This window comes from Pseudomonas sp. FeN3W (assembly GCA_030263805.2).
Classification (GTDB): Bacteria; Pseudomonadota; Gammaproteobacteria; order Pseudomonadales; family Pseudomonadaceae; genus Stutzerimonas; species Stutzerimonas stutzeri_G.
Genome location: CP136010.1, coordinates 4701112 through 4757700, shown reverse-complemented (window position 1 = coordinate 4757700; position 56589 = coordinate 4701112). Strand labels below are relative to the sequence as shown.

At 61.9% G+C, this 56589-nt stretch carries 61 protein-coding genes (2 of these 61 cut by a window edge); 8 read left to right on the top strand and 53 right to left on the bottom strand.

Annotated elements, in window-relative coordinates:
* The 7 genes from P5704_022490 to flhA form a co-directional block, all read right to left on the bottom strand.
* A protein-coding gene (locus tag P5704_022490) for a chemotaxis protein CheA (protein ID WOF78731.1) crosses the window boundary here: on the bottom strand, window positions 1–392 show its start. Its footprint begins 1804 nt before the window's first position; 392 of the gene's 2196 nt are visible here — the first part of the coding sequence; the start codon lies at window positions 390–392; its stop codon lies off the left edge, out of view.
* Window positions 393–403: 11 nt separating this feature from the next.
* Entirely contained in the window at window positions 404–1198 is a 795-nt protein-coding gene (locus P5704_022485) for a protein phosphatase CheZ (GenBank protein WOF78730.1), read from the bottom strand.
* Window positions 1199–1221: 23 nt separating this feature from the next.
* Window positions 1222–1596 carry a chemotaxis response regulator CheY gene (locus P5704_022480; GenBank protein ID WOF78729.1) on the bottom strand — a complete coding sequence of 125 codons (375 nt, stop codon included), beginning with the start codon at window positions 1594–1596 and terminating at the stop codon, window positions 1222–1224.
* A gap of 74 nt (window positions 1597–1670) precedes the next feature.
* On the bottom strand, window positions 1671–2396 hold the full coding sequence (gene fliA / locus P5704_022475; GenBank protein ID WOF78728.1) for an RNA polymerase sigma factor FliA: 726 nt from the start codon (window positions 2394–2396) through the stop codon (window positions 1671–1673).
* Window positions 2397–2413: 17 nt separating this feature from the next.
* Entirely contained in the window at window positions 2414–3241 is an 828-nt protein-coding gene (fleN, locus tag P5704_022470; GenBank protein WOF78727.1) for a flagellar synthesis regulator FleN, read from the bottom strand.
* Between the two features lie 91 nt (window positions 3242–3332).
* Window positions 3333–4625 (bottom strand): flagellar biosynthesis protein FlhF, encoded by a 1293-nt coding sequence (gene flhF, locus P5704_022465; protein ID WOF78726.1) that lies wholly within the window; start codon window positions 4623–4625, stop codon window positions 3333–3335.
* Window positions 4626–4640: 15 nt separating this feature from the next.
* Window positions 4641–6761 (bottom strand): flagellar biosynthesis protein FlhA, encoded by a 2121-nt coding sequence (gene flhA / locus P5704_022460; GenBank protein ID WOF78725.1) that lies wholly within the window; start codon window positions 6759–6761, stop codon window positions 4641–4643.
* Window positions 6762–6982: 221 nt separating this feature from the next.
* Here flhA and sodC point away from each other — a divergent pair, with 221 nt between their 5' ends.
* Window positions 6983–7504 carry a superoxide dismutase [Cu-Zn] SodC gene (sodC, locus tag P5704_022455; GenBank protein ID WOF78724.1) on the top strand — a complete coding sequence of 174 codons (522 nt, stop codon included), beginning with the start codon at window positions 6983–6985 and terminating at the stop codon, window positions 7502–7504.
* 45 nt (window positions 7505–7549) lie between these two features.
* Here the strand turns inward: sodC and flhB are convergent, their stop codons facing one another.
* The 18 genes from flhB to fliE all read right to left on the bottom strand — a co-directional run bounded on the left by flhB (window position 7550) and on the right by fliE (window position 22963).
* Window positions 7550–8641, bottom strand: a complete 1092-nt coding sequence (gene flhB, locus P5704_022450; protein WOF78723.1) for a flagellar biosynthesis protein FlhB — start codon at window positions 8639–8641, stop codon at window positions 7550–7552.
* 27 nt (window positions 8642–8668) lie between these two features.
* Complete coding sequence (gene fliR, locus P5704_022445; GenBank protein WOF78722.1) at window positions 8669–9445, bottom strand: flagellar biosynthetic protein FliR; 777 nt, start codon at window positions 9443–9445, stop codon at window positions 8669–8671.
* A 4-nt stretch (window positions 9446–9449) separates the two neighbouring features.
* Entirely contained in the window at window positions 9450–9719 is a 270-nt protein-coding gene (fliQ, locus tag P5704_022440; GenBank protein ID WOF78721.1) for a flagellar biosynthesis protein FliQ, read from the bottom strand.
* A gap of 11 nt (window positions 9720–9730) precedes the next feature.
* On the bottom strand, window positions 9731–10456 hold the full coding sequence (fliP, locus tag P5704_022435) for a flagellar type III secretion system pore protein FliP (protein ID WOF81312.1): 726 nt from the start codon (window positions 10454–10456) through the stop codon (window positions 9731–9733).
* A gap of 50 nt (window positions 10457–10506) precedes the next feature.
* Entirely contained in the window at window positions 10507–10926 is a 420-nt protein-coding gene (fliO, locus tag P5704_022430; protein WOF78720.1) for a flagellar biosynthetic protein FliO, read from the bottom strand.
* A gap of 1 nt (window position 10927) precedes the next feature.
* Window positions 10928–11401: a flagellar motor switch protein FliN gene (fliN, locus tag P5704_022425; protein WOF78719.1), complete on the bottom strand. Its 474-nt coding sequence runs from the start codon at window positions 11399–11401 to the stop codon at window positions 10928–10930.
* A gap of 40 nt (window positions 11402–11441) precedes the next feature.
* Window positions 11442–12413 carry a flagellar motor switch protein FliM gene (fliM, locus tag P5704_022420; protein WOF78718.1) on the bottom strand — a complete coding sequence of 324 codons (972 nt, stop codon included), beginning with the start codon at window positions 12411–12413 and terminating at the stop codon, window positions 11442–11444.
* Between the two features lie 13 nt (window positions 12414–12426).
* Window positions 12427–12960: a flagellar basal body-associated protein FliL gene (gene fliL, locus P5704_022415; protein WOF78717.1), complete on the bottom strand. Its 534-nt coding sequence runs from the start codon at window positions 12958–12960 to the stop codon at window positions 12427–12429.
* A 251-nt stretch (window positions 12961–13211) separates the two neighbouring features.
* A complete protein-coding gene (locus tag P5704_022410) occupies window positions 13212–14450 on the bottom strand; it encodes a flagellar hook-length control protein FliK (protein ID WOF78716.1) in 1239 nt (412 codons plus the stop codon).
* 168 nt (window positions 14451–14618) lie between these two features.
* Window positions 14619–14969, bottom strand: a complete 351-nt coding sequence (locus P5704_022405) for an Hpt domain-containing protein (GenBank protein WOF78715.1) — start codon at window positions 14967–14969, stop codon at window positions 14619–14621.
* A 28-nt stretch (window positions 14970–14997) separates the two neighbouring features.
* Window positions 14998–16689, bottom strand: a complete 1692-nt coding sequence (locus P5704_022400) for a fused response regulator/phosphatase (GenBank protein WOF78714.1) — start codon at window positions 16687–16689, stop codon at window positions 14998–15000.
* A 1-nt stretch (window position 16690) separates the two neighbouring features.
* Window positions 16691–16996, bottom strand: a complete 306-nt coding sequence (locus P5704_022395; GenBank protein WOF78713.1) for an STAS domain-containing protein — start codon at window positions 16994–16996, stop codon at window positions 16691–16693.
* Window positions 16997–17232: 236 nt separating this feature from the next.
* Window positions 17233–17685, bottom strand: coding sequence for a flagellar export protein FliJ (gene fliJ, locus P5704_022390; protein WOF78712.1), 453 nt, complete (start codon window positions 17683–17685; stop codon window positions 17233–17235).
* A 3-nt stretch (window positions 17686–17688) separates the two neighbouring features.
* The gene (gene fliI, locus P5704_022385; GenBank protein WOF78711.1) at window positions 17689–19047 is read right to left on the bottom strand and encodes a flagellar protein export ATPase FliI; all 1359 of its coding nucleotides are present in this window, start codon (window positions 19045–19047) and stop codon (window positions 17689–17691) included.
* Window positions 19037–19813, bottom strand: coding sequence for a flagellar assembly protein FliH (fliH, locus tag P5704_022380; GenBank protein WOF78710.1), 777 nt, complete (start codon window positions 19811–19813; stop codon window positions 19037–19039). Before fliH ends, fliI begins: the two co-directional genes overlap by 11 nt.
* A gap of 19 nt (window positions 19814–19832) precedes the next feature.
* A complete protein-coding gene (gene fliG / locus P5704_022375; protein ID WOF78709.1) occupies window positions 19833–20849 on the bottom strand; it encodes a flagellar motor switch protein FliG in 1017 nt (338 codons plus the stop codon).
* On the bottom strand, window positions 20842–22620 hold the full coding sequence (gene fliF / locus P5704_022370; protein WOF78708.1) for a flagellar basal-body MS-ring/collar protein FliF: 1779 nt from the start codon (window positions 22618–22620) through the stop codon (window positions 20842–20844). Before fliF ends, fliG begins: the two co-directional genes overlap by 8 nt.
* Before the next feature lie 13 nt (window positions 22621–22633).
* A complete protein-coding gene (gene fliE / locus P5704_022365) occupies window positions 22634–22963 on the bottom strand; it encodes a flagellar hook-basal body complex protein FliE (protein ID WOF78707.1) in 330 nt (109 codons plus the stop codon).
* Between the two features lie 245 nt (window positions 22964–23208).
* Here fliE and P5704_022360 point away from each other — a divergent pair, with 245 nt between their 5' ends.
* Window positions 23209–24396, top strand: coding sequence for a benzoate/H(+) symporter BenE family transporter (locus P5704_022360; protein WOF78706.1), 1188 nt, complete (start codon window positions 23209–23211; stop codon window positions 24394–24396).
* Between the two features lie 808 nt (window positions 24397–25204).
* On the opposite strand, the gene P5704_022355 is transcribed toward P5704_022360, so the two are convergent.
* Complete coding sequence (locus P5704_022355; GenBank protein WOF78705.1) at window positions 25205–25966, bottom strand: SDR family oxidoreductase; 762 nt, start codon at window positions 25964–25966, stop codon at window positions 25205–25207.
* Window positions 25967–26183: 217 nt separating this feature from the next.
* Here P5704_022355 and P5704_022350 point away from each other — a divergent pair, with 217 nt between their 5' ends.
* Window positions 26184–27188, top strand: a complete 1005-nt coding sequence (locus tag P5704_022350; protein WOF78704.1) for an NADP-dependent oxidoreductase — start codon at window positions 26184–26186, stop codon at window positions 27186–27188.
* A gap of 53 nt (window positions 27189–27241) precedes the next feature.
* Here P5704_022350 and pyrF read toward each other — a convergent pair whose 3' ends face one another.
* Window positions 27242–27937, bottom strand: coding sequence for an orotidine-5'-phosphate decarboxylase (gene pyrF, locus P5704_022345; GenBank protein WOF78703.1), 696 nt, complete (start codon window positions 27935–27937; stop codon window positions 27242–27244).
* Window positions 27938–28103: 166 nt separating this feature from the next.
* Between pyrF and P5704_022340 the strand changes: the two genes are divergently transcribed.
* The gene (locus tag P5704_022340; protein ID WOF78702.1) at window positions 28104–28271 is read left to right on the top strand and encodes a DUF2897 family protein; all 168 of its coding nucleotides are present in this window, start codon (window positions 28104–28106) and stop codon (window positions 28269–28271) included.
* 123 nt (window positions 28272–28394) lie between these two features.
* A complete protein-coding gene (locus tag P5704_022335) occupies window positions 28395–30962 on the top strand; it encodes an EAL domain-containing protein (protein WOF78701.1) in 2568 nt (855 codons plus the stop codon).
* A 27-nt stretch (window positions 30963–30989) separates the two neighbouring features.
* Here the strand turns inward: P5704_022335 and P5704_022330 are convergent, their stop codons facing one another.
* The 7 genes from P5704_022330 to P5704_022300 form a co-directional block, all read right to left on the bottom strand.
* The gene (locus P5704_022330; GenBank protein ID WOF78700.1) at window positions 30990–31508 is read right to left on the bottom strand and encodes a hypothetical protein; all 519 of its coding nucleotides are present in this window, start codon (window positions 31506–31508) and stop codon (window positions 30990–30992) included.
* 33 nt (window positions 31509–31541) lie between these two features.
* Window positions 31542–32972, bottom strand: a complete 1431-nt coding sequence (locus tag P5704_022325; protein ID WOF78699.1) for a PLP-dependent aminotransferase family protein — start codon at window positions 32970–32972, stop codon at window positions 31542–31544.
* A 110-nt stretch (window positions 32973–33082) separates the two neighbouring features.
* Entirely contained in the window at window positions 33083–33880 is a 798-nt protein-coding gene (locus P5704_022320) for an OmpA family protein (protein WOF78698.1), read from the bottom strand.
* A complete protein-coding gene (locus P5704_022315) occupies window positions 33877–34230 on the bottom strand; it encodes a DUF4398 domain-containing protein (GenBank protein ID WOF78697.1) in 354 nt (117 codons plus the stop codon). The genes P5704_022320 and P5704_022315 overlap by 4 nt, the downstream gene beginning before the upstream one ends.
* A gap of 11 nt (window positions 34231–34241) precedes the next feature.
* The gene (locus tag P5704_022310) at window positions 34242–35066 is read right to left on the bottom strand and encodes a transporter substrate-binding domain-containing protein (protein WOF78696.1); all 825 of its coding nucleotides are present in this window, start codon (window positions 35064–35066) and stop codon (window positions 34242–34244) included.
* A 126-nt stretch (window positions 35067–35192) separates the two neighbouring features.
* Complete coding sequence (locus tag P5704_022305) at window positions 35193–36122, bottom strand: FAD-binding protein (GenBank protein ID WOF78695.1); 930 nt, start codon at window positions 36120–36122, stop codon at window positions 35193–35195.
* The gene (locus P5704_022300) at window positions 36123–36872 is read right to left on the bottom strand and encodes an electron transfer flavoprotein subunit beta/FixA family protein (protein WOF78694.1); all 750 of its coding nucleotides are present in this window, start codon (window positions 36870–36872) and stop codon (window positions 36123–36125) included.
* A 330-nt stretch (window positions 36873–37202) separates the two neighbouring features.
* Between P5704_022300 and P5704_022295 the strand changes: the two genes are divergently transcribed.
* Window positions 37203–38858, top strand: a complete 1656-nt coding sequence (locus P5704_022295) for an electron transfer flavoprotein-ubiquinone oxidoreductase (GenBank protein ID WOF78693.1) — start codon at window positions 37203–37205, stop codon at window positions 38856–38858.
* A 62-nt stretch (window positions 38859–38920) separates the two neighbouring features.
* On the opposite strand, the gene P5704_022290 is transcribed toward P5704_022295, so the two are convergent.
* The 4 genes from P5704_022290 to P5704_022275 form a co-directional block, all read right to left on the bottom strand.
* The gene (locus P5704_022290; GenBank protein ID WOF78692.1) at window positions 38921–39490 is read right to left on the bottom strand and encodes a DUF1285 domain-containing protein; all 570 of its coding nucleotides are present in this window, start codon (window positions 39488–39490) and stop codon (window positions 38921–38923) included.
* Window positions 39491–39545: 55 nt separating this feature from the next.
* Window positions 39546–40160 (bottom strand): DUF4823 domain-containing protein, encoded by a 615-nt coding sequence (locus P5704_022285; protein ID WOF78691.1) that lies wholly within the window; start codon window positions 40158–40160, stop codon window positions 39546–39548.
* 115 nt (window positions 40161–40275) lie between these two features.
* Window positions 40276–41172 (bottom strand): radical SAM protein, encoded by an 897-nt coding sequence (locus P5704_022280; protein WOF78690.1) that lies wholly within the window; start codon window positions 41170–41172, stop codon window positions 40276–40278.
* Window positions 41173–41210: 38 nt separating this feature from the next.
* Window positions 41211–41831, bottom strand: coding sequence for a TetR/AcrR family transcriptional regulator (locus tag P5704_022275; protein ID WOF78689.1), 621 nt, complete (start codon window positions 41829–41831; stop codon window positions 41211–41213).
* Between the two features lie 74 nt (window positions 41832–41905).
* Here P5704_022275 and P5704_022270 point away from each other — a divergent pair, with 74 nt between their 5' ends.
* Window positions 41906–43039: an aminotransferase class V-fold PLP-dependent enzyme gene (locus tag P5704_022270; protein WOF78688.1), complete on the top strand. Its 1134-nt coding sequence runs from the start codon at window positions 41906–41908 to the stop codon at window positions 43037–43039.
* A 205-nt stretch (window positions 43040–43244) separates the two neighbouring features.
* Here the strand turns inward: P5704_022270 and P5704_022265 are convergent, their stop codons facing one another.
* From P5704_022265 to P5704_022200, 14 genes are all read right to left on the bottom strand, one after another.
* Window positions 43245–44645, bottom strand: a complete 1401-nt coding sequence (locus tag P5704_022265; protein WOF78687.1) for an amino acid permease — start codon at window positions 44643–44645, stop codon at window positions 43245–43247.
* Window positions 44646–44754: 109 nt separating this feature from the next.
* Window positions 44755–45540, bottom strand: coding sequence for a TatD family hydrolase (locus P5704_022260; GenBank protein WOF81311.1), 786 nt, complete (start codon window positions 45538–45540; stop codon window positions 44755–44757).
* Between the two features lie 124 nt (window positions 45541–45664).
* Window positions 45665–46021, bottom strand: coding sequence for a PilZ domain-containing protein (locus P5704_022255; protein WOF78686.1), 357 nt, complete (start codon window positions 46019–46021; stop codon window positions 45665–45667).
* A gap of 31 nt (window positions 46022–46052) precedes the next feature.
* Window positions 46053–47039: a DNA polymerase III subunit delta' gene (locus tag P5704_022250; protein ID WOF78685.1), complete on the bottom strand. Its 987-nt coding sequence runs from the start codon at window positions 47037–47039 to the stop codon at window positions 46053–46055.
* Complete coding sequence (tmk, locus tag P5704_022245) at window positions 47032–47664, bottom strand: dTMP kinase (GenBank protein ID WOF78684.1); 633 nt, start codon at window positions 47662–47664, stop codon at window positions 47032–47034. Before tmk ends, P5704_022250 begins: the two co-directional genes overlap by 8 nt.
* Complete coding sequence (gene mltG / locus P5704_022240) at window positions 47661–48731, bottom strand: endolytic transglycosylase MltG (GenBank protein WOF78683.1); 1071 nt, start codon at window positions 48729–48731, stop codon at window positions 47661–47663. Before mltG ends, tmk begins: the two co-directional genes overlap by 4 nt.
* A complete protein-coding gene (gene pabC, locus P5704_022235) occupies window positions 48728–49543 on the bottom strand; it encodes an aminodeoxychorismate lyase (protein WOF78682.1) in 816 nt (271 codons plus the stop codon). Before pabC ends, mltG begins: the two co-directional genes overlap by 4 nt.
* Window positions 49544–49545: 2 nt before the next feature.
* Complete coding sequence (fabF, locus tag P5704_022230; GenBank protein ID WOF78681.1) at window positions 49546–50790, bottom strand: beta-ketoacyl-ACP synthase II; 1245 nt, start codon at window positions 50788–50790, stop codon at window positions 49546–49548.
* A gap of 174 nt (window positions 50791–50964) precedes the next feature.
* On the bottom strand, window positions 50965–51201 hold the full coding sequence (gene acpP / locus P5704_022225) for an acyl carrier protein (protein WOF78680.1): 237 nt from the start codon (window positions 51199–51201) through the stop codon (window positions 50965–50967).
* Window positions 51202–51395: 194 nt separating this feature from the next.
* The gene (fabG, locus tag P5704_022220; GenBank protein ID WOF78679.1) at window positions 51396–52139 is read right to left on the bottom strand and encodes a 3-oxoacyl-ACP reductase FabG; all 744 of its coding nucleotides are present in this window, start codon (window positions 52137–52139) and stop codon (window positions 51396–51398) included.
* 14 nt (window positions 52140–52153) lie between these two features.
* Window positions 52154–53092 (bottom strand): ACP S-malonyltransferase, encoded by a 939-nt coding sequence (gene fabD, locus P5704_022215; protein ID WOF78678.1) that lies wholly within the window; start codon window positions 53090–53092, stop codon window positions 52154–52156.
* A 62-nt stretch (window positions 53093–53154) separates the two neighbouring features.
* Window positions 53155–54225 carry a phosphate acyltransferase PlsX gene (gene plsX, locus P5704_022210; protein WOF78677.1) on the bottom strand — a complete coding sequence of 357 codons (1071 nt, stop codon included), beginning with the start codon at window positions 54223–54225 and terminating at the stop codon, window positions 53155–53157.
* A gap of 3 nt (window positions 54226–54228) precedes the next feature.
* The gene (gene rpmF, locus P5704_022205; protein WOF78676.1) at window positions 54229–54411 is read right to left on the bottom strand and encodes a 50S ribosomal protein L32; all 183 of its coding nucleotides are present in this window, start codon (window positions 54409–54411) and stop codon (window positions 54229–54231) included.
* Window positions 54412–54423: 12 nt separating this feature from the next.
* Window positions 54424–54951, bottom strand: a complete 528-nt coding sequence (locus tag P5704_022200) for a YceD family protein (protein ID WOF78675.1) — start codon at window positions 54949–54951, stop codon at window positions 54424–54426.
* A gap of 103 nt (window positions 54952–55054) precedes the next feature.
* On the opposite strand from P5704_022200, the gene P5704_022195 reads away from it, so the two are divergent.
* Window positions 55055–55633 carry a nucleoside triphosphate pyrophosphatase gene (locus P5704_022195; protein ID WOF78674.1) on the top strand — a complete coding sequence of 193 codons (579 nt, stop codon included), beginning with the start codon at window positions 55055–55057 and terminating at the stop codon, window positions 55631–55633.
* Window positions 55634–55647: 14 nt separating this feature from the next.
* Here the strand turns inward: P5704_022195 and sppA are convergent, their stop codons facing one another.
* On the bottom strand, window positions 55648–56589 hold the 3' portion of the coding sequence (gene sppA, locus P5704_022190) for a signal peptide peptidase SppA (protein ID WOF78673.1). Its footprint extends 42 nt past the window's final position; only the last 942 of its 984 coding nucleotides appear in the window; the start codon falls outside the window, past its right edge; its stop codon occupies window positions 55648–55650.

Genomic DNA, 56589 nt, shown 5'->3' with positions numbered 1-56589 from the left:
GAAGCTGGCTCTGCCAGACGCGCCAGCGCGGCAAGCAATTCACGCGAGGCCGGCGTCGGCTCGACGCGCTCGCGGACCTGGCTGAACATCGCATTCACGGCGTCGAGCGCCTGCAGAACGACATCCATCAGTTCGGAATCGACTCGACGCTCACCCTTGCGCAGGATGTCGAAGACGTTTTCGGCGATATGGCAGCACTCCACCAGCTCATGCAGCTGAAGGAACCCGGCACCGCCCTTGACCGTATGGAACCCGCGAAAAATCGCATTGAGCAACGCCATGTCATCGGGGCTGCTTTCCAGCTCCACGAGTTGCTCGGACAATAGTTCGAGAATCTCGCCGGCCTCTACCAGGAAGTCCTGGAGGATTTCTTCATCGGCGTCGAAGCTCATATTCACTTCCCCTAAAAGCCCAGGCTTGAAAGCAGATCATCGACATCGTCCTGGCCGGAAACGACATCTTCACGCATATCGGCATGCATCTGCGGACCTTCACCCTTGGAAGGCTCTTTTTCTTGTTTTTTCTTTTCCTGCTCGGCGCGCATCGCTTCGCGGTCATGCTGGATGCCCACAACGCGATCGACCTGCCCCGCCATCAGGACAAGATTGAGCAGGTTGCTTTCGAGGTCAGTGACGAGGCGCGTCACTCGCTTGATCACCTGGCCGGTCAGGTCCTGGAAGTCCTGCGCCAACATGATTTCGCTGAGGTTCTGCGACAGCTGGCTGCCATCGTTCATGCTGCGCTGAAGATACTGGTCGATGCGTTTGACCAGATCGCGGAACTGATCGGCATTCATTTCGCGCCGCATGAAACGCTGCCAGTCGGCTGTCAGGCTCTGCGCCTCATAGCTCACGTAGTTCACCAGTGGCGCTGATTCTTCGACCAGGTCCATGGTGCGGTTGGCTGCCTTCTCGGTCATTTCCACCACGTAGGACAGGCGATCGGTCGCGTCCGTGATCGGCGACGGGTCGCCACCGGTGGCGCAGGTGTCCATCTCGAGCTTGACGATGGCGTTGTGCAACTCGCGGGTGAGCTTGCCAACTTCCAGGTAGAGCCCGTGATTGCGCACCTGATTCAGCTCATTGAACATCTGCGTCGCTTCATCGAAGCGGCCTTGCTGCAGACTTTCGATCAACTTGGGTGCGTTCGCCTTCAGAGTCGCTTCGAACTCTGCCAGGCTTTGGTCTGCTTGCGTCATAGTGCCCTCGCGGCGTTGCTGCTTCAGCCGTTGACGCGCTCGAAGATCTTCTCGATCTTCTCCTTGAGCACCTGGGCAGTGAAAGGCTTGACCACATAGCCGTTAACCCCGGCCTGGGCGGCTTCGATGATCTGATCGCGCTTGGCTTCAGCGGTCACCATCAGCACCGGCAGGTGCTTCAGACGCTCATCGGCACGCACGGTGCGCAGCAGGTCGATGCCGCTCATGCCCGGCATATTCCAGTCGGTCACCAGGAAGTCGAAGCTGCCGCTCTTGAGCATCGGCAGCGCGGTAGTACCGTCATCCGCCTCGGCGGTGTTGGTGAACCCCAGATCACGCAAGAGGTTCTTGATGATTCGTCTCATCGTCGAGAAGTCATCGACGATGAGGATTTTCATGTTCTTGTCCAAGTCGACCTCCGTAAGTCCCAAAATGCCTCAGCAAACCGAGCACGTCATACCGCAAACAATCGTCAATTGGCGCGCCATTCGCCGAGGCGCGCGCGCAAGCGCGCAGCGCACTGGCTATGCAACTGGCTCACACGCGACTCGCTGACCCCCAGCACCTGACCGATTTCCTTCAAATTCAATTCTTCGTCGTAATACAGCGACAGCACCAGCTTTTCACGCTCGGGCAGGTTGGCGATGGCGTCGGCCAGCGCCTGCTGAAAACGCTCACCCTCGAGATCGCGGAACGGCTCCGGATGGAGACTGGCAGCGTCTTCCTCGAGCTCGCCGTGATCGCCTTCCTGCAGCAGATCGTCGAAGCTGAACAGGCGGCTGCCCAGCGTATCGCCCAGGATGCCGTAATACTCGTCGAGACTTAGCTTAAGTTCGGCTGCAACCTCATGATCTTTAGCGTCGCGCCCGGTTTTCGCTTCGATCGCCCGGATCGCCTCGCTGACCATCCGCGAATTGCGATGCACCGAGCGCGGCGCCCAATCACCCTTGCGGACTTCGTCCAGCATGGTGCCGCGGATGCGGATACCGGCGTAGGTTTCGAAACTGGCACCTTTGCCGGCGTCGTATTTCTTAGCTGCTTCCAGCAGTCCGATCATTCCAGCCTGAATCAGATCGTCCACTTGCACGCTGGCAGGCAGACGCGCCAACAGGTGGTAAGCGATGCGCTTGACCAACGGGGCGTACTGATCGATCAGGCGGTACTGAGCATCCTTTGCCTGAGCCTTGCTGTAATACATAGCGGATCCGGCACCTGTCATTCGTGGCTGGGTGAAGCGGGGCTGATGAGGCGCTCTACGAAGAATTCGAGATGACCCCGCGGTGTCGCCGGCAGCGGCCAGGTATCGACCTTCTGCGCGATCGCCTTGAAGGCTAGTGCACATTTCGAGCGCGGGTACGCTTCATAGACGGCGCGCTGCTTCTGCACGGCCTTGCGCACCGCCTCGTCGTAAGGGACCGCACCGACATACTGCAGCGCCACGTCAAGAAAGCGCTCGGTAACCTTGGTCAGCTTGGCGAACAGATTGCGACCTTCCTGCGGTGCGTGAGCCATGTTGGCCAGCACGCGGAAGCGGCTGATGCCGTAGTCGCGGTTCAGCAGCTTGATCAGCGCGTAGGCATCGGTGATGGACGTGGGCTCGTCGGTGACCACCAGCAAGACTTCCTGAGCGGCGCGCACGAAGCTGACCACGGAGTCGCCGATACCGGCTGCGGTATCGATGATCAGCACATCGAGTTCGTCACCGAGCTCGCTGAATGCCTGGATCAGGCCGGCATGCTGCAGCGACGACAGTTGCACCATGCTCTGCGTGCCGGATGCGGCGGGCACTATGCGAATGCCCCCTGGCCCCTGGATCAGCACATCGCGCAGATCGCACTCGCCGGCAATGACATCGGCCAAGGTCCGCTTGCTGGTCAGGCCCAGCAGCACATCGACGTTGGCCAGGCCCAGATCGGCATCGAGCAGTACCACACGCCGGCCGAGATCGGCCAGTGCCAGCGCCAGATTGACCGACACGTTGGTCTTGCCGACGCCACCCTTGCCGCCGGTCACCGCAATCACCTGTACGGGATGCATACCCATGTTCACACGCCTATATCTTGCTGGGGCCTTGCGGCCGGCGATGCGCCCGTATGGTACGCATCTGATTCATTCGAGTACCGCTGTCGCAGCATCATCCGGCTCGCCTTGACGAACCGTTGTACAACCCGGCGAACATGTCAGCCATGGTTTCTTCGCTCGGCTCCTCGCCGGACTGCAGGCTCACCGCCCGACTGACCAGCTGATGGCTGCGCGGCAGATGCAGGTCGTCAGGAATACGGGGGCCATCGGCGAGGTAGGCTATCGGCAAATGCTGGCTGATCGTGAGACCGAGCACATCACCAAGGCTGCCCGCCTCGTCGAGCTTGGTCAGGATACAACCGGCCAGCCCACAACGACGATAGTTGTGCCATGCGGCCTTGAGCACCTGGCTCTGGCTGGTTGCTGCCAGCACCAGGTAATTCTTCGATTTGACGCCCTTGTCGGACAGCGCTTCGAGCTGCATGCGCAGCGTCGGATCGCTTGCCGGCAAACCGGCGGTATCGATCAGGATGATCCGCTTACGCGCCAGCGAAGCCAGCGACTTGCTCAGCGGCTGGCTAGGATCGATCTGCACCACCGGCACGTCGAGGATACGGCCCAAGGTCTTGAGCTGCTCTTGCGCACCGATCCGGTAATTGTCCATGCTGGCCAGCGCAATGCTCTGCGCGCCATGTTTCAGCACATAGCGAGCCGCCAGCTTGGCCAGCGTGGTGGTCTTGCCGACCCCTGCCGGGCCGACCAGAGCAATCACACCGCCCTCTTCCAGCGGCTCGTTCTTGGTGACCTTGATTGCCTGCGCCAGATACGCCAGCACCATGCGCCAGGCCTGGCGCGGCTCGTTGATGCCGGCAACCTTTTCCAACAGGCTACGCGACAGCTCGGCCGGCAGGCCCAGACGCTGCAGACGGCGCCAGAGGCCGGCCTGCTGCGGACGACGGCTCTGCTCCTGCCCCCAGGCGATCGAGCCGAGCTGCACTTCGATCAGCTCGCGCAAACCGTGCAGTTCCGAGTACATCGCTTCGATGGCACGGGAGTCGGCCGCGGGGGAAGGCTCGGCAACCGCCTCGGGTTGCACCTTGCTGGTCGCTGCGGCGGGCTTCTCGTCAACCAGTTGACGATCCTGCATCTTCGCCCGTGGGGCGGCGCTCAGCTCGGCATGTGCATTGGCCAGACGCGACTGGGTCTTGCGCAATTCGGCTTCCAGCGCAGGATTGGGCTTGTTGGCTGCCGGTGCGGACTGCATGGGGTAATCGAGCACAGCAGTCAGCTCGACGCCACCGGCCACCCGGCGATTGCCGATGATCACGGCATCGGCGCCCAACTCGTCGCGAACCATTTTCATGGCGATGCGCATATCGGCGGCGAAGAAACGTTTGACCTGCATGGCCTGTACCCTCGGTTAATTCTGACCCACCGTCGAGACGATGGTGACCTGCTTGTTGTCCGGTATTTCCTGGTAGGCCAGAACATGAATGTTCGGTACCGCCAGACGCGCGAATCTCGACAGCATCGCCCGTACCGGGCTGGCCACCAGCAGTACTGCCGGTTTGCCGAGCATTTCTTGACGCTGTGCTGCTTCTACCAGAGACCTTTGCAACTTTTCGGCCATTCCCGGCTCCAGCAGAATGCCGTCTTCGGAGCCTTGACCAGCCTTCTGCAGGCTATTGAGCAAAATCTGTTCCAACCGAGGCTCCAGCGTGATCACAGGCAGCTCCGGCTCTAGTCCCACAACGTTTTGCACGATTGCGCGAGACAGTGCGACACGTACCGCGGCAACCATTGCGGCGGGATCTTGACTCTTGGCCGCCGCATTGGCGATGGCCTCGGCGATGGTACGGATGTCGCGCACCGGCACCTGCTCCTGCAGCAAGGCTTGCAACACCTTGAGCAGCGTCGACAGCGAAACCATGCCGGGCACCAGTTCCTCGGCCAGCTTGGGCGAGCTCTTGGCCAGCAACTGCAGCAGTTGCTGGACTTCCTCATGGCCAAGCAGCTCGTGGGCATGCTTGTGCAGCACCTGATTGAGGTGGGTGGCGACCACGGTACTGGCGTCCACCACGGTGTAACCGAGCGACTGCGCCTGATCGCGCTGGCTCGCCTCGATCCAGACCGCCTCCAGCCCGAACGCCGGGTCTCTGGCGGTAATGCCGTTCAAGGGGCCGAACACCTGACCCGGGTTGATCGCCAGCTCGCGATCCGGATAGACCTCCGCCTCGGCCAGACTGACCCCCATCAGCGTCAAGCGATAGGCGTTGGGCAACAGATCGAGGTTGTCGCGGATGTGAACCGAGGGCATCAGGAAGCCCAGGTCCTGCGAGAGCTTCTTGCGCACGCCCTTGATTCGCGCCAGCAGTTGACCGCCCTGGTTGCGATCCACCAGCGGAATCAGGCGGTAGCCAACTTCCAGCCCCACCATGTCCACCGGGGTCACATCGTCCCAGCCCAGCTCCTTGGTTTCAGCCGCACGCTGGGCCGGGAGCAGATCCTGCTGTTTCTGTACTTCCTGCTCGGCTTTCTTCACGACCTGTTTCTGCCGATGCCAGATCCAGTAGGCACCGCCTGCAGCCGCGGCGCCGAGGCCGAGGAAGGACATATGCGGCATGCCTGGGACCAGGCCCATGGCAATCATGATCGCCGCAGACACGGCCAGCGCCTTCGGCGAGGCGAACATCTGCCGCTGCACCTGCTGTCCCATGTCCTCGGAACTGGTAACGCGGGTCACCATGATGGCCGCTGCGGTGGACAGCAGCAGCGAAGGAATCTGCGCAACCAGGCCATCACCGATGGTCAGCAGCGCATAGACCTGGCCAGCTTCGCTGAAGCTCATGCCGTGCTGCGCCATGCCGATGCCGACGCCGCCAATCAGGTTGATGAAGAGAATCAGCAGGCCAGCGATGGCGTCACCGCGGACGAACTTCGACGCACCGTCCATGGAACCGTAGAAATCGGCTTCGGACGACACTTCGGTACGGCGCTTCTTGGCTTCTTCCTGGTCGATAAGGCCGGCATTGAGGTCGGCGTCGATCGCCATCTGCTTGCCGGGCATGGCATCGAGGGTGAAACGCGCGCTGACTTCCGAGATACGGCCGGCACCCTTGGTCACCACGACGAAGTTGATGATCATGAGGATCGCGAACACCACGATACCGACGACGTAGTTGCCGCCGATCACCACATTACCGAAGGCCTCGATCACATGACCTGCAGCCGAGCCGCCCTCATGGCCGTTGATCAGGACCACCCGCGTCGACGCCACGTTCAACGCCAGACGCATCAGCGTGGCGACCAGCAGAATCGTTGGGAACACCGCGAAATCCAGCGGGCGCAGCGCATAGACGCTGACCAGCAGCACGACGATCGACAACGCGATGTTGAAGGTGAACAGCAGATCCAGGAGGAACGGCGGCACCGACAGCATCATCATGCCCATCATCACGAGCAGCAGCAGCGGCACGCCGAGGTTGCCGCGCCCCGCACCCGTCAGGCCATTGCGAATATTGATGAGTTGCGTGCGATCCAACGTAGCCCCCGGGGATACATAACGAATTCTTGACGCGACAAGCGTCCTGCCCGGGTTATAGCAAGAAGGGGTCCAACTTCCGCGCCCCGTCGCAGAGCCCGCCGCACGGCCTCTCCCCGACCCGACCTGCGAGCCGCCGCGCCAGCGAACGCCATCGACAACTGGCAGTCACACTAGCAACCGGCGACAGCCCGTCGCCGTTTGTACAAAGGAGCTTTCAGATGAAACAGTGGATCATCGCCGCGCTGGCCGGCTGCACTGCCGTCGCCGTTCAGGCTGAGACATTGAGCGTCAAGGTGAATGCCGTGACGGCCCAGGGCGTCGGCGAATCGGTCGGCAGCGTCAAGATCGAAAGCAACGAATACGGGCTGGTGTTCCGTCCCGAGCTATCTGGCCTGCAGCCTGGCACCCACGGCTTTCACGTTCACGCCAAGGGCAGTTGCGAGCCGGCCGAGATCGATGGCAAGCAGACTCCGGCTGGCGCTGCCGGCGGACACTGGGATCCGAAGAACAGTGGCAAGCATGGCGAACCCTGGGGTGACGGCCATATGGGCGACCTCCCGGCGCTGTATGTCGACAGCGAAGGCAAAGCCAGTCAACCAGTGCTGGCACCGCGGCTGAAGAGCCTGGGCGATATCAAAGGCTTGGCGCTGATGGTCCACCAGGGCGGAGACAACCATTCCGACCATCCGCAACCCCTCGGCGGCGGTGGTGCGCGGGTCGCCTGCGGCGTCATCGAATAACGCAGGGACACGACAGCGAGCCGTCGGCCCGCCGTGTGATAGGCCTCACTCGTCGCGACGCAGATCCGGCGGGATGGGCACATCATTCAACGGGTCCGGTCGCCGCCCCTTGCCGGCGCGGTACTGGCGCAGCTGATAGACGTACGCCAGTACCTGCGCGACGGCCAGGTAAAGGCCGGCGGGAATCTCCTGCTCCAGCTCGGTCGAGTAGTACACCGCCCGAGCCAGTGCAGGCGACTCCAGCACGGTTACTTGATGCTCCTGGGCGATCTCGCGAATCTTCAGCGCGACGAAGTCGCCGCCCTTGGCCACCAGCCGCGGCGCACCGCCCTTGTCGCCGTCGTATTTCAGCGCGACGGCGAAGTGCGTCGGGTTGGTGATCACCACGTCTGCCTCGGGCACAGCCTGCATCATGCGCCGCTGCGCCGCTTCACGCTGCAGCTGGCGAATGCGCGACTTGACCTCCGGCTTGCCCTCGGAATCCTTGTACTCGTCCTTGACCTCCTGCTTGGTCATCATCAGCTTCTGCTTGTTGTCCCAGAGCTGGAACGGCACATCAACCGCCGCGATCAGAATCAAACCGCAGGCCATCCACAGGGCGCACCAGCCAACCACTTCAGCGCTGTGCATGATGGCCAGATCCAGCGGCTGCTTGGCGATGGACAACAGATCGTCCTGATAGGCCGAAAGCACCAGCAAAGCGACGCTGAGCACCACCAGAAACTTACCCAGCGCCTTGAGCAGCTCGACAAGCGCCTTGGTGGAGAACATCCGCTTGAGCCCTGCGGCCGGATTCATCCGGCTCATCTTCGGCGCCATCGCCTTGGCCGAGAACAACCAGCCACCAAGCGCCACCGGACCGACGATCGATGCGATCAGCAAGGCGATCAGCAGTCGAACCATGGAGCCTTCGTCGAGCAGCGTTTCGCGGCTCAGCTCGAAGGTACCCTGCATCATCGCCATCAGGCTCTGCGCCAGGCCTGCACCCGATGCCAGCAAACCGCCGATGCCGCCAAGGGTCACGGCGACCGTGCTGAGCTCGCGGGAACGAGCCAGCTGCCCTTTTTCGCGCGATTCGCGCAGGCGTTTCTCTGTGGGTTCCTCGCTTTTGTCGGCGCCGCTTTCGCTCTCAGCCATGCGCGACCTCCTGCCCTGCCGCGGTCATCAGCGCGCTCCCGCCAGCTCACGCAGCATCGCCAGCGCTTCGCTGACGAAGATCTGGTACTGGGCAAAGATGTCCGCCATGCCGATCCAGACGATGATCAGACCCAGCACCAGGGTCAGCGGAAAGCCAATGGAGAAGATGTTCAGTTGCGGCGCCGCGCGGGTCATCAGGCCGAACGCCAGGTTCACCACCAGCAGCGCGGTGATCGCCGGCAGCACCAGCAGCAGGCCGGCGCCCAGCACCCAGCCCAGCTTGCCTGCCACCTCCCAGAAATGGTTGGTCGACAGACCACCACCTACCGGCAGCGTCACGAAGCTCTCAGCGAGAATCTCCAGCACCACCAGATGACCGTTGACCGAGAGGAACAACAGGATCACCAGCATGTTGAAGAACTGACCGAGCACCGGCACCGAGATACCGTTGGCCGGATCGACCATCGACGCGAAACCCAGGCCCATCTGCATGGCCAGCAACTGGCCGGACACGATGAAGACGTGGAAGAACAGCTGCAGAACGAAGCCCAGCATCACACCGATCACCAACTGTTCGGCGATCAGCAGGAACGAGGCCAGACTGAGCGACTCGACCACGGGCATGGCCGGCAAGGTCGGCACCAGTACCAGCGCGATGGCCAGGGCCAGGTACAGCCGTACCCGCATCGGCACCAGCTGCGTACCGATCAGCGGCATGCTCATCAGCAAGGCGGCGATGCGGAACAGCGGCAGCAGGAACTGCCCTACCCAGCCGCCGATCTGCGCATTGCTCAGCTCAAGCACGCGCTTACCCGATCAGCAACGGAATGTTCTGGACGAGGTTCTGGGTGTACTCCATCAGCTCACGCACCAGCCATGGCCCAGCCCATATCAGCGTCATCAGCATGACCAGCAGGCGCGGCAGAAAGCTCAGGGTCTGCTCGTTGATCTGCGTCGCGGCCTGGAACATGGCCACTACCAGGCCGACCAGCAGGCTCGGCACCACTAGCACGCCAACGATCATCGCCGTCATCCACAGCCCTTCGCGAAACAGGTCCACCGCTACTTCTGGAGTCATTGGCGTGGTTCCTAAAGCGTGCCGAAGCTACCGGCCAGCGTGCCGATGATCAGCCCCCAGCCGTCGACCAGCACGAACAGCATGATCTTGAACGGCAACGAGATGATCAGCGGCGAGAGCATCATCATACCCATCGCCATGAGCACGCTGGCCACCACCATATCGATGATCAGGAACGGAATGAAGATCATGAAACCGATCTGGAATGCCGTCTTCAACTCCGAGGTGACGAAGGCCGGCACCAGGATGGTCATCGGTGCGGCTTCCGGCGAAGCGATGTCGGTGCGCCGCGACAGCCTGACGAACAGCTCCAGATCACTCTCGCGGGTCTGCGCCAGCATGAAGCCCTTGAGCGGCACCTCGGCGCGAGCGATCGCTTCCTGCGCCGGGATCTGCTCGCTGAGGTACGGCTGCAGGGCATCCTGGTTTATCCGGTCGAATACCGGCGCCATGATGAACAGCGTGAGGAAGAGGGTCAGACCGATGAGGATCTGGTTCGACGGCGTCTGCTGCAGGCCGAGCGCCTGACGCAGGATGGAAAACACGATGATGATGCGGGTGAAGCTGGTCATCAGCATGACGAACGCCGGAATGAAGCTCAGCGCCGTCATGATCAACAGAATCTGCAGGCTGACCGAGTATTCCTGCTGCCCTTGCGCGTCGGTGGTCAGGGTGATCGCCGGAATCGAGAGCGGGTTGTTTCCCTGGGCCAGGATGCCGGAAGGCTCCTGCGCCATGGCGAACGGGCCGAGCAGCATCAGCGCCACCACCAGCAGAATGCGCAACATCAAGACTTGTCCTTGTGGTCCTTGCCGAGCAGCTCCATCAGACGCTGGGCGAATTCGGGGTTGGCCGGCTCGGCGTCCGGCAGGTGGACCGGCTCCTGCATCACGTGCAATGGCGTGATGCGGCCGCCACTGAGGCCGATCAGGATCTGCTCGCCGCCGACCTGGACCAGCACCAGCCGTTCGCGCGGCCCCAGCGCCTGGGTGGAGATCAGCTTGATCACCTGAGTGCCGCGCGGGTTCAGCTGCTGAACCCGACGCAGCAGCCAGGCGAGCAGGAAGATCAGCCCGATCACCAGCAACAGGCCGAGCATCAGCTTGCTCAGCTGCGCCCCCATACCAGCGCTGCTCATGCTGGTTGCCGGCTCCGCGGCCAAGGCTGGCAGCGCGACGAACACCGTCAGGAATGCGAGCGCGCGCATGTCAGCGCAGCTTCTTGATACGTTCGGTCGGGCTGATCACATCGGTCAGCCGGATGCCGAACTTCTCGTTGACCACCACCACTTCGCCATGGGCGATGAGGGTGCCATTGACCAACACGTCCAGCGGTTCGCCGGCCAGACGATCAAGCTCCACCACCGAGCCCTGGTTGAGCTGCAGCAGGTTGCGGATGCTGATTTCGGTACTGCCGACCTCCATCGAGATGGAAACCGGGATATCCAGGATCACGTCCAGGTTGGGACCGTCCAACCCCAACTGCACGCCATTGGACTTGGGCGCGCTGGCGAAATCCTCCAGCGGTGCGCGCGGAGCGGCCGGCGCGGCTGCTTCCGGGCCCTGATTGAGCAATGCATCGATGTCGTCCTGGCTGGCGTCGCCAGCTTCGGCCAGCGCCGCAGCCCATTCATCGGCCAGCGCCTGTTCCTCAGGGGAAGTGTTGTCGTGTTCGTCTGCCATCGCTAATCCTCGATCGGCTCGAATTGAGTATAGGGCTGGCTCAGCGTGGGCGGACCACGGGCTCCAGCACCTGCAATGCCAGGTTGCCCTTATGGGCACCCAGCTTGACCTTGAAGGACGGCATGCCATTGGCACGCATGATCATGTCTTCCGGCATTTCCACCGGAATCACGTCGCCCGGCTGCATGTTCAGAATGTCGCGCAATTTCAGTTGCCGCCTGACGACAGTCGCGCCCAGCGGAACATTGACGTCGAGAATGTCTTCGCGCAGTGCCTTGACCCAGCGCTCGTCCTGGTCGCTGACGTCCGACTGGAAGCCGGCATCCAGCATCTCGCGGATCGGCTCGATCATCGAATAAGGCATGGTCACGTGCAGGTCGCCGCCGCCGCTATCCAATTCGATGTGGAAGGTGGAAACCACCACCACTTCGCTGGGGCTGACGATATTGGCCAGGGCCGGATTCACTTCCGAGTTGACGTACTCGAAGTTGACGTCCAGCACCGCATGCCAGGCTTCCTTGAGATCGGTGAAGGCCTGATCGAGCACCATGCGTACGACGCGCAATTCGGTCGGAGTGAACTCGCGACCCTCGATCTTGGCGTGGCGGCCGTCGCCGCCGAAGAAGTTGTCCACCAGCTTGAACACCAGCTTGGCGTCGAGGATGAACAGCGCGGTGCCACGCAGCGGCTTCATCTTCACCAGATTGAGGCTGGTGGGTACGTACAGCGAATGCACGTACTCGCCGAACTTCATCACCTGCACGCCACCCACCGACACATCGGCCGAGCGACGCAGCAGGTTGAACATGCTAATGCGGGTGTAGCGGGCGAAACGCTCGTTGATCATTTCCAGCGTGGGCATGCGCCCGCGAACGATGCGGTCCTGACTGGTCAGGTCGTAGCTCTTGATGGAACCCGGATCGGAATCGCTTTCGGTATCCACCAGACCGTCGTCGACCCCGTGCAGGAGCGCATCGATCTCGTCTTGCGAGAGCAGGTCTTGAACAGCCATCTGCGGCAGCCTTCTATTGCAATACGAAGTTGGTGAAAAGCACTTGCTCGACGGCAAGCGTGCCGATTTCCTTCTGCGCCAGCTCCTGCACGCTGGCAGTCGCCTGCTGACGCAGCATTTCCTTGCCTACGGGCGTTTTCAACGCCTCGAAGTCCTGACTGGAGAACAGCATGACCAGTCGATTGCGCAACAACGGCATATGCACCTTCAGTGCATCCAGCGCAGCCTGATCACGCGACATCAATGCGATGCTGACCTGCATGTAACGCTGGCGGCCCTTGTTGCTGAAATTGACCACGAAGGCCGGCATCAGCACTTCATAGATCGCCGGCTGCTTGCCCGAGGCGGTGGTCGCGGTTTCTTCGGCCTTGTCGTCACCGAGGTCGCCGCCCTTGTTCATGAAATAAAGCGTACCGCCGATGGAAAGCCCTACGGCCACCAACATGGCGACCACGATCACCAGGATGAGTTTCAGCTTTCCCTTGCCCGCCGGTTCCGCTTCCGGTCCGGTTGGCGGCACTGCTGGTGGAGCCTGCTTCTTAGCCATGCCAAATATCCGTCATCAACAGCTTTCGATTCTGATTTCAGGAGTTAGGAGCAACAGCTGTGCCAATGTCAACGCGCGCCAGTGGGACGCTGCCTCAGGCTCCAGGCAGTGCGCTCACAAGGTAGCAGGAAAAGGACGGCGATAACGCCTGGATAGGCGATGCGAGAGGGATCACAGCGACGGGCGGCGGAAAACCGGCGCGCGCCCGCAATAGCCGCGCCGGATTACCGCACCGCGGGGGATGGGTCAGTTCAGGCGTAGTAGTCGACGAGCCCGCGGTCACCGCTGGCACGATTGGAGGCGATTTCCGTCACGCCGAGCTCCAACTCCTCACCTGCCAGGTCGCCCTCACCCGACGCCCCACCCCGTGCGGAGCCACTGCCGTCGCCGCCTTGCCAGCCACGCGCCAGTGACTGATCGGAGACGTTGACGTCCATCAGGTTCATGCCCTGCTGGGTGAACATTTCCCGTAGTCGCTGCATCTGCCCTTCCAGCGCGTCGCGCACCCCCGCATGTGGGCTGAGGAAGGTCACCTGCGCCTGATCCTTGGTCAGGTCGATGCGTACTTCCATGCGACCGAGTTCAGCCGGATCGAGCTGGATTTCCGCCGACTTGAGATTCTGGCTGGACAGCCACATCACGCGATCGACGACCGCCTCGCTCCAGCCGGACTGCTGCATCTGCACCGGTTGTCCCGGTACCAATGCCGGACGCTGCGACTGCTGAACCTGCTGGGCGATGGCCTGGCTCAAGGGGTTGAGGCGTCCCGCGGCCAGTTCGCTTGCGCTGGTGCGACTCTCCTTTGGCGCCTCCACGCCTTCCAGCAGATCCTTGGTCAGCAGTTCCACGTCGAGCTCTTCGCCCTCACCCGCATCCTGGCTCGCCAGCAAGGCGCTGGCAAAGCCATCGTCAGCCGAGGCTTTCGCCTGCGCATCGGCCAGCGGATTCTGCAATTGCTGCTGGGCCGCCTTCTGCATGGCTGCCGGCGTTTCGGTCTGCGTTCGCAGGCCGGCCAGTGTTGCTTCGTCCGCATCGATAGCCTCATCGCCGGCGATGCCCGCAGCGGTCGACGCCAATCCCGGAAGCAGAGAGGCAGCATCGACCTCGGCTTCAGGCAGGGCTTCGGATTCCGACACGAACTGCGTGCCAAGACCAAGCAGCAGCATTGGATCGAGCTCCGAATCCGGTATTTCCTCAGCCGGCGATTCGGGGGGCAAGGTATTGCCGCTTTCGGCAACCGCCGGCTTCTCGTCGGTGGTCGCCTTTGCCGTTTCCTGCTCGCGCTTGTCCTCGACCGGCTTGTCGCGGCCGGCTTCATTGCGCACCGGGCGCTCGGCTGGTTTCGTCTGACGCTCCTTGGCGTAGACGTCGGAGAAGCTAGCGCTGCCGCTATCTCGCCCCTCGCGCGGCGCTTCCGGCGCTTTGGCCGCCGCTTTGGGGCGTGCGTCGACGGATGGGGATCTAAGCAACAGGTCGGGGGAAACAGCCATGAGGTCATTCCGCTACGGATGGATCGTGGCGGAAGCAGAGCAAGTTCCGGGCCAGCAGCATGAATGCCGGAAAAACGCCGGGAAGCGCTGGATTGAACAGAAACGACGGGCCCGACGGCAGCGGCTCAGCTATCAGAGGAAGCGCCGGGGCGTCAGAGATTTGGCCATTCAGCCGTAGCGCTGGCGCTCGGCTCGGAACAGGATGCCGATGATGGCGAATTCCCGTTCGATGGATTCGATGAGCGCCGGGGCCTGAGCGAGGTTCTTCTCCCGAGCGGCGCTCTCGAGCGCCTGACAGAGGTCGGCCAACAGCGTTGCGCCCATGTTGCTGCAACTGCCTTTGAAGCTGTGCGCTGCACGCCGCAAGGTCTCCGACTGGTCGGCGAGACAGGCCTGACGGAGCAGCCGAACGCGCTCCTCGGAGTCGACAAGAAAGGTATCCAGCAGCGCCGGATACTCACTCTCCATCACGTCCTGCAGCGTGGCCAGCACGGCGCTGTCGAGATGAGTGTTGGACACCGGTACACCCCTCAGTGAAAGCGGACGATTATGCCTCAGCCTGCCAGGCGAACTCCACGCTCAGCCCGCGCCCATCCGACTGCCAGTCGAATCGGTCGCTTAACTGGCGCACCAGATGCAAGCCGCGCCCACTGAAACGGTCGCTGCCAAACTGCGCCTGCAACGCGCGCGACACGTCGAAGCCCGAGCCACTGTCGCTGATGCCGATGCTCAACCGCCCTCCATGCGGGGCGGTCTTGATGCTCAGCTGCAGATGCACATGACCGTCGACCAGCGCCTGCAGGCGTTGCTGGCGCAGGTCGTAGTAGTGCTTGAAACCGTCGGCATCGCACTTGAGGCTCGAATCGAGACCGAGCACGCCATGCTCCAGGGCATTGGAGTAGAGCTCACCCAACACGGTGTAGATTTCACCGGCGCGCGAGCGCAACTGATTGACCTGCAGCAGAATCTGCAGCAACGAAGGCAATGGATTGCCGCTGCGCAGGCTGTCGGCACGCAGCTCGAGCCGAAACGACCAGTCCATCGGCCGCGAGCGATGCGCGGTGGCCGCTGTAATCGACGGCATCGTGATCACCTCCGGGCTGACCACCACCTCGACCAGGCTCAGATCGTCGTGCTGCTGGCCGTGGAAATCCAGCAGCGCCTGCTCGATCTCGTCGAACAGCCGCGCCGGATCGTCGTTGGCGTCCAGCGCGGCGAGCAGGCGCGGCTCGCCGAACAGCTCGTCATTGGCATTGCGGCTTTCTACCACCCCGTCGGACAGCAGCAACAGCCGGTCGCCGGGCGCCAGCGGGTAATGCTCGAACTTGTCGTCCAGCGCCGCCGGGGACACGACGCCAAGCGGCAGGTGACGAGATACCAGTGCGGTACGCCGGCCGTCCGCGCCGATCAGGTAGCCGTCCGGCAAACCACCGTTCCACACCCGCAGACTGCCCTGCTTGGGATCGATATCGAGCAGCGTGGCACAGCAGAACATCTCCACCGGAAGGATCTGCTTGAGCTTGGCATTCATCTCGCGAAGGATATCGGTGCTCGAATAGCCCTTCGCCGCCATCCCGTAAAAGGTCTCCGCCAGCGGCATGGCCCCGATCGCGGCCGGCAACCCGTGACCGGTGAAATCACCGAGAAGGACGAACATCTGTCCGGCCGGAGCCTGTGCTGCCAGCAACAGGTCGCCGTTGAACAGCGCTTGTGGCGACTGACGGTAGCGGATGGTCGGCGCACTCAGGCAACCGGCATGTGCGACCTTGTCGAAAATCGCCTTGGCGGCGCGATGTTCGTCGAGCAGCTGCTGATTTCGTCTGGCGATCAGGTCGCGCTGTTCGAGCACGGTCGCCTGCAGGCGGCGCAGGCGATGCATGGCCTGGATCTTGGCTTCGAGAATGATCGGGTTGTAAGGCTTGGCGATGAAGTCGTCGCCGCCGGCCTCGAGGCAGCTGACCAGCGCTTCGTGCTCGGTCAGCGAGGTGAGAAAGATGATCGGGACCAGCTCGTCGCCGGCCAGTTGCTTGATGCGCCGCGCCGCCTCGAAGCCATCCATCACCGGCATCAGCGCATCCATCAGCACCAGCTGCGGCCGCTCCTGCTGGAACAGCTCGACCGCCTTCTGCCCATCGGCCGCCGTCAACACCCGGTGGCCCTGCTTGGCAACGATGGTGGAAAGCAGCATCCGATCGACCGGGCTGTCCTCGGCGATCAGGATCGACAGCCGCATGGGCATGTCAGGCGATCACGAACAATTGTTCGAAATTCGATACCGACAGGATCTTGCGCACGTCGCCATTGCAGTTGAGCAGGCGGATGTCCGCCTCGTCGCCGCCGGCGTGATCGCGCAGCAAGAGCAGCATGCCCAGCGCCGAACTGTCCATGTAGGTAGTGCCTTGCAGATTGACCACATAACGCTGCGGATTCACGTCCTGGCGCTGGTAAGCATCACGGAAGGCCTGATGCGCATTGAAGTCGAAGCGTCCGCTGATGGATATGGTCAACTCCTGGCCATCCGTCGAAGGCTGCGAGGTAATGGTCATGTGGCACTCCTGATCCGGTACGTCTTGAAAGCGGCCTGCGAGCAGCCGTCGCGATAAGCGAAATGAACAGCCGTGTACCGGCTGAAAGGCGGCCATCCACTTCCAAGATTTATCCCGGAAGCGCCAGATGGCAGCTGAAACGATCTGGTGGCGGTCGCCGCGTTGAAACGCGGTCAAGATTTATCATTCAAGCAGCGGTACGGCAAGCACGAATCCGGCCGGGGACCGTGACCGGATCACTGCTCACGCGCCCTCCCGGACAGCCGCTGGGCGTACTCGTCGAGCAACTTCTGCTCGCGCTTGTCCGCCGCGATCCGCGCCTCCTTCTGATAGCTCTCGACCAGCTTGCTCAGACCTTCGACACGCGCATGCCGCTGGTGCCACTGCTGGCGCAGCTTCTTCAGGTTGTCGCGGTACCAGTTGACGCTGCGCTGCTGCTGGCCGATCGCCGACTCCAGCTGCGACAGGAAGCGCTGGTAATTCATCAGCCACTGCCCCGAGACGCCCTGGCTGCCCTGCTGCATCCATTGCTGCTGGTAATCGCTGAAGTACTGCTCCAGTTCACCGAGCTTGGCCTCGGCCTGATTCAGCTGAGTCTGGCCCTGCCCCAGCAGCCGTGCGGCCTCCTGCTCGGCCTTTTCGGCCATCTCGATGACCGGCGCCAGGCGCGCCGCCCGACTGGCCGCCATCGGTTAGCCGCCCTGCCGGGGATTGAAGACCGCGGCGAGCTGCGCGGCGCTGCGCGTCAGGTCCTCGCTTTCATCGAGGCCCTGGCGCAAGTAACTGACCATCTCGGCCTGACGCGCGATGGCCATATCGGTTTCCGGATCGCCGCCTGGCACATAGGCGCCGACACTGATCAGGTCGCGGCTCTGCTGGTAACGAGACCAGAGCTGCTTGAAACGCTGCGACGCACGTACATGCTCGGCGCTCACCACCTGCGGCATGACCCGGCTGATGGAGGCTTCGATGTCGATAGCCGGATAGTGGCCTTCCTCGGCCAAACGGCGCGACAGCACGATGTGTCCGTCGAGCACACCGCGAGCGGCATCGGCGATCGGGTCCTGCTGATCGTCGCCTTCGGAGAGCACGGTGTAGAAGGCGGTGATCGAGCCGCCGCCCTGCTCGGCATTGCCGGCGCGCTCGACCAGACTCGGCAGCTTGGCGAATACCGACGGCGGATAGCCCTTGGTCGCCGGCGGCTCGCCGATGGCCAGGGCGATCTCGCGCTGGGCCTGGGCATAGCGCGTCAGCGAATCCATCAGCAGCAGCACGTTCTTGCCCTGATCGCGAAAATATTCCGCGATACGGGTGCAGTACTGCGCGGCGCGCAGGCGCATCAGCGGCGCCTCGTCAGCCGGCGATGCCACCACCACGGAACGCTTGATGCTCTCCTCGCCGAGGATATTCTCGATGAATTCCTTGACCTCACGCCCCCGCTCACCGATCAGCCCGACCACGATGATGTCGGCCTCGGTGAAGCGGGTCATCATGCCCAAGAGCACCGACTTGCCGACCCCGGTACCGGCGAACAGCCCGAGACGCTGGCCGCGCCCGACCGTGAGCAACCCGTTGATGCTGCGAATACCGACATCCAGCGGCTCGCTGATGGGATGGCGCTTGAGCGGGTTGATCACCGGGCCATCCATCGGCACCCAGTCCTCGGCCTTCATGCCGCCCTTGCCATCCAGCGCACGCCCTGCCCCGTCCAGCACGCGGCCGAGCATGGACATGCCCATGGGCAGTCGTCCGGTATTGACCAGCGGCACGACCCGCGCGCCCGGGGCGATGCCGGCAAGGCTGCCGACGGGCATCAGATACAGCTTGCCGCTGGAAAAGCCCATCACCTCGGCCTCGACCTCGGTGGGGTGATAACTGTCGTCGTTGATTACCAGACAGCGGCTGCCGACGGCTGCACGCAGGCCTTCCGCCTCCAGGGTCAGACCGACCATGCGCAGCAGGCGCCCTTCGAGCATGGGCTGGCTGGGCAGCTTGATCGCTTCGCCATAGGCTTCGAAACGTTTGGCGAAACTGGTCCGCTCAAGGCGCATCGGACGAGTCCAGATCGATGGTCAGATCGGCGGCAGGAGGACGGGTGGCATTCTCGCGCTGCTGTTCGAACAGCTGCTTGATGGCCTGGGTGAGACGCGTCTCGATGCTTGCATCGATGCGGCTGTGCTCGGTTTCGATATGACAGCCACCAGGCAGCAGGCTGCTGTCTTCGAGAATTCGCCAACTTTCTTCGTGCCGCTCGCGCAACGCCTTGATCAGCTCGAAGTCCTGCGGATTGACGTGGATTCGCACATTGCTGGCGCCCATGGGCAGCAACTTCAGCGCCTCACGCAGCACCTGACGGATCTGGCTGGAATCGATCAACAGATCACGCTGGATCACTTCGCGTGCCATGTGGCTGACCAGGGTCGCCATGGCATGCTCGAGATTGCGATCCTGATCGGCGATCGGCTCGAGCAATTGACCCATCAACTGCTCGAGGTTTTCCAATCGCGGCGCCAACGCGGCCTCGGCTTCCTGCCGGGCCTTGAGCTGGCCGGCATGGAAACCATCCTTCTCGCCGGTAGCGAAGCCTTCATTGTAGGCCTGCTGGCGGATAGCCTCGAGCTCGTCGAGCGTCAGCGGTTTGACGTCCTCGACCGGGACGTCCTCGCTTCGCGCCAGCTCTTCGACAGGCTCTTCCACGACCTCTGCGGCGGGCAACTCGTCTTCTTCGCCCTGCGGATCGAAGCTGGGCAGCGACCAGCGATCGAACAGGCTGACGTCTTTCGCGCGTATGACGTCGCTGGGGTTGTCCTTGGACATGTGTGGAGTTCGTACCTGGTTAGATCATCTCTTCGCCGCCCTTGGAACCCAGGACGATTTCACCGGCCTCGGCCATGCGGCGAGCAATGGTAAGGATTTCCTTCTGCGCATTCTCGACATCGCTGACACGCACCGGCCCCTTGGCCTCCAGGTCGTCGCGCAGCAGTTCGCCGGCGCGCTTGGACATATTCTTGAAGACCTTTTCCTTGATGCCGTCGTCGGCGCCCTTGAGCGCCATCACCAGCACGTCGGAGGATACCTCACGCAGCAGCACCTGGATGCCACGGTCGTCGACGTCGGCCAGGTTGTCGAAGACGAACATCAGGTCCTCGATCTGGCTGGACAGGTCCTCGTCCACGTCGCGGATCGCATCCATCAGCTGGCCTTCGACGGAGCTGTCCAGATAGTTCATGATGTCGGCCGCACGCTTCACGCCGCCCAGGCTGGCGCGGCTGGTGTTGGTGTTCCCGGAGAACTGCTTCTCCAGGATCAGGTTCAGTTCCTTCAGCGCGGCCGGCTGGACGGTATTGAGCGAGGACACGCGCAGGACGATGTCCAGGCGTACCTTGTGGTCGAAATGCGAGAGCACCTCGCCGGCCTGATCAGGGTCGAGATAGGCCACCACGATGGCCTGAATCTGCGGGTGCTCGTAGCGGATCACATCCGCCACGGCGCGCGGCTCCATCCATTTCAGGCTGTCCAGACCGCTGGTGTTGCCGCCCAGCAGGATACGGTCGATCAGGCCGCCGGCCTTGTCCTCGCCGAGGGCCTGGGTGAGCATCTTGCGAATGTAGCCATCGGAGCCCACGCCGAGGCTGGTCTGGTCGCCGACGATCTCGACGAACTCGCTCATCACCTGCTCGATCTGCACCTTCTGCACGTTGCGCATCTGCGCCATGGCAGTACCGACGCGTTGCACCTCTTTCGGACCGAGGTGACGCAGGACCTGCGCCGCGTCGGTTTCACCCAGCGAGAGCAGCAGGATGGCGGCCTTGTCGACCTTGTTGAGCTTGGCTTGAACTCGATTGTCATTCATCGGCGTTGATCCACTCTTTCACCACCTGGGCTACCCGTCCCGGGTCATCGGCCACCAGGTTCTTGATCGCGTTCAGCTGGGCTTCATATCCCTCGCTGGGGCTCGGCAGCAGAATGTTCTGCGGGCCGCTCAGGCTGACCCGGTCGCTGGCCAGGCCGGAATCCAGTCCATCATCGCCGCCCAGCTCGCCCGGACCGCTGGCAACCTGCAGCTCCTTGCCGCTGGACGGATTGGTGAGGCTCTTGAGCACCGGACGCAGCACACCGAACACCAGCACCAGGATGAACAGTACGCCGAGGACCTGCTTGACCACATCCCAGAACCACGGCTGCGAATAGAACGGTATCTCTTCGAAGGTCTCCCCTGCGCTGTCGGCGACGAACGCGGTGTTGATCACGCTGACGCTGTCACCGCGGCTGGCATCGAAACCCACCGCGTCCTGCACCAGGCGGGTGAAGCGCGCCAGATCATCGGCGTTCCACGGTACGCGAACCATCTCGCCGGCCGCATTGAGCGTCATCTGATCGTCGACCACTACCGCCACCGAGAGCCGGCGCAGGCGACCCTGCTGCTGCTTGGTATAGCTGATCGAGCGATCGAGTTCGTAGTTGCGCGTAGCCTGCTCACGCTTGTCGGCCGGATAGGGCGCAAGCATCGGTTGACCGGTCACGGGGTCCATGACCTGCTGACCATTGGCATCGAGCAGAGGCTGACCAGGAGCCACGGCCCCCGCGGCGGCGGCCTGATTGGCCTGCTCGGGCGCGGTCGCCGGGCCAGGAGGCTGATTGCTCAGGGCGCCCGGCACGCCTTGCGGCGGCAGGCTGCTCTGACGCTGCTCATTGACGCTCTGCTCGCTGCGCAGCGCCGGCTGATCGGGGTTGAAGGTTTCCGAGGTGGATTCGACAGCGCTGAAATCCACGTCCGCGGAGACTTCGGCCTTGTAGCGGCCGCTGCCCAGCACCGGTTGCAGAATGTTGTGCACGCGCTGGGTGTAAAGGCCTTCCATGCGGCGGCTGTAGTCGAACTGCTTGCCGGCCATGCTCAGTTCGGTGAGCTCCTGCTGGTCGGAAAGCAGATTGCCCTTCTGATCCACCACGGTGATCTGCGACTTGTTCAGTTCCGGCACGCTGGTCGCAACCAGGTTGATGATCGCCATCACCTGACTCGGCTCCAGCGCGCGGCCCGGGTAAAGCTCTACCAGTACCGAGGCACTGGGCTTGCGCTCGTCGCGAACGAACACCGAACTCTTCGGGATCGCCAGGTGCACACGGGCGCCCTTGACGTTGTTCAGGCTGGAAATGGTGCGGCCCAGTTCGCCCTCGAGGCCACGACGATAGCGGGTCGCCTCCATGAACTGGCTGGTACCCAGACCCTGTTCCTTGTCGAGGATTTCGAAACCGATGTTGCTGTCCGCCGGCGCGATACCCGCACCGGCGAGCTTGAGACGTGCACGCGCAAGATCATCCGCCTTGACCAGCAGGGCGCCGGAGTTCGGTTCGACGGTATAGGAGATGTCCGCGGCAGCGAGGGTTTCCATCACCTGGTTGGCATCCATCCCGGCCAGGCTGCCGAGCAGCGGGCGGTAATCGGGCTGCTGCGACCAGAGCACCACGGCGAAACCGATCGCCACGCTGGCTGCCAGCCCGACCAACAGGCCGACCTGCCGCAGCATGGACATATCCGAAAGGTTTTCCAGGAAGGACAGGCCCAGCAAGGGCTTCTTGACACCCTCGGGAGTAACCGGCACCGGAACGTTCACCGCTTCAGCCATGATTCAATCCGCCTCACACCGGCATCTGCATGATGTCTTGATAAGCCTGAACCAGTTTGTTGCGCACCTGGGTCATGGCTTGAAAGGAAACGCTGGCCTTCTGGGAGGCGATCATCACTTCGGTCAGGTCGACACCGCCTTGCCCCATCTCGAAGGCAGACGACAGCTGGCTCGAAACCTGCTGGGTTTCGTGCACTTTATTCACCGCCTGGCCAAGCATGTCGGAAAAGCTCGGAGCGCCGACCTCCTGGGTCTTGACCTCCGGCTTGGCGCGCGCCATTGCATCGGTCTGCATGGCCCGCATTTCCAGCATCAAGCGATTGAATTGAACACCCTGACTCATCTATTCCTCCAACAGCCGCGGTTTTTTTGACGCATCGCGGCAGGCAAAGACTAGATAGCAACAAGGGTGCCAGATCGAATACCAACGGCCTGGCACGGCGATGACCTGCACGCACATCGCCGCGACTGTTACGTGCAATCCGCTGGTGGCTGTACCGCGACGCTACCCGACCACCGCCAATAGGCTTGTACGATAGGCTCGCAGCAGCCGCGCGACGCCATACCTTGCATAAGTAGAAAACAGCAATGAACCAGATCAGCCGCACCGCCCTGCGCCCCCTGAGCGACAGCTCGCCTTCGACCGTCGTCGCCGGCTTCATCGCCATGCTCACCGGCTATACCAGCTCGCTGGTGCTGATGTTCCAGGCCGGCCAGGCGGCGGGCCTGAGCGGGCAGCAGATATCCTCCTGGATCTGGGCGCTATCGATCGGCATGGCGATCTGCAGCATCGGTCTGTCGCTGCGCTATCGCACGCCGGTGGTGGTCGCCTGGTCGACGCCGGGCGCGGCCCTGCTGATCACCAGCCTGCCCGGCGTGCCGTATGCCGAGGCGATCGGCGCGTTCATCTTCGCCTCGGCGCTGATCGCCCTGTGCGGCCTGACGGGCAGCTTCGACCGGCTGATGCGCCGGGTGCCGGCCTCGCTGGCCGCCGCCCTGCTGGCCGGCGTACTGTTCAATATCGGCAGCGAGATTTTCCGTGCCGTCGAGATTCAGCCGTTGCTGGTGCTCGGCATGTTCTTCAGCTACCTGCTGGCCAAGCGCCTGCTGCCGCGCTACGCGGTGCTCGGCGCACTGCTGGTCGGCTGCCTGATCGCCGGGTTGTCAGGCCTGCTGGATTTCCAGCGCTTCAGCCTGCAGGTCGCGGTGCCGGTGTGGACCACACCGGCGTTTTCCCTCGCAGCGATCTTCAGTATCGGCATCCCGCTGTTCGTCATCGCCATGGCCTCGCAGAACATGCCGGGACTCGCCGTATTGCGCGCCGAAGGCTACCAGGTACCGGCCTCGCCACTGATCTCCACCACCGGCATCGCCTCGGTGCTGCTGGCGCCCTTCGGTTCCCACGGCATCCACCTGGCGGCGATCACCATGGCTATCTGCGCCGGCCCCGAGGCGCACCCCGACCCACACAAGCGCTATACCGCGGCTGTCTGGTGCGGGGTGTTCTATGGCATCGCCGGCATCTTCGGCGCCACCCTGGCAGCGCTGTTCGCAGCCTTCCCGGCGGCGCTGGTGCTGTCCATCGCGGCGCTGGCGCTGCTCGGCTCGATTGGCTCGGGACTGACCCAGGCGATGCAGCAGCCGCACGAGCGCGAGGCGGCGCTGATCACCTTCATGGTCACCGCTTCCGGATTGACGTTGTTCGGTATCGGCGCAGCGCTCTGGGGGTTGATCGCGGGGGCGCTGACGCTGGTGATTCTTAACAAGCGGGTCTGAAGCTGGGTAGACAACCGGACTGGCAAGATTGCGTGTTGCTGTCATCCCAGGGTTGTACCTCGGTGATCAGGGCGCTTAGCGAGTGTGCTGATACTTCTGGTTTCGCCCTGCTGGGCGAGTCCCTTTTTCTTGCTTGGCCAAGAAAAAGGAACCAAAAAGAAGGCCACCCGACATCCGGCCCCGGCTGCGCCGGGGTTCCCTCCTTCCGGTGCCGCTCCGGGGGCCGTCACGAAGGGACGTCCCTGTCCCTTCGTTCCTCGCTCGGCGTCCATGCCTCGCGTCCCCCTGCGCGACACCTCCACTCGGCCTCCTGACGGGAACGGAGTCCGAGTCGCCTGGAAGATCGTGGAGATCGAGAATTATTGATTTTTGCTTTTTGCTCGATGCACAAACTATCAGGCGACTCCAAACGCCCCATCAGGAGGGTGAGCGGAATCGTCGCGTAAGGGGTTGAGCCGCAGGGATGCGGCGAAAGGCTTAAAGGGCCATGGATGGCCCTTGTAAGCCGACCCCTGGAGCGACGATGGAGCGAAACGGAGCGTAGCGGAGTAACAGCCGCAGGCTGGCCCGAAGGGCGAGCGAAGCAAGTAACGAACCCCGGCGCAGCTGGGGCCGGATGCAAGGGGCAAGACTTTTTGGTTCCTTTTGGCGGGGCCGGCCATCCGGGCGACTGCCAAAAGGGACTCGCCCAGCAGGGCGAAACCAAACTTTCAAGCAACTCGATAAGCGATCATGAAAGCGAAACTTTCATTCAACATCCAATCTTGCCAGTACGGTATCAGCAGCCCCCATCCCGAACACCGACAACCTAGATCGCCGTCGCCCCGCCATCCACCGCCAGCGCGTGGCCGGTGGTGAAGGCGGCGCCGTCGCTGCACAGGTACAGCACCGCAGCCGCAATTTCCTCGACCTTGCCGATGCGCCCGACCGGGTGCATCGCGGCAGCGAACTCGGCCTTGCGCGGGTCCGCCTCGTAGGCGCGGCGGAACATGTCGGTGTCGATCACCGCCGGGCATACCGCATTCACGCGAACCTGCTTCTTGGCGTATTCGATCGCCGCCGACTTGGTCAGGCCGATCACCGCATGCTTGGATGCCGCGTAGATGCTCATCTTCGGCGCCGCGCCAAGACCTGCGACTGACGCGGTGTTGACGATCGCGCCGCCGCCCTGCGCCAGCATGACCGGCAGCTGATGCTTCATGCACAGCCAGACACCCTTGACGTTGACGCCCATGATCGCATCGAACTCCGCCTCGCTGCCCTCGGCCAGGCGCCCCTGCTCGATCTCGATGCCGGCGTTGTTGAAGGCGTAATCGAGCCGCCCGTACTGCGCCAGCGTCTGCTCGATGAGCGCCTTGACCTCCGCATCGCGCGTTACGTCGCAGCGCACGGCGATCGCCTCGCCGCCAGCAGCACGAATGCTTTCTGCGCCATCGCGAATGCCCGCCTCATCGATGTCGGCCAGCACCACCTTGAGACCCTGCTCGGCGAACGCCTGCGCCGTGGCGCGACCGATTCCTGCCGCTGCGCCGGTAACCAGGGCAACCTGCCCGGAGAATGTCATGCTCATGATTGTTCTTCCCGAAGAATTCGACTCACCTTGCGCCTGCAAAATGACCGCACAAGGCTTCCCGGTCGAACTTATACCGCTATGCGCTCGTGCATTTAACTGCCGTCACGGTCATATCACCGAACTGGATGCCCTTTCATTCCAGCCTGCCGACGTAGCTTGCAGCGCGGTGCTGGCCGGGCTAAACCAAACCTTTCGCAAACACGAGGTTTATTTCATGACCCTGCTCAACCAGCAATTCCTGCTAGCCCAGCGGCCGATCGGTGCGCCGACCCGGGAGACCTTCGACTACGTCGAGAAGCCGGTGAGCGAGCCTGGCCCCAATCAGATTCTGGTCAAGGTCGAATACCTGTCCATCGACCCAGCCATGCGCGGCTGGATGAACGATGCCAAGTCCTACATTCCGCCGGTGGGCATCGGCGAAGTGATGCGCGCCCTCGGCGTCGGCAAGGTGATCGCCTCGCAGCACCCGGACTACAAGGAAGGCGACTATGTAAACGGTGCGCTGGGCGTGCAGGCGTACTATCTCGGCGAGCCGAAAGGCTTCTACAAGGTCGATCCGCAGCAGGCCCCGCTGCCGCGTTACCTGTCGGCGCTGGGCATGACCGGCATGACCGCCTACTTCGCGCTGCTCGCGGTCGGCCAGCCCAAGGCCGGCGAGACCGTGGTGATCTCCGGGGCCGCCGGTGCGGTCGGCAGCGTTGCCGGGCAGATCGCCAAGATCAAGGGATGTCGCGTGGTGGGTATCGCCGGTGGCGCGGACAAGTGCCGTTTCCTCACCGAGAAACTCGGTTTCGACGGCGCCATCGATTACAAGAACGAAGATTTGGCAGCGGGCTTGAAGCGTGAATGCCCGAAAGGCGTGGATGTGTTCTTCGACAACGTCGGCGGCGACATTCTGGATACGGTGCTGCAACGCATCAGCGTCGGCGCGCGAGTGGTCATCTGCGGTGCCATCAGCCAGTACAACAACAAGGAAGCGGTGAAGGGCCCATCCAACTACCTGTCGCTGCTGGTCAATCGCGCGCGCATGGAAGGTATGGTGGTGACCGACTACGTCTCGCGCTACCCCGAGGCGATGCGCGACATGGCTGAATGGCTCGCGAGCGGCCAGCTCAAGAGCAAGGAGGACATCATCGAAGGGCTGCAGACCTTTCCAGACACGCTGATGAAGCTGTTCACCGGCGGCAACTTCGGCAAGCTGGTGCTCAAGGTCAGTTGATCACCCGCCCGCTGCGTCAAGAAGGCTGAGCCGTGAGGCCCAGCCTTTTTTCGTCATGCCAGCTCAGCCACCACGGCTGCCAACGCTTGTGCCGGATCGGCTGCCTGCGCGATCGGCCGGCCGATCACCAGATAATCGGAGCCTGCAGCCATGGCCTGGGCGGGAGTCAGGATGCGCCGCTGGTCGTCCTGCGCACTGCCGGCCGGACGAATGCCCGGAGTGACCAGCTGCAGCGCGGGGAATTGCGCCTTGAGCGGCACGGCCTCCTGCGCCGAACAGACCAGCCCATCCAGCCCAGCCTGCGCAGCCAGCCCGGCCAGCCGCAACACCTGCTCCTGCGGCGCGACATCCAGACCGATGCCGGCGAGGTCGTCCTGTTCCATGCTGGTCAGCACGGTGACACCGATCAGCAACGGCGCAGGCCCGGACATGCCGGAAAGCGTGTCACGGCAGGCCGCCATCATCCGCAGACCGCCGGAGCAGTGCACGTTGACCATCCACACACCCAGCTCGGCAGCAGCCTTCACCGCCATCGCGGTGGTGTTGGGAATATCGTGAAACTTGAGGTCGAGAAACACCTCGAAGCCCATTCCCTGCAATGCCTCGACCACGGCAGGACCACAACGCGTGAACAGCTCCTTGCCGACCTTGACCCGGCAAAGCCGCGGATCGAGCTGGCGCGCCAATGCCAAAGCAGCATCGCGGGATGGGAAATCGAGCGCTACGATAATCGGAGTCTGGCAGGTCATGACACGTCCTCGGAAAAGTCGGCGCGCATTGTCGCAGAAAACACCGCACGCGACGAAAGCCTGCCTGCGGGGTCAGAATAGCTATCGCAACGCAGATCGTGACCACCCAGGCGCCGCCCCGTAGAGTGCGGCGCGCCATAGCCGATCAATCGCCTGGAGGAAAAACATGCCTTGGTATTTCTGGCTTATCCTGCTCGTCGCGCTGGGCTCGATCGTCGGTAGCCTGCTGATGCTGCGCTCGACGGCCAAGAAGATTCCGCTGACCGACGAACAGAAGAAACGCATCGCTCAACGCAACGCCGAGGCGGACGCGCAGGACTCCCGCGACCGCTGAAAGCCGATCCAATGCAGCAGTTCGGGCCGGCAGTCCGCTGCTATTTACGATGATTTTGCCGAGCGGTAGCGGCACCATGCCGCCATTGCCGCGATCCAAAGCAGTGCTGGCAGGAATCCCCTCATGCAAACGCCCCCTCCCGACGATGGCCCGGTCAAACCGAAGGCCAGATCGATCTTTGCCCGCCGCATTCTTCCTGGCATGGCCGCGTTGCTGGTCGTCGCCCTCGTTGTGGCCGCCGCTGCGCTGATCCACATCGCCCGGCGAATCGATCAGGACGCGCTGCAACAAAGCCACTTCCTCGTAGGCAAGGCGCTGCAGGCGCAGCGCGACTGGATGAACCGCTCCATCGTCGACTATGCGTTCTGGGGCGATGCCTACGCGCACCTAAACAGCCAGGTCGATCTCGACTGGGCCTTTACCCAGGCCAATCTCGGCCCGTCCCTGTACAAGGACTTCGGCTACGAAGCGGTGCTGGTCATCACTCCGGCAGGCAATACGGTCTACTCCGTGTTTCGCGGCGAACTGCAGCCAATCGACAGTTTCGAGTTTCTCCAGCGCGGCTTACCACAACTACTGGCGCGAGCCCGAGAAGCAGTCGAGGAAGAATCGGGCGTCTCAGCCCTGCTCTGGGCTGACGGTCAGCCGGCGCTGGTCGTCGCGGCCGAACTGACCACCGGAGGTACGGATGTCGAGCAGGACGAAGGGCCGGCATCAGTTCTGTTGTTCGTCGACCTGCTGGATGCCGAGCGGCTGGCAGAAATCGGTGAGCAGTATGCGATCGAGCGTCTGCGCCTGGCTTCGGACTCGCTGCCAACCGATGGTCCGCGCATCGAGCGACCGCTGGAAGATGGCTCGACCATCCAGCTCACCTGGACGCCGGCCCAGCCCGGGCGCCTGCTGCTATGGGTCACCCTGCCGATCCTCGCCGCCGTGGCACTGGGGTTGGGGCTGCTCGCCTGGTTGCTCATTCGCCATGCCTTGCGCAGCCTGCGGTTGCTCGACATCAGCTATGCACGGCTGGCCGCCAGCCGCAGCGCGCTGGCAGAAAGCGAAGAACGTTTTCGCGATGTCGCCGAGGCCGCCTCCGACTGGATCTGGGAGACCGACGCGCAAGCTCGGCTGACCTTCCTTTCCAATCGCTTTCGCCAGATCACCGGCCACGAGCCCAGCCAGTGGCTGGGCCGCCCGTTGCTGGAGCTGCTGATCAGCGACAGCGCCGCACTGCAGAACTGGCTCCAGGCACCACAGGACGCACCGCTGCGCAGCAGCTATCGCGCAGCCGATGGCTGCGAGCGTTTCTGCCGGCTGGCCGCACGCGCCATCCATCAGGACGCCGAGCTGATCGGCTACCGCGGTACCGCCAGCGACATCACCGAGGAAACCAGGGCGCAGGCTCGCGTCCAGTACCTCTCCCAGCATGATGCCCTCACCGGCCTGCCCAACCGCAGCCGGCTGCGCGACTACCTCGATCAGAATCTGGCGGCGCTTCGTAGCGGTTCGGCCCTGACACTGCTCTACATCGATCTGGACCGCTTCAAACCGGTAAATGACACCCTCGGTCACGCCGCTGGCGACGAGGTGCTGATCAGCGTGGCATCCCGACTGCGCCAACACACCCGCGACGGCGATCTTGTAGCCCGGCTAGGCGGCGACGAGTTCGTCGTCGCGCTTCATCGGATGAGCGAAGACACCGATATCGATCGTCTCTGCAACCGCATCATCGAGGCACTCAGCGCGCCCTTCGTCTACGAGGACCAGCAGATCACTATCGGTGCCAGCATCGGCGTAGCCTTGGCGCCCAACGATGCCAACCAGCCCAACGAACTGCTGCGTTGTGCCGACATCGCCCTCTATCAGGCAAAGGAAGCCGGCCGGGGAACCTGGCGCGCCTATGGCCGCGATATGGATAAACGGCTGCACGAGCGGCTGCAACGCGAGCAGGAGCTGTGCGTCGCGATTGCCGAGCAGCAGCTGGAGGTCTACTACCAGCCCCGTTACCTGAGCGAAGGCATGCACATCGTCGGTGCCGAGGCGCTGGTACGCTGGAATCACCCCGAGCGCGGGCTGTTATTGCCAGAGCAGTTCATTCCGCTGGCCGAAGAAACCGGGCTGATCATTCCGCTCGGGCGTTGGGTACTGCACCAGGCCTGCGACCAGGCGACCCACTGGCCAGCCGATACCGTCGTCTCGGTCAACCTCTCGCCATTGCAGCTGCATGACGATCGGCTGCTCGATGAGATAGCCCAGGCCCTCGGCAAGAACGGTCTGCCAGGCGAGCGGCTGGAGTTGGAGGTTACCGAGAGTGCCCTGCTGCGGGAAACGCAGGGCACGCTGGACCGGCTCAAGCGGATCAAGGCACTCGGCGTGCACCTGGCCGTGGATGACTTCGGCACGGGCTACTCGTCGCTGACCAGCCTGCGCCACTACCCCTTCGATGTGATAAAGATCGACAACAGCTTCGTGGCCGGTATCGAGCAGTCTATGGAAGATCATTCGATCGTACGCGCCTTGATCGAACTGGGTCGCGGGCTGCAGATGCGCGTGACGGCCGAGGGCGTGGAAACCGAGGAGCAGCTGCGTTTGCTGAAAGACGACGGCTGCACCGAGGTGCAAGGCTTCCATATGAGCCACCCCATGCCGGCCGATGAACTGCAGCGGCTGCTGTCGCAGCTGCCAGCGAGGGGCTAAAACGCAGCGCCGTTGAACGCATGCACCTCAGCGCTTGAATTCGAGGCGAATCTCCGCGCCCTCGATGAGCTCCTCGTCTTCCGTATCTCCGGAAATCAGACGACCGCCGATCTGCATCGATCGCGACGGCCCGCTGCCCTCGAAGAGCGGCGGCAACAGCCGCATCGGTTCGTCACCCGAACTCGGCGCCAATTGCTCGACTAGATCCTCGGGCAAGCGCAAATCGAGTTCAGGCTCGGGCAACTCGACCTTCGCTGGCGGTGTGGCTCGCTTTACCGTCGAAAGCTGAGGCTTCGAGTCAGGCGCCTCGACCTCGGGAACGGGCTCAGGCAGGCTGATCTCCACGTCCGGCGGCTCGGCTTCGGGCGTTTCTTCGATCGGCGCCAACTCGATATCGAGATCCGGCGGCACCTCTTCCTGTTCGACGACACTCTTGGGCTCGAAGGGCTGCTCGACTCGCGCGGGTGCACGCGATGAGGTCGACTCGTCGTCCCCGCACCCGCTCAGCAAGGCCAACGACAGCAATAACAACAGCGGCCTTTGCATCCGAATACTCCTCACAGCGGCAGGTTTGGGGCTCTATTGGGCATCCCGACACAGCTCCGAGGCCAGCTGTCCGAGCGTTCGCAGTGCCCGTTCGGTCTCGTTATTCCAGGGCAACCCACAGTTGAGACGAATGCAGTGGTTGAACTGTTCAGTGTTGCTGAAGATCAGTCCCGGCGCGATGCTGATCCCCTGCTCCAGAGCCCTCACATGCAGGTCCTGGGTATTGACCCGCACCGGCAGGCTGACCCAGAGGATGAAGTTACCCTTGGGGCGCGTCATCTGGGTGCCTTCCGGAAAGTAGCGCTGTACCGCCAGCTGAAACGCGCTGAGATTCTTGCGGTACTCCTGGCGAATGGCACGCAGGTGCCGATCGTAACCCCCGTTCTCCAGATAAGCCGCCACGCCCATCTGAGTGACACTGCACGCCGAATGGGTACTGAAGGTCTGCAGGCGCTCGATCTCGGCCTGATGACACCCGGCGATGACCCAACCGATGCGCACCCCAGGCGAAAGCGTCTTGGAAAAGCTGGAACAGTAGATGACACGACCGTCCCGATCATTGGACTTGAGCGCTTTGTACTGGCCCTGGTCGAACATCAGCTCGCCATAGATATCGTCCTCGACGATCTGGATGTCGAAACGCGCCGCCAGGCTCAGCAGCTGCTTCTGGCGGTGGTCAGGCATGCTCACGCCCAGCGGATTGCTCAGGCGCGCGGTCAGCACCAGCGCCTTGATCGGCCACTGCCCGGCCGCAAGCTGCAGCGCCTCAAGGCTCATGCCGGTGTCCGGGTCGCTGGGTATCTCGATGACCTTCAGGCCAAGCAGATCGGCCAGCTGCAGCAGGCCGTAATAGGTCGGCGACTCGGCGGCGATGAGATCGCCCGGTTTGGTCAGGACCCGCAGCGACATCTGCAGTGCATCAACGCAGCCGTGGGTGATGACGATCTCGTTCGAATCCACCACCACCCCGGCATCGCGCATGCGAATCGCCACCTGGCGACGCAGCGGCTCGTAGCCCGGACTGAACATGTAGCTGAATGCCCGCGGGCTCTGGAACCGCGTGACCTTGGCCAACTGCTGGTGCAACGCTCGCACGGGCAGGTAATCCACGTGCGGCACGGCCGCCCCCAGCGGAATCAGCCCCTCGCGGCGCGACTCGCTGAGCACCTGATTGATGATGCTGCTGCGGGTAACCAGTTTCGGCCGCTCGACCTGGGCGATATCCGGCGTCGGCGCAGTGAGTACCGGCGTCTGGTGGACATAGAAGCCGGACTGCGGGCGCGCACGGATCATGCCCTGATCTTCGAGATTGGCGTACGCCTGCAACACCGTGGCGTGGCTGACACTCAGCTGTCGGCTCATCTTGCGTACCGAAGGTACGCGCTCACCGGGACGATACACGCCACGTCGAATATCTTCGGCAAGCTGCTGGGCAATGCGCTGATAGAGCAACAGATTGGTCATCTCGTCGGTCTCCTGCCAACTGAACCGTAACAGTAGCGCACTGCTGGAGACCCGGACCAATACAGTTAGGTCACGTCTAGGCGAAACAGTCTGTTCAAACGTCCGCGCGACTAACGGTCGGGACCGAGATTGCCTTGCGCATCGGAGAACAGGATCTCGACGCGACGGTTCTGCGCGCGACCGCGGGCCGAGGCGTTCTCGGCCAGCGGAAAGCGCTCACCATAGCCGCGCACCTCTACCCGTTCGGCAGCGACGCCAAGATTGATCAACAGATCCGCCACCGTTTGCGCCCGCGCCTGCGACAGTGCAAGGTTCTCCTGGACATCGCCGCGGCTGTCACTGTAGCCCTCGATGCGAATCTTGCGCTGCGGATTGAGCTGGAGAAAGTGCACCAGCTTGAGCAGGGTGCGATTGGCGGTGTGGCTAAGGTCAGCACTGCCGGCACGAAACAGCACGTCGCCGAGCGTCATGACCATGCCTCGATCGGTTTCGCTCGCAGCCAGGCTCATCATCTGGTCTTCCAGCCAGTTCCCCTGTTGCTCGGCGGTCATCAGCCTGGCGTCCTGCAGCATGCGCCGCAGCCGGTCGCGTTCCATCTCCAGGCGCGCGACCTGCTCCTGATGTTGCAGCAGCTCGCCCTGCTGCGCGGCAATTTCACTGTAGCGCTGACTCAGATAGGCGTAATGTCGAGCATCGGCGGCGCCACCCCAATAGTCGTTGAAACGCTGGGCGCGTTGCTCTGTCTCGAGCGCACGCTGAATATCCTTCGGCGCACTGCGCTGGGCCATATGGTCCGCCTGAATACGCTGCAGCGCTGCAGATGCGCGGGACAGTTCAAGCTCGGTCTGCGAGGTCGAGCAACCAACCAGCACCAGCCCAGCCAGGGTTATTGCAAGCCCACTTCTCACCTGACCTCCCCCAGCAACTGCCGCAGTCGCAGAATCCGACGATTCAGATCGTCTATCTGCGCCACACGCTTGTCCTTCAGAACCCTGCTCTCCGCCAGACGCGCATCCAGTTCCGCCTGCTCAGCCAACAGTCGGGCTTCACGATTATCGCCTGCCTCGAGTGCCGCCTGGGCCTTACTCAACTTGCTTTCGGCCAGCACCAGTTCCTCATACGCATCGGTTGCGCCTACGGAGCGCGCCTGGGCCACGGCCTGTGCGGTCAAACGCAATTGTTCTGTCGGGACGGGGTCACTGGCGCAGCCAGTCAGGAAAACCAGGACCAGAAATGGGCTGGCGAGAAGTCGTTTCAACACGGCGAGTCCTACTTTTTCGAAGCCTTTGCCCGCTCTGACTGCTGGTTCTTCCAGACGGTCAGGTTGTGCGCCACCAGTTGCTCAGGCACGCCGGCGGCGCGCAATTCTGTCATCTTCCGCGCCAGTTGTCCGCGCAGCCAGGGATCATTGCAGGCCGAGTCGTGCGAAATGGCCAGGTGCATATCCCGGCCTACCACGGGCGGCTCGAGTCGCTGCACCTTGTCCAGCAGCCCCAGTGCGTCGGCCGTGGCGACTGCACCGTATCGCTCATGCAACAAGTAGTCGCCATTGCCCGCCACGACCTGTTTCAGTCCCTGAGCGAGGTCGGCGACCGACAGCAATTTCAGATGACGCTTCGCGAAGGCATCGAACTCGCTGCCGAAACGGCTGGTGCCAGCGATCAAGCCGGCGTGGCCTTCCAGATCTTCACGGCTGGCATAGAAGAAGCCGGGCTCATTGCGTACCCAGGCGACGGTCTGCAGTTGCAGGATGGCCGGGTGGACGAAATCCAGTTCTTCGAGCCGCTGTACCGTCAGTGTTGCATCGGCCAGTACATCGACCCGACCACTGCGCACCTCTTCGAGCGCTTTGGTTCGGTCACCGGTGTAAAGCAGGTCCAGTTTCAGACCGAGCGAATCGGCGATCTGTCCGAGCAAGTCCGCATTGGCCCCGATCAGACGCTTGGGGTTCTGCGGATCGCGCCAGAGAAAGGGGGGGTTGTCCGCTGCGCCAGTCGCCACCAGACGGTCGCACTTCCCCGCTGCCGCTGCCGTGAGTGGCGTTGCCAACACCAGCGCGACTATGGCCAATTTCAACGGAAAAGCGAAACGCATGAAGATCCCCTTATTGCACGAGTGAACCGATGCTGAGCGAAGTTCGCCGATGGTACACCGGCAAACCCGTCGATCGCCCATGAAAAAACCCGCTACATGAGCGGGTTTCTTCAACAGCGATCAGCTTCAGACGAGCTTTTCCAGCTCCGGCACGATCTCGAACAGGTCGCCCACCAGGCCGTAGTCGGCAACCTGGAAGATCGGGGCTTCCTCGTCCTTGTTGATCGCGACGATCACCTTGGAGTCCTTCATACCTGCCAGGTGCTGGATGGCACCGGAGATACCGACCGCGATGTACAGCTGCGGCGCAACGATCTTGCCGGTCTGACCGACCTGCATGTCGTTCGGCACGAAGCCGGCGTCGACCGCGGCACGGGAGGCACCAACTGCCGCGCCGAGCTTGTCGGCCAGCGAGTACAGGTGCTTGAAGTTCTCGCCGTTCTGCATGCCGCGACCGCCGGAAACGACGATCTTGGCAGCGGTCAGCTCGGGACGATCCGACTTGGCCAGCTCTTCGCCAACGAAAGCGGATTTGCCGGCATCGCCAGCCCCGGAGATCTGCTCGACCGCAGCAGAACCGCCGGTGGCATTCACGGCATCGAAGCCGGTCGCACGAACGGTGATGACCTTGATGGCAGCGCTGGACTGCACGGTAGCGATGGCGTTACCGGCATAGATCGGGCGCTTGAAGGTATCGGCGCTCTCGACGGCGATGATCTCGGAGATCTGATCGACGTCCAGTTGAGCGGCCACACGCGGCAGGAAGTTCTTGCCGTTGGTGGTCGCTGCCGCCAGCACGTGGCTGTAGCTCTTCGCCAGGTCGGCGATCAGCGGCGCGACGTTTTCCGGCAACTGATTGGCGTAGGCCGCGTCATCGGCGACCAGTACCTTGGCCACGCCTTCGATCTGCGCGGCTGCTTCGCCGATGGCACCGCAGCCGCTGCCGGCTACCAGTACGTGGATGTCGCCACCGATGGCTCTTGCTGCAGCAACGGTGTTCAGAGTAGCGGCCGCGAGGACGGCATTATTGTGTTCAGCGATAACCAGGATAGTCATTTAGATTACCTTCGCCTCATTCTTCAGTTTCTCGACCAGTTCAGCCACGGACTTGACCTTGATACCGGCGCTGCGGGCTGCCGGCGCTTCGACTTTGAGGGTCTTGACGGTCGACGTGGTGGTGACGCCCAGCGCATCCGGAGTCAGCGTTTCCAGCGGCTTCTTCTTGGCCTTCATGATGTTCGGCAGCGACGCATAGCGCGGCTCGTTCAGACGCAGGTCGGTGGTGACGATCGCCGGCAGGTTCAACGCGACGGTCTGCAGGCCGCCGTCGATTTCGCGGGTTACGTTGACCTTGTCACCAGCCACTTCGACCTTGGAGGCGAAGGTGCCCTGAGCGTAGCCGGTCAACGCGCCGAGCATCTGCCCGGTCTGGTTGTTGTCGCTGTCGATCGCCTGCTTGCCGAGGATGACCAGCTGCGGCTGCTCCTTGTCGACCACGGCTTTGAGCAGCTTGGCGACCGCCAGGGAGTTCAGTTCGTCGTTGGACTCGACCAGCACGGCGCGATCGGCGCCCAGCGCCAGCGCAGTGCGAAGCTGCTCCTGAGCAGCAGTCGGACCGATGGAGACGACAACGATTTCGCTCGCCACGCCCTTCTCTTTCAGGCGTACGGCTTCTTCCACGGCAATTTCGCAGAAGGGGTTCATCGACATCTTGACGTTGGCGAGGTCAACGCCGGAATTGTCCGCCTTTACGCGAACCTTGACGTTGTAATCGACCACTCGTTTGACAGCTACAAGAACCTTCATGGATTCCTCGTTACTCTCCGGTGAATAGAATTCCGCCGAGGCGAACCGAGCCTTGCTCGTGGCTTGGGTTTTGTTAGCCGCTGCCCTGTTCGGCGAGTGCAAACCGTCCGTATCTTGACCGCAGGCCGCGGATGGGGTCAACAACGCATATGACCCGTCATAACGGCGCGGTTCAGGCGATTCTAACAGGCTTCCAGAAAATTCAAACAAACGTTTGTATTGGACCGATTCGAGCGTCTATATATAATGCGCCGGCCCGGCTCGGTCAGGGACCGATCACAGCCCTCCACAACTTATATAACAACCAAGCCCTGAGTAGGAGAAAGCCCAATGGAACGCGAATACATGGAATTCGACGTTGTCATCGTCGGCGCCGGCCCTGCAGGCCTATCCGCAGCCTGCCGCCTGAAGCAGAAAGCCGCCGACGCTGGTCAGGAAATCAGTGTATGCGTCGTTGAGAAAGGCTCCGAAGTAGGCGCCCATATTCTATCCGGCGCAGTCTTCGAGCCGCGCGCACTGAATGAGCTGTTCCCCGATTGGAAAGAGCTCGGCGCCCCGCTCAACACACCGGTCAAGCGTGACGATATCTACCTGCTCAAGACCGCCGAAGCCGCCAGCAAATTGCCCAACGCACTGGTCCCCAAGACCATGCACAACGAAGGCAACTACATCATTTCCCTCGGCAACCTGTGCCGCTGGCTGGCCCAGCAGGCCGAGAACCTGGGTGTCGAGATCTACCCGGGCTTCGCCGCTCAGGAAGCGCTGATCGACGAGAACGGCATTGTGCGCGGTATCGTTACCGGCGATCTCGGCGTCGACCGCGAAGGCAATCCAAAGGAAGGCATGTATACGCCCGGCATGGAGCTGCGCGCCAAGTACACGCTGTTCGCCGAAGGTTGCCGCGGCCACATCGGCAAGCAGCTGATCAACCGCTTCCAGCTCAATGCCAACGTCGATCCGCAGCACTACGCCATCGGCATCAAGGAACTCTGGGACATCGACCCCGCCAAGCACGAGCAGGGTCTGGTCGTACACACCGCGGGCTGGCCGCTGAACGACGAAAACACTGGCGGCTCCTTCCTCTATCACCTGGAAAACAACCAGGTGGTCGTGGGCCTGATCGTCGACCTGTCGTACAGCAACCCGTACCTGTCGCCGTTCGATGAATTCCAGCGTTACAAGCACCATCCGGTGATCAAGCAGTACCTGGAAGGCGGTAAGCGCGTTTCCTATGGCGCCCGCGCCATCGCCAAGGGCGGCATCAACTGTCTACCGAAGATGGTGTTCAACGGCGGTGCGCTGATCGGTTGCGACGCCGGCACCCTGAACTTCGCCAAGATCAAGGGCAGCCACACGGCGATGAAGTCCGGCATGTTGGCTGCCGAAGCCGCTGCCGACGCGCTGCTGGCCGGGCGCGAAGGTGGCGACGAACTGACCGCCTACGAAGAGGGTTTCAAGTCCAGCTGGCTGTACGAGGAGCTGTACAAGAGCCGCAACTTCGGCGCGGCCATTCACAAGTGGGGCGCGATCAAGGGTGGCGCGTTCAACTTCATCGATCAGAACATCTTCGGCGGCAAGATCCCCTTCACGCTGCACGACACCAAGCCGGACTACGCCTGCCTCAAGACGGCTGCCGAGTCGAAGAAGATCGACTATCCCAAGCCGGACGGCAAACTGAGCTTCGACAAGCTCTCCTCGGTATTCCTCTCCAACACCAACCACGAAGAAGAGCAGCCGGTTCACCTGAAGCTGGCCGACCCGAGCATCCCGATCGAGAAGAACCTGCCGATGTACGACGAGCCGGCGCAGCGTTACTGCCCGGCCGGCGTTTACGAGGTCGTGAGCAACGACGATGGCAGCAAGCGCTTTCAGATCAACGCGCAGAACTGCGTGCACTGCAAGACCTGCGACATCAAGGACCCGGCGCAGAACATCACCTGGGTGGCGCCGGAAGGTACCGGCGGGCCGAACTACCCCAACATGTAAGACCAGCAAAAAGGCTCCCTCGGGAGCCTTTTTCGATCATGGGTAACGAAATCGCCAGCGCACTACTCAGCGGCGCCAATCGGGAAGAACGTCCCGCCACTCCACACACCGAGCCAGTCCCTGCCATCTAGCTTGCCGGGCACCGCCAGCTCCACGAGCTCATAAAACACATTGCGATGAATCAGCGCCTCGAGATTGGCACGCACGTGCACATATGGCGCCGGCTCCTGCGTTTGCGGGTCGGTGACAACGCGCAGCGGGTGCTCTTCACCCGCCTCGACCTCATCATCGACATTGGTGATAAAGCGCAAGCTCTGCCTTTCACCCTCGCCACTGACTTCCAGCCGAACCGCAACGAAAGGCGCGTCTTCGACCTGGATACCGACCTTCTCTACCGGCGTCACCAGGAAATAGTCCTCACCGTCGCGACGAATCACCGTGGAAAACAAACGCACCATTGCCGGCCGCCCAATCGGCGAACCCTGATAGTGCCAGGTCCCGTCGCGCGCGATACGCATGTCCAGGTCGCCACAGAACGGAGGGTTCCACAGATGCACCGGCGGCAACCCTTTCTTCTTCCCACCAGCGGAAAGCTGCGCCAGCAGATCTCCAGCCTTGCCTGTATCGGTCATTCGGTCCTCCGCGGTTGAATGAGGTAATCGCCTGCTCCCGATACTGCCACATCGCTCAACGTGACAGGCCCAACAACCGACGAGCATAGTCCTGCAGCGGCGGACGCAAGAGTTGCTCCGGCTTGGCGTCGTAGATGCCGAGCACGCCACCACGATTACGAATGCGAGCCGTATCGACCAGATAGCGCGTTCCGGTTTCCACCAGCATCAGCTGCACCACACCGGAATCGACACCAAGCCGATCCAGCGCGCGCTGGTCGTTCAGCTCGTCAAAACTGCCGATGCGGTCATCAGCCGCGGCAAACCGCAGATACAGCAGATAATGGGCGCCCATCGACGACGCCTCACTCATGGCCTCTTCCAGCCCGAGCGGGCCACGGGCGCGACGAACCATGGGGAAGTACTCGACAAACCCACTGAAGGCCTCTTCGGCCACGACGTTCGGTCGCGGGTATGCGTCGCCGGGCGGCACGAAATGTCCCTGCGCGATATAGATGAACGAGTCAGGCTGCAGGCGCCAGGAGTTGGCACGACGGGTTTCGCTGTGATCCAGAATACCGGCATCGCGAAGGTGATAACGGGTACCCTCGGCCATGTCGCTGACCTTCATGCAGCCGGAAAGCATGAGCGATGCCAGCAAGCCTGACACTGCCAGTAACAGAAATCGCATGGAACTCTCACCTCGTAGGGCCGGTGACGAAAAACCGACGATTCCACAGCCAATGCAGCATCCACGCCACTTCCGGCACCGAGGCGATCCAGTTCTCTCCGCTCGAACGAGGCGGCTACAACCCTCGCTGCCACTCCTGACGCAACGGAGCGTTGCGCGGGTCTTCGATGGCCTCACGGACCCGACGCAGCAGGCCCGGCTTATCGGCACCCAACACACTCTTGAGCACCAGATAATTGGACGCGTGATCGCTGCGAAAAACTGTATCGGTCAGCTCCAGATCCTCCAGCAGCCACTCCAGTTCGCGAAACAGATCGGCCGGCACCAGCGGCTCGAAATCCTCGAAGGTTTGCCGAAAACGCGCTTCACCCTGCGGAAAACTGACCACCAGCGTGGACAGGAACTCGGGCTGTGCTGCATTCATCAGCCGCGCGGAATTGCGTGCGTGCTGGCGACTCAGTCGACGACCGCCCAGTCCGTTGAGAATCATCACCGAGCGTGCGATGCCCGCCGCTCCCAGCTTATCCAGCGCACTGAGTGTCGATTCGTAGGTTTCACCCTTGTTGACCAGCGCCAGCACCTCATCGTCGCCAGACTCGGCACCGACATAGGCCATGCCGAGTCCCGCATCCGCCAGCTCCTGTAGCTCGGCAACGGACTTCTTGCGCAAGTTGCGTGGCAGACAGTAGCTCGAGACACGCTGCACTTCGGGCAGGCACTGGCGAATCTGCTCGAGGATTCTCAACAGCCGGTGGGTCGGCAACACCAAGGCGTCACCATCGGCGAGAAATACACGTTGCACGATCAACTGCTCGCCGCAACGACGGATCTCTTCGAGCACCTCCGCCTCGTCGCGCGCACGAAACTTCTTTTGCGGCGCGGTGTACATGTCACAGAAGGTACAGCTGTTCCAGGAGCAACCATTGGTCACCGGCAGAATCAGCGAATGCGCCTCGCTGGGCGGCCGAAATACCGGCTCGATGTAGCGGATGGGAAACTCGCTCGCGTTCATTGCGTCCACGCCTGTTCGATCTTCACGCTGCCGCCGATTCAGTCACGCTTGCGCTTGTTGCCCATGCGCACGCCGATATCCATCAGGAACTGGAAGAAGCCGTCCTGATCTTCCAGCACGTTGCTCCAGAACGGCGAGTGGTACAGCGCCACCGCTCCATGCACCAGCGCCCAGGCGGCGCAATAATGGAAGTACGGCGGCACGTCTTCCAGCTTGCCTTCGGCGATACGGCCTTTGATCAACTGGGTCAGATGCTCGAAGTTGGAGGCGCGGATGCTGTGCAGCTGTTCGACCATCTCCGGCACCTGATTGCCCTTGACCACTTTCTCCTCGAGGCGGTCGAACAGCCGATAGCGCTGCGGATCGCGCATGCGGAATTCGAAGTAGGCGCGCGAAAGCGCTTCCTTGTCGCGGTCCAGATCGGGAGAGTGGAGGATCTGGTTCAGGTCGCGCTCGTAGTCGAGCATCAGTCGCAGGTAGATTTCGGCCTTGGACTTGAAGTGCTTGTAGATCGTGCCTTTGCCGATACCGACCGCATCGGCAATCATCTCGACGGTAACGCTGTCCTCTCCCTGGTCGAGAAAAAGCTGCAACGCGGTGTCGAGGATTTCCTGTTCGCGGCGACGAAATTCGCGGACCTTACGAGGTTCATTCTGCATAGGAAGGCTGCTTGAGGTAAAAACGAGGCAGCCATTATGCCTAACCGGTCATGAAATGCACGGGACATCCAACCATGATTCAAATAAATGACGAATTTCCGCAAATAGTCGGTTTGCGATATCTGAACCATGCTGCCGTCGCTCCCTGGCCGAGGCGGGCCGCTCGGGCCGTGAGCGCCTTTGCCGAGCAGAATGCGACCCTGGGCGCGCGCGACTACCCCGAATGGCTCACGGTGGAGCGTCGCCTGCGCCAACGCCTGACGCGGCTGCTCAACGCACCGAGCAGTGCCGATGTGGCGCTGGTCAAGAACACCTCCGAAGCACTGTCATTCGTCGCGTTTGGGCTGGACTGGAAAAGCGGCGATCAAATCGTGATCAGCGACGAGGAGTTTCCGTCCAACCGGGTGGTCTGGGAGGCATTGCGACCGCTCGGCGTGGAAGTTATTCAGGTCAGTCTCAAGGGCGCCGATCCCGAGGCTGACCTCCTTGCCGCGTGTGGTCCTCGGGTACGCCTGATGTCGATCAGCGCCGTGCAATATGCGAGCGGCATGCGGTTGGACCTTCCGCGCCTGGGTGCAGGCTGCGAGCAACGCGGCGTGCTTCTATGCATCGATGCGATCCAGCAATTGGGCGCCCTGCCCTTCGATGTCCAGCAGAACCGCTGCGCCTTCGCCATGGCGGATGGGCACAAGTGGATGCTTGGCCCGGAAGGGCTCGGCGTTTTCTATTGTCGCAGAGACCTACGCGAGCAACTGAAGCTGCACGAGTACGGCTGGCACATGCTGGAGCACGCCGGCGACTACGACCGTAGCGACTGGGAGCCCGCACGCAGTGCCAGGCGTTTCGAATGCGGCAGCCCGAACATGCTGGGGGCAATGGCTCTCGAAGCCAGCCTGTCGCTGCTGGAGGAGGTGGGGATGGAGCAAGTCGCCAGATCGCTGGACGAACGAATCGAATGGCTGAGCCAGGGGCTCAGCAGCCTGAAAGGAATAGAAGCCCTCTCGCCGGGCCAAGCGGAGAGACGCTCCGGCATCGTCACGTTCCGCCTCGACGGCTGGACCAATGCCGCCCTGTTCGAACGGCTCAAGACGGAACAGGTGGTGTGTGCTCAGCGCGGCGGCGGCATTCGCTTCTCGCCGCATTTCTACACACCGGAACACGTCATAGACGAAACGCTAGGCCTTTTGCGTGACCTGGCTGCGCACTGAAGGCGATCAGCCAGCGAGACTTGTATTCCAAATGCGTTTAAAAATCAGGGAAATCCGCCGGCAAACCCACGGAGCAGCGTTAATACTTGAGTAACTGGCAGGGCAATCCCCCCACTGCCCAGCCAGATGAGGTCGCTAGGATTGCGATTTCATACTCCTAATGGTCTTGGCCCGGCTTCCCTGGAAACCGGGTTTTTTTTTGTTCTCACACCTGTCGCGGCTGCGCCAGCAAACGAGTCCGCAGCCGGTAGCACAGCCAGAGAAACCCGACCCAGACTGGAATGGCGAATACCGACATGCGGATGCCGGGCAGCCACAGCATGATGATCAGGATTGCGCTGACGAAGGCCAGGCACAGGTAATTGCTCAGCGGGAACCAGAACGCCTTGAAGCTCGGCTCAACGCCTCGGTGCTGCATGGCACGACGAAACTTCAAATGCGCAAGACTGATCATCGCCCAGTTGATCACCAGCGCAGCCACCGCAAGGGACATCAGCAGTTCAAGCGCCCCCTGGGGAAACAGGTAGTTCACCGCCACGCAGAGCAGAGTTACCAGGGCCGATACGCCCACGGCGAGCACCGGAACACCACGGGCATTGATCTTCATCAGGCTACGCGGCGCGTCGCCCTGCTCTGCCAGGCCGTACAGCATGCGGCTGTTGCAGTACACACCGCTGTTGTAGACGGACAGGGCAGCCGTCAGCACGACGAAGTTCAGCAGATGCGCCGCTGTATCGCTGCCGATCAGCGAAAAGATCTGCACGAAGGGGCTGCCGCTGTAGGGATCGCCCGCGGAACCCAGCGTCTGCAACAGCGCGTCCCAGGGATACAGCGCCAGCAGCACCGTCAACGCGCCGATGTAGAAGATCAGAATGCGATAGACGACCTGATTGATCGCCCTGGGAATCACGGTTTTCGGCTCTGCCGCCTCTGCCGCCGTGATGCCGACCAGTTCCAGCCCGCCGAAGGAGAACATGATGATCGCCAACGCCAGCAGCATGCCGCTGAAGCCGTTGGGGAAGAACCCGCCGTGCGACCACAGGTTGCTGATACTTGCCTGCTCGCCACCCTGGCCACTGACCAGCAGGAAAAGTCCGAGCAGGATCATGCCGACGATGGCGGCGACCTTGACGATGGCAAACCAGAACTCGGCTTCACCGAAGGCTTTGACGTTGCTGAGATTGATCAGATTGATTGCCACGAAGAACGCAGCAGCTGTGGCCCACGTAGGAATATCGGGCCACCAGAACTGCACGTACTTGCCGACCGCCGTCAGTTCCGCCATGCCCACCAGGACGTACAGCACCCAGTAGTTCCAGCCGGAGAGAAACCCCGCGTAACCGCCGCCATACTTGTGTGCGAAATGGCTGAACGAACCTGCGACCGGCTCCTCGACGATCATTTCCCCCAGTTGGCGCATGATCAGAAAAGCGATGAAGCCACCGATCGCATAACCGAGGATCATCGACGGGCCGGCACTTCTCAGCACTCCCGCCGAGCCCAGGAACAACCCCGTCCCAATCGCTCCGCCCAGGGCTATCAGCTGGATATGGCGATTCTTCAGACCGCGCTGAAGCGGTCCGGTGTGCAGCGTTTCAGCGGTCATACGCCACCTTGTGGATCTTCATGGCAAGAAAAGCGCCGCTCGTGTCGGCGAGAAGGAAGGCAGCGCGCCAGGCGTGCCGAAAAAGCATCAATCCTGCGCGACGGCGACGTCAGCTGCGCACCCTGGCCAGCGGGAACAGTGTCTTGAAATTGGCAGTGGTTTGCTCAGCCAGCGCCTCGAACGGAACGCCACGCAACTCCGCAACAAACTCGGCGACCTCCCGCACATACTGCGGCAGGTTGGCTTTGCCACGGTGGGGAACCGGCGCCAGATACGGCGAATCGGTTTCGACCAGCAAGCGATCAGCCGGCACTCTGCGAGCCACATCGCGCAGCGCATCGGCATTGCGGAACGTGACGATCCCCGACAGCGAGATATAGAAACCGAGATCAAGCGCAGCCTTGGCCATGTCCCAGTCCTCGGTAAAGCAATGCAATACACCCGCCTGCGGCAGCGCCGCTTCACGTAGCAGATCTAGCGTATCGGCGCGGGCAGCCCGGGTGTGCACGATGACCGGTTTGCCGGTCAGCCTGGCTGCTTCAAGATGCAGCCGGAACGACTGCTGCTGCATCTGCGCAGCTTCGGGCTCGTAGTGGTAATCCAGACCGGTTTCACCAATGGCAACCACATGCGGGTGCTGGAGCTCGCCAAGCAACCAGTCCAGCACCGGCTGGCTCGTCGGCTCGAGATCCAGAGGATGAACACCGATCGAGCAGTCCACGTCGGCATAGCGCTCGGCCAGCGATCTGACCGCCGCTGCGTTGTCCGCGCTGACGCCGATGCAGAGGAAATGCCCGACACCGCGCGAGCGCGCAGCGTCCAACGCGGCGTCCAATGAACCGTCATGGGCGGTCAGGTCGAGTCGGTCAAGATGACAGTGGGAATCTACCAGCATGGAATGCACAACTTGCTATCGCGAAAAAGGGGCGATTGTAGAGCAAATGGCTGGTTATCAGGAAAGGGCGACGGACGCGCTGCCGTCTGGCGAGGGCTCGGATGACGGTCAGTGGGTCCGAGCGTTACATCGTGTGGGTCGGACGGTCCGATTTGAGCGCACCGGCCAGATAGGTTTCGATCTTGTTGCGCGCGGTGCTGTCGCCTTCGTTGAACTGCACGCCAATTCCCGCGGCGCGACTGCCCTGGGCACCCTTGGGGGTGATCCAGACCACCTTGCCGGCGACCGGAATCTTTTCCGGCTCGTCCATAAGGTTGAGCAGCATGAACACTTCGTCGCCAAGCTTGTAGCTCTTGTTGGTCGGAATGAACAGACCGCCATGCTTGATAAAGGGCATGAACGCGGCATAGAGCACCGATTTGTCCTTGATGGTCAGGGACAGGATGCCATTACGCGGACCAAGATTTGCTGGCAGGCTCATGCGGTGTTCCTAACGAAAATTCCGGTCGATTCTAGCCCGCGCCGGGCAGCGTTGCCCACTGCACCAGCAGCGCTTCGAGAAGCAACACACGGTTGAGGTTGGCTTTGCCTAGCACTTTCTGCCGATGTTCGAGCAACCAGTCCTGCAGCGCCATCACTTTGTGTTGCGCCGACTTCTGCGCAAGGTACTGCAACACCTTCTGCATATCGGCTGCACCAAGCTCGGCACCATCACCGGCCATCTGATAACGCAGGATCAGATGTGTCCACTCGCAGAACCAGTCGAACAGCAGAATCAGCGGCAGCGCATTCCAGCCCTCGGCCAGCTGACTGGGCGATTGTTGCTGCTTGAGCAGCTTCTTGACCCCGTCGACGACCTGGGCGCGCAGATCCAGCACTTTCTGCTCATGCAATTTCAAGGCGGCCAGAGGTGACCCCACCGCCAGTGTCAGGAGCTGCTCACGCAGCTCTGGCGCCAGCTCGGGCAGCTGTCCAGCCAGCCAGTCGAGACTCTGTTGCCGCCCTGGCAAAGGGCAGGCCTGCTGCACACAGCGGCTCTTGATGGTCGGTAACAGGCGGCTCGGCTGGTGACTGATGAGCAGCAGCACCGTATCGCCGGAGGGCTCCTCGAGGCTCTTGAGCAATGCGTTGGCCGCATTGAGATTCATCGCCTCGGCGGGCTCCAGCAGGATCACCTTGCGTCCACCCAGCTGTGCAGTCTGGGTGACGAAGCCGACCAGATCACGCACCTGATCGACCCGGATGGCCTTGTCGACCTCTTCCGGCTCGAGTATGTAATGGTCCGGATGCGTATGTGCAGCCAACAGCTGACAAGCCTTGCATTCACCACAGGCCGTGGCGTTCACGGGCCGCTGGCAAAGCAGCAGCGCCATCAATTGCTCGGCCAGCTGCCGCTTGCCGATGCCGCCGGGACCATGCAGCAGGTATGCGTGAGCATGCTGTGAGCGACCGGCCAGCTGCCGCCAGAGCTCCGCCTGCCAGGGGAGAACGTCAGCCATCGAGGCGCCCCATCAGTTCGGGAATCAAGGCCTGGATATCCTGCTGCACAGTATTCAACGGCTGCGCTGCGTCGATGATTCGATAGCGCGACGGCGCAGCCTTGGCGCGGTCCAGATAGGCACGCCGTACCGATTCGAAAAAGCGGATGCCTTCCTGTTCGAAGCGATCCAGACGCCCGCGCGCCGCCGCGCGGGCCAGCCCGATCTCGACCGACAGATCGAAGATCAAGGTCAGATCAGGTCGCAGCTCGCCCTGCACGAAGACCTCCAACTGAGCGATCCGCTCGATCGAAAGACCTCGACCACCGCCCTGATAGGCATAGGTGGCATCGGTGAAACGATCGCAGAGCACCACTGCCCCACGCTCCAGCGCCGGACGTATGACCTGCGCGAGATGCTGAGCACGGGCGGCGAAGACCAGCAGCAGCTCGGTATCCACCGCCATCGGCTCGTCGGCCGGGGTGAGCAGCAGCTCGCGGATACGCTCGGCCAGCGGCGTTCCGCCCGGCTCACGGGTCAGCACGACATCCACGCCACGTGCGCGCAGGCGTTCGGCGAGATACTCACGATTGGTGCTCTTGCCGGCCCCTTCAGGGCCTTCGAGGGTAACGAAGAGTCCTTTCATTGTGCGTTTCCATTGTTCGCCGGTACCTGCCGTGGCGGCGGGCTGGAGCGATAGTCGGCACGGCGCTTGAGCTGGTACTCGCGCACCGCACGGTTGTGCTGATCGAGCGTATCGCTGAAAACATGGCTGCCATCGCCACGGGCGACGAAGTAGAGACTGGTGCCATCCGCCGGATGCAACGCGGCGTGGATCGCCTCACGCCCTACCATCGCGATCGGCGTCGGCGGCAGGCCGGCATTGGTGTAGGTATTGTAGGGCGTCGGCGTACGCAGATCGGTGCGGGTGATCCGGCCCCTGTACTTCTCACCCATGCCGTAGATAACGGTTGGGTCGGTCTGCAGCAGCATGCCCCGCGCCAGTCTGCGCACAAAGACGCCGGCGATCTCGCCACGCTCGTCGGGCACGCCGGTTTCCTTCTCGATGATCGAGGCCATGATGAGCGCCTGATAGGCATCCTTGTACGGCAGGTCTTCGGCGCGCTGCTGCCACTCTTCCTCGAGAACCTGCTCCAGCCGGGCGTAGGCTCGGCGTAACAGGTCCGCATCGGATATGCCGCGGGTGAAGCGATAGGTATCGGGGAAGAAGCGCCCTTCGGGATGCAGGCCCGGCGCACCGATGTGCGCCATGACTTCGGCATCGGTCAGGCCATGCAGAGTCTGCTGCAGCTTGGGCTGATTCTGCAGGGCGCTACGCAGCTGGCGAAAATTCCAGCCCTCGACCAGGGTCAGGCTGTATTGCACAACTTCACCACGCTGCCAGAGCCCGATCATGTCTCGCGCCGTCATAGCAGGCGTCAGGCGATATTCGCCGGTGTGCAGGCTCTGCCCGGACAGGTTCAAGCGCCAATACAACCGCAGCCAGAAAGCATCCTCCAGTACGCCTTCTGCCTCCAACCGCTGAAGCACGCCACTGGGTGTATCGCCCGGTCGCACATCGAGCAGCAGAGCACTGTCGTTAACGGCCAGAGGCTGCTCGAGCGCAGCATGCTGTTTCCAGGTGAACAGCCCGAGCGCAATCGCCGCCAACAGCAACATTGTCAGCAGCAGAACAAGAATTTTACGGATCACGAATCACTCAACAGGTCGGCGACAACGGACTGCAGTTTACGGGTCAGCGGACCGACGGGCCAGACGCACTCAGCCAAAGCGGTCACGGGCCAGATACCGTAGAGGCTGTTGCAGAGGAATACTTCATCGGCCTGCACGAACTCGGCATAGCTGATGTCGTCGACCACGACCGGAAGCCCATGCTGCGATGCGCGCGCAATGATCTCCGCACGCATGACCCCGGCGACTCCGCAACGAGTCAGCGGCGCGGTACGCAGTTTGCCGGCTTCCACGATGAACAGATTGCTGAAAACACCTTCGACCACACGGCCGGACATGTCGCGCATAAGCCCTTCGGCGCAGGCCGGATCATGCCACTCGGCACGTGCCAGCACCTGCTCCAGACGATTCAGATGCTTGAGACCTGCAAGACGCGGTTGCTCGGCAAGCCGGGTCTCACAGGGAAACATCCTGATGCCAGACTCAGCGTGCTGTGGTGGATAAGCGGGAGGGGATGAACCTAACAGCAGACGCGACGGCTGGCAGGGCTGCGGCAGCGCATAACCGCGCTGCCCGGTACCACGCGTGACGATGAGCTTGGCGACGCCCTGCCCCAGTGCCTGGCAGAAGCGCGTCAGTTCTTTGTGCAGCAGATTGGCATCGACAGGAATGGCGAGGCGCTCGCATCCATCCTGCAAGCGCTGCAGATGCCGCTCGATCAGGCGCGCGTGGCCGCCAGCGACACGAATCGTCTCGAACAGCCCATCGCCGTAGGCCAGTCCTCGATCATGAACGGGCAGCCCTTCACAGGGCTCCCCGTTCAGCCAGCTCAATATCACTCGGCGAACCGGCGGAATACCAGCGAACCGTTGGTTCCACCGAAACCGAACGAGTTGGACACCGCTACTTCGATCGGTCGGGGTTTGGCCTCGTGCGGAACGAAGTCGAGATCGCAGCCTTCATCCGGCTCGTGCAGATTGATGGTCGGCGGCGCCACCTGATCACGAATGGCCAGAACGCTGAAGATCGCCTCCACCGCACCGGCCGCACCCAGCAGGTGGCCAACCATGGATTTGGTCGAACTGACCGACAGCTCATAGGCGTGATCGCCGAACACGCTGCGAATGGCAGCGGCCTCGGCCTTGTCACCAGCAGGTGTCGAGGTACCGTGTGCATTGATGTAATGCACCTGCTCGACATTCAACTGAGCGTCCTTCAGCGCATTGCGGATGCAGCGCGCAGCACCGGCGCCGTCGTCGGGTGGCGAAGTCATGTGAAACGCATCGGCGCTCATGCCGAAGCCAATCAGCTCGGCATAGATGTGCGCGCCGCGTGCCTTGGCATGCTCCAGCTCCTCGAGCACCAGTGCCCCGGCACCATCGGAGAGGACGAAACCGTCACGCCCCTTGTCCCAAGGCCTACTCGCAGCGGCCGGATCATCGTTGCGCGTGGACAATGCGCGCGCTGCCGCAAATCCACCGATACCAAGCCCACTGGCAGCCATTTCGGAACCACCTGCGACCATGACATCCGCTTCGCCATAGGCAATGTTACGGGCGGCCATGCCTATGCAATGGGTTCCCGTGGTACAGGCGGTAGCGATCGCATAGTTGGGGCCCTGCAATCCCAGGTGGATCGACAGGAAACCAGACACCATGTTGATGATGGAGCCCGGCACGAAGAAGGGTGAAATACGCCGCGGCCCTTGCTCGATCAGTGCCTTGCAGCTGTTTTCGATATTGGTCAGGCCGCCGATACCGGAGCCCATCGCGACGCCGATGCGCTCCCGATTGGCATCAGTGACCTCCAGCCCGGAATCACGCACCGCCTGGAAGCTCGCGGCAAGGCCGTACTGGATGAAGAGATCGAGCTTGCGCGCCTCTTTTGCCGGCAGATACTGCTCGACATCGAAGCCTTTGATCGACCCGCCAAAACGAGTGGAATAGGCAGAAAGATCCATGTGTTCGATCAGGCCGATACCACTGCGGCCGGCGAGAATTCCCTGCCAGCTGCTTGGCACATCGTTACCCAGTGGCGATAGCATGCCCATCCCGGTGACTACGACGCGTCTACGCGACACAGCGATTACTCCTATACCTAAACGTACTTGGCTCGACTCCCGCCAAGACAGGAACGATCCCCGGTTTGGGTGCAATGGAGCCCCCGCGACCTGGATGAATCCCTCTCAAAGAAAAGCCGCACTACCTCGTTCAAAGGCAGTGCGGCTGTTCCTGTTTCTGAAGCAGATTACAACTTACTGCGCGTGCGCGTTGATGTAATCGATGGCTTCCTGAACGGTGGTGATCTTCTCAGCTTGCTCGTCCGGGATCTCGGTCTCGAATTCCTCTTCCAGAGCCATCACCAGCTCAACGGTGTCAAGAGAGTCGGCACCCAGGTCTTCGACGAAGGAAGCGCTGTTGGTTACTTCCTCTTCTTTAACGCCAAGTTGCTCGGCAACGATTTTCTTGACGCGTTCTTCGATGGTGCTCATACCTTGTTTTCACTCCTATGGAAAAATCAGGCAGCTGGTTTGCGCGGTAGTGTATAGAAAGCGTTTTCCGCATTTCAAGCTGGAAGCAGGCAAGCATGACGCCGCCTTCAACCTTCTGTCTATAAACCAGCTGTGGTTTTATAGCTAATTTAAAGACAGCCTCTAAGACTGTCCTCCTGCCTCGGGCGTCACACTCAGCTCATGTACATGCCGCCATTCACCGGAACGGTAGCACCAGTGACGTAGGCAGCGCCGTCCGAAGCGAGAAACGCAACCACCTTTGCAATTTCTTCGGCCTGACCGAGACGTCCCAGGGGAATCTGTCCCACGAGCGCATCACGCTGGGCTTCCGGCAACTCGCGAGTCATGTCGGTATCGATGAAACCAGGTGCCACGGAATTCACCGTGATACCCCGAGAACCGACCTCACGAGCCAATGCACGACTGAAACCCTCCAGACCGGCCTTGGCTGCCGCGTAGTTTACCTGTCCGGCGTTGCCCATGGCACCAACCACCGAACCGATATTGATGATTCGACCCCAGCGAGCCTTGGTCATGCCGCGCAACACGGCCTTGGAAAGGCGATACAGGCTGTTCAGGTTGGTGTTGATGACATCGTGCCACTCGTCATCCTTCATGCGCAGCATCAGGTTATCGCGGGTAATGCCGGCATTGTTGACCAGAATTGCCGGCTGCCCGAGGTGCTGCTGAATGTGCTCCAGAGTGCTGCTGACAGATTCATCATTGCCAACATCGAGCACCAGGCCGGCGCCTTCGATACCGTTTTCCTTCAGCGTCTCGGCAATGCGTTCGGCGCCGGATGGCGTGGTTGCAGTACCGATAACGATCGCACCCTGGCGGCCCAGCTCAAGGGCAATGGCCTGGCCAATACCGCGGCTCGCGCCGGTTACCAACGCCACCTTACCTTGCAGATTCATAGCATTCTCCTTGTTCAAACCAATGCGGCACGAGCGGCCGCGAAGGCCTCGGGGGTATCCAGATTGTAGGTGCTGACGCCCTTGACGCAGCGCTTGTTGAGGCCCGACAGAACCTTGCCGGGCCCGCACTCGACCAGCGAGGTGACGCCGCGATCTCCCAGAACGACCATGGACTCGACCCAGCGTACCGGACTATAGAGCTGTGCCAGCAGATCACGCTTGAGCACGTCCAGATCCGCAACGACTGCCGCGCTGACGTTCTGCACCAACGGAATCTGCGGCGCTTGCCACTCGATCGACTCTACCGAAGAAGCGAAGCGCTCGGCAGCCGGACGCATCAGATCGCAGTGGGAGGGCACACTCACCGGCAAGGCCATCGCACGCTTGGCACCTTTGGCCTTGCACGCCTCGATCGCGCGCTCCACCGCCGCCGCACTGCCGGCAATCACTACCTGACCCGGAGCGTTGAAATTGACCGCACTGACCACTTCACCCTGGGCGGCCTCGGCACAGGCGGCCAATACATCGGCATCTTCCAACCCGAGAATGGCAGCCATGCCGCCCTTCCCGGCCGGCACCGCCTGCTGCATCAATTGACCACGCAATTCAACCAGTTTGACGGCTTCAGCGAACGGCAGGCTACCCGCCGCCACCAGGGCGGAATACTCACCGAGGCTGTGCCCTGCAACAAATGCGGGCTGCGCGCCGCCTTCTGCCTGCCACAAACGCCAGATTGCGATGGAGGCGGCAAGAATCGCCGGCTGGGTCTTGTCGGTCTGATTCAGCTGCTCTTCCGGACCGCTCTGGGTCAACGCCCAGAGGTCGTACCCGAGCGCCGAAGACGCTTCGGCAAAAGTATCGACGACCACGCTTTGCTGGGCACCCAGCTCGGCCAGCATGCCAAGGGACTGAGACCCCTGACCGGGAAAGACGAAAGCAAGTGATGCGGACATGAAACGACTCTCTTGTGGTTCTGTTCGTCTGAAGAATACGCCAGGGACAGGCGCTGCGAATTTCAGTTGGATGGCTGGCTATTACCCGCGGTCACATCATCCGCGTCATCGTGCGGATGAGATGACCGCAGAAAATGCCCCAGCCTGCTCCTCAGCTGCTCGGGAAGGTCATGCTCGACATCCTGTGCGGCACGCACGATAGCGGCCTTGAAGCCGTCCGCACCCGCACCACCATGACTCTTGACGACAATTCCCTGCAACCCGAGAAAACTCGCGCCGTTGTACCGGGCCGGATTGAGATCCGCCCGCAGACGGCGCAAAAACGGCAATACGAAAGCACCGACGATGCGCGCGCCAAGCGAACGCTTGAAAAGAGACTCGACTCTGGCGAGCAACATCCCAGCCAAGCCCTCGCTGGATTTGAGCAATATGTTGCCTACAAAGCCATCGCACACCACCACGTCGGCTTCACCGCGATAGAGCCCATCGCCCTCGATGAAGCCCTGATAATTGAGATCAAAGGCCTGCTGCAACAACAGCGCAGCTTGCTTGACCTGCTGATTGCCCTTGATCTCTTCGGTACCGACATTCAGCAGCGCGACCCTAGGCTGCTGTCGTCCCAGCGATTCGGCCGCCACAGCTCCCATGACAGCAAACTGGAAAAGCTGCTCGGGCGGGCAGTCGACATTCGCACCCAGATCCAGCAGCAGACATGGGTCAGCCTGCGTAGGGAGTGCTGTCACCATTGCCGGTCGATCGATACCTGGCAGCGTTCTCAGAACCTGGCGCGCCAATGCCATGAGCGCACCGGTATTACCGGCGCTTACACAGGCATTGGCATTACCGTCGCGAACCTGCTCGAGGGCTATGCGCATGGAAGAGCGTGGTTTGCCACGCAAAGCCTGAGCCGGCCGTTCAGCCATACCGATGACTTCAGGCGCATCGACGATTTTCAGGCGCGAACGATCGACCCCAGAATGCTGGACGACAAGCTGTTCGAGAAGGGAGGATTGGCCGACGAGGACCAGATGCAGCGAGGGGCTTTCAGCCAGACAGGACAGACTGGCCGGAACAATGCAGTGGGGACCGAAGTCCCCACCCATTGCATCGATCGCGATGACCGGAGCGGACAAGGATTACTCGTCAGCGCCCTTGTCGATCACCTTGCGACCACGGTAGAAACCGTCCGGGGATACGTGGTGACGCAGGTGGACTTCACCAGTGCTCTTTTCCACGGACAGAGCGTTCGGCTCGAGAGCGTCATGGGAACGACGCATATCACGGGCGGAACGGGATTTTTTGTTCTGCTGAACAGCCATTTGGATCAACTCCTAAACGTTTGGGTCACGCTTTAACTGCGCCAGTACGCTGAACGGGTTGGACCGCGTTACCTCGTCCTCACTCGGTTCAGGCTCATCTGGCCCAACCGGCGGCTGGCAAATTTCAGGGTCATGGAGTGGAACAATCGGCAGAGCGAGCAATAGCTCGTCTTCGACCAGCGCCAGCAGATCCAGAGGATCCTCTCCCACTTCCAGCACGTCATACCCTTTGGGCAGGTGCTGGCTGCTCGCCCCTTCATTCACAACCGCATAATCGCACTCGCTGTGAATCGGCAGAACAACCGGCTCCAGACAACGCTGGCAAATCATTTTGACTTCAACGTCGAGCTGACTACGGATAACCACAGTACGCTGCTCGTCGCGCCCGAAGGAAAAACTGGCGCGCACCACACCCTGATCATCCTCAAGAGGATCGGCGAGCCGCTTCAGCTGCGACAATTGCAGCTCACCGGTTAGGGTGGCCGCTCGGTCGGCGAGCTTGCGCGGATCAACGTGCGGTGGTATCGGTCCTTTCAACATAAGCGCGGCATTCTAGGGACGCGCCCGCGGCCTGTCAAAGGAATTCCGCCCGGCTTCACGACGCAACGCATACAATCTCGCACCTATATATAAAGGAGGAATCATGCGCCGCCTGCTGCTTGCATCCAGCTCACCCTATCGACAGGAATTGCTCTCCCGGCTACGGCTGCCGTTCGAAAGCTGTGCCCCGGACATCGATGAAACAAGTCTACCCGGAGAAAGCGCCGAGCAACTCGTAACCCGACTCGCCGAGCAGAAGGCCAGAGCGCTTGCCGAGCAGTATCCGAATCACCTGATTATCGGCTCCGACCAGGTTGCAGTACTGGACTCGAAAATTATCGGCAAACCGCACACGCACGAGCGGGCAAAACAGCAACTGCAATCGGCCAGCGGCAACAGCGTCCGATTTCTGACCGGGCTGGCGCTCTTCGACAGCGCGACAGGCAGAGCTCAGACGGACTGCGTACCATTCACCGTACACTTCCGTGAACTAGATGAAGCGCGAATCGAGCGCTATCTAAAGATCGAACAACCCTACGATTGCGCGGGCAGCTTCAAGGCCGAAGGATTAGGCATCAGCCTTTTCCGCGCCACCGAAGGCGAGGACGTCACTAGCCTGGTAGGCCTTCCGCTCATCAGCCTAGTGGACATGCTACTGAACGAAGGTTACGACGTTCCGTGAGCGCGAGCCGGCTGCTATCGCAACACCGGCCCCTGCACCCCAACCAGAACAGCCAAGCGTTCGGCGACGCCAGCACCAAGCTTCTTGGTAAAACGATCCAGCGGCGACTCCTTGACCGTGAAGTCCACTAGCTCGGGCTCACCAATCACCTCACGCGCCACGTGAGCCGTACTTCCCAAACCATCGATTAGCCCGAGCTCCAACGCCTGCTCTCCAGACCAGATCAGACCTGAGAACAACTCCGGATGCTGCGCTTCCTGAAGGCGGTCGCCACGACCACGCTTGACGCTGTCGATGAACTGCTGATGAGTGGTAGCCAGCACGCCTCGCCAGAACTGAGTTTCCTCAGGCTTTTCCGGCTGAAACGGATCCAGGAAAGCCTTGTGCTCACCGGACGTATAGACACGCCGCTCGACGCCGAGCTTTTCCATGGTTTCGACAAAACCAAAGGTAGCCGCGGTTACACCGATCGAGCCCACCAGGCTGGACTTGTCAGCATAAATTTCGTCCGCGGCGCTAGCGATGTAGTACGCACCCGAAGCCCCCAGGTCGGTAATCACCGCATAAATCTTGATAGCCGGATATTCACCGCGCAAACGCCGGATTTCGTCATAGATATAGCCCGACTGCACCGGACTGCCACCTGGGCTGTTGATTCGCAACACCACACCCTTGGTATTGGTGTCCTCGAAGGCCGCCCGCAAGGCGCCGACCACGTTATCGGCACTGGCAGGCTCTTCATCCGCGATCATGCCGCGCACATTGATCACCGCAGTGTGACTACCCTCCGCGCCCTTGCTGGAACCGAACTGCAGCGCCGGGGAAAACAATGCCAGCGCGCCGAACAGGTAAATGAAGGTCAATAACTTGAAGAAGATACCCCAGCGCCTGGCGCGCCGCTGCTCCCGAACCCCAGCAAGCAGCGTCTTCTCCAGTAGCTTCCAGCTATTACGATC

What these genes read in the sequence shown, in the direction of transcription:
- P5704_022485 (WOF78730.1), bottom strand. Translation starts at nt 1,198, where the DNA reads ATGACGCAAGCAGACCAAAGCCTGGCAGAGTTCGAAGCGACTCTGAAG.
- P5704_022480 (WOF78729.1), bottom strand. Translation starts at nt 1,596, where the DNA reads ATGAAAATCCTCATCGTCGATGACTTCTCGACGATGAGACGAATCATC.
- fliA (WOF78728.1), bottom strand. Translation starts at nt 2,396, where the DNA reads ATGTATTACAGCAAGGCTCAGGCAAAGGATGCTCAGTACCGCCTGATC.
- fleN (WOF78727.1), bottom strand. Translation starts at nt 3,241, where the DNA reads ATGGGTATGCATCCCGTACAGGTGATTGCGGTGACCGGCGGCAAGGGT.
- flhF (WOF78726.1), bottom strand. Translation starts at nt 4,625, where the DNA reads ATGCAGGTCAAACGTTTCTTCGCCGCCGATATGCGCATCGCCATGAAA.
- sodC (WOF78724.1), top strand. Translation starts at nt 6,983, where the DNA reads ATGAAACAGTGGATCATCGCCGCGCTGGCCGGCTGCACTGCCGTCGCC.
- flhB (WOF78723.1), bottom strand. Translation starts at nt 8,641, where the DNA reads ATGGCTGAGAGCGAAAGCGGCGCCGACAAAAGCGAGGAACCCACAGAG.
- fliQ (WOF78721.1), bottom strand. Translation starts at nt 9,719, where the DNA reads ATGACTCCAGAAGTAGCGGTGGACCTGTTTCGCGAAGGGCTGTGGATG.
- fliP (WOF81312.1), bottom strand. Translation starts at nt 10,456, where the DNA reads ATGGCGCAGGAGCCTTCCGGCATCCTGGCCCAGGGAAACAACCCGCTC.
- fliO (WOF78720.1), bottom strand. Translation starts at nt 10,926, where the DNA reads ATGCGCGCGCTCGCATTCCTGACGGTGTTCGTCGCGCTGCCAGCCTTG.
- fliN (WOF78719.1), bottom strand. Translation starts at nt 11,401, where the DNA reads ATGGCAGACGAACACGACAACACTTCCCCTGAGGAACAGGCGCTGGCC.
- fliM (WOF78718.1), bottom strand. Translation starts at nt 12,413, where the DNA reads ATGGCTGTTCAAGACCTGCTCTCGCAAGACGAGATCGATGCGCTCCTG.
- fliL (WOF78717.1), bottom strand. Translation starts at nt 12,960, where the DNA reads ATGGCTAAGAAGCAGGCTCCACCAGCAGTGCCGCCAACCGGACCGGAA.
- P5704_022410 (WOF78716.1), bottom strand. Translation starts at nt 14,450, where the DNA reads ATGGCTGTTTCCCCCGACCTGTTGCTTAGATCCCCATCCGTCGACGCA.
- P5704_022400 (WOF78714.1), bottom strand. Translation starts at nt 16,689, where the DNA reads ATGCCCATGCGGCTGTCGATCCTGATCGCCGAGGACAGCCCGGTCGAT.
- P5704_022395 (WOF78713.1), bottom strand. Translation starts at nt 16,996, where the DNA reads ATGACCATTACCTCGCAGCCTTCGACGGATGGCCAGGAGTTGACCATA.
- fliJ (WOF78712.1), bottom strand. Translation starts at nt 17,685, where the DNA reads ATGGCGGCCAGTCGGGCGGCGCGCCTGGCGCCGGTCATCGAGATGGCC.
- fliI (WOF78711.1), bottom strand. Translation starts at nt 19,047, where the DNA reads ATGCGCCTTGAGCGGACCAGTTTCGCCAAACGTTTCGAAGCCTATGGC.
- fliH (WOF78710.1), bottom strand. Translation starts at nt 19,813, where the DNA reads ATGTCCAAGGACAACCCCAGCGACGTCATACGCGCGAAAGACGTCAGC.
- fliG (WOF78709.1), bottom strand. Translation starts at nt 20,849, where the DNA reads ATGAATGACAATCGAGTTCAAGCCAAGCTCAACAAGGTCGACAAGGCC.
- fliF (WOF78708.1), bottom strand. Translation starts at nt 22,620, where the DNA reads ATGGCTGAAGCGGTGAACGTTCCGGTGCCGGTTACTCCCGAGGGTGTC.
- fliE (WOF78707.1), bottom strand. Translation starts at nt 22,963, where the DNA reads ATGAGTCAGGGTGTTCAATTCAATCGCTTGATGCTGGAAATGCGGGCC.
- P5704_022360 (WOF78706.1), top strand. Translation starts at nt 23,209, where the DNA reads ATGAACCAGATCAGCCGCACCGCCCTGCGCCCCCTGAGCGACAGCTCG.
- P5704_022355 (WOF78705.1), bottom strand. Translation starts at nt 25,966, where the DNA reads ATGAGCATGACATTCTCCGGGCAGGTTGCCCTGGTTACCGGCGCAGCG.
- P5704_022350 (WOF78704.1), top strand. Translation starts at nt 26,184, where the DNA reads ATGACCCTGCTCAACCAGCAATTCCTGCTAGCCCAGCGGCCGATCGGT.
- pyrF (WOF78703.1), bottom strand. Translation starts at nt 27,937, where the DNA reads ATGACCTGCCAGACTCCGATTATCGTAGCGCTCGATTTCCCATCCCGC.
- P5704_022340 (WOF78702.1), top strand. Translation starts at nt 28,104, where the DNA reads ATGCCTTGGTATTTCTGGCTTATCCTGCTCGTCGCGCTGGGCTCGATC.
- P5704_022335 (WOF78701.1), top strand. Translation starts at nt 28,395, where the DNA reads ATGCAAACGCCCCCTCCCGACGATGGCCCGGTCAAACCGAAGGCCAGA.
- P5704_022330 (WOF78700.1), bottom strand. Translation starts at nt 31,508, where the DNA reads ATGCAAAGGCCGCTGTTGTTATTGCTGTCGTTGGCCTTGCTGAGCGGG.
- P5704_022325 (WOF78699.1), bottom strand. Translation starts at nt 32,972, where the DNA reads ATGACCAATCTGTTGCTCTATCAGCGCATTGCCCAGCAGCTTGCCGAA.
- P5704_022310 (WOF78696.1), bottom strand. Translation starts at nt 35,066, where the DNA reads ATGCGTTTCGCTTTTCCGTTGAAATTGGCCATAGTCGCGCTGGTGTTG.
- P5704_022305 (WOF78695.1), bottom strand. Translation starts at nt 36,122, where the DNA reads ATGACTATCCTGGTTATCGCTGAACACAATAATGCCGTCCTCGCGGCC.
- P5704_022300 (WOF78694.1), bottom strand. Translation starts at nt 36,872, where the DNA reads ATGAAGGTTCTTGTAGCTGTCAAACGAGTGGTCGATTACAACGTCAAG.
- P5704_022295 (WOF78693.1), top strand. Translation starts at nt 37,203, where the DNA reads ATGGAACGCGAATACATGGAATTCGACGTTGTCATCGTCGGCGCCGGC.
- P5704_022290 (WOF78692.1), bottom strand. Translation starts at nt 39,490, where the DNA reads ATGACCGATACAGGCAAGGCTGGAGATCTGCTGGCGCAGCTTTCCGCT.
- P5704_022285 (WOF78691.1), bottom strand. Translation starts at nt 40,160, where the DNA reads ATGCGATTTCTGTTACTGGCAGTGTCAGGCTTGCTGGCATCGCTCATG.
- P5704_022280 (WOF78690.1), bottom strand. Translation starts at nt 41,172, where the DNA reads ATGAACGCGAGCGAGTTTCCCATCCGCTACATCGAGCCGGTATTTCGG.
- P5704_022275 (WOF78689.1), bottom strand. Translation starts at nt 41,831, where the DNA reads ATGCAGAATGAACCTCGTAAGGTCCGCGAATTTCGTCGCCGCGAACAG.
- P5704_022270 (WOF78688.1), top strand. Translation starts at nt 41,906, where the DNA reads ATGATTCAAATAAATGACGAATTTCCGCAAATAGTCGGTTTGCGATAT.
- P5704_022265 (WOF78687.1), bottom strand. Translation starts at nt 44,645, where the DNA reads ATGACCGCTGAAACGCTGCACACCGGACCGCTTCAGCGCGGTCTGAAG.
- P5704_022260 (WOF81311.1), bottom strand. Translation starts at nt 45,540, where the DNA reads ATGCTGGTAGATTCCCACTGTCATCTTGACCGACTCGACCTGACCGCC.
- P5704_022255 (WOF78686.1), bottom strand. Translation starts at nt 46,021, where the DNA reads ATGAGCCTGCCAGCAAATCTTGGTCCGCGTAATGGCATCCTGTCCCTG.
- P5704_022250 (WOF78685.1), bottom strand. Translation starts at nt 47,039, where the DNA reads ATGGCTGACGTTCTCCCCTGGCAGGCGGAGCTCTGGCGGCAGCTGGCC.
- tmk (WOF78684.1), bottom strand. Translation starts at nt 47,664, where the DNA reads ATGAAAGGACTCTTCGTTACCCTCGAAGGCCCTGAAGGGGCCGGCAAG.
- acpP (WOF78680.1), bottom strand. Translation starts at nt 51,201, where the DNA reads ATGAGCACCATCGAAGAACGCGTCAAGAAAATCGTTGCCGAGCAACTT.
- fabG (WOF78679.1), bottom strand. Translation starts at nt 52,139, where the DNA reads ATGAATCTGCAAGGTAAGGTGGCGTTGGTAACCGGCGCGAGCCGCGGT.
- fabD (WOF78678.1), bottom strand. Translation starts at nt 53,092, where the DNA reads ATGTCCGCATCACTTGCTTTCGTCTTTCCCGGTCAGGGGTCTCAGTCC.
- rpmF (WOF78676.1), bottom strand. Translation starts at nt 54,411, where the DNA reads ATGGCTGTTCAGCAGAACAAAAAATCCCGTTCCGCCCGTGATATGCGT.
- P5704_022200 (WOF78675.1), bottom strand. Translation starts at nt 54,951, where the DNA reads ATGTTGAAAGGACCGATACCACCGCACGTTGATCCGCGCAAGCTCGCC.
- P5704_022195 (WOF78674.1), top strand. Translation starts at nt 55,055, where the DNA reads ATGCGCCGCCTGCTGCTTGCATCCAGCTCACCCTATCGACAGGAATTG.